The following is a 53,513-nucleotide window of genomic DNA, read 5'->3' on the forward strand; positions in this document are numbered from 1 at the left end:
TTCAGTTTCCGGGATAGGCTTTAAAACTCCGAACCCTTTTATACTCCTGATGCAAAAATTTGGAGGGTGATAGTATGAAAGCTTACATCGCTGAGAACGTCCGGGGCGTTTACGCCTTCGGCGAGGACGGCACTCTCATCGCTAATCGGGAATTCCAGGACGAGCCAGCTAGGGCCCTCGACAGACTCCTGAAGGGCGCGCCTGTTGAAGAGCTGGTGGGGCTTCTAGGGGAGCTGAACGGTGGAGAATACACCGAGTTCGTCGTTGAGGACACGGAACTCGCAAGGAAGCTCAAGGAGATGGGGTACAGCGCGACGGCGGAGTTCCCCAACGTAGCGGGTGAAGAGCTGCGCTCAAGCCCAGAGGAGTTCCTTGGGGAGAACTGGTTCGAGGAGTACTTCAATGCGGGCGTTGCACTCACCAGAGCACGCATACAGGAGCAGAGCGGCGCGCGCGACAAGATGATAATCCAGGCGATTGAAGCACTCGATGATATAGACAAGGTCACGAATCTCCTCGTCTCCCGCCTGAGGGAGTGGTACGGCCTCCACTTCCCTGAACTGGATGAGATTCTCCCCAAGCACGAGCAGTACGTGGCCTTCGTAAGCATGGTTGGCGCGAAGGAGAATCCCAATGAGGACAAGCTCAAGAAGCTCGGCTTCCCAGATAGCAAAGCTGAAAAGATACTCAAAGCGGCCGAGAAGTCTATGGGTGCCCCACTCGGCAGGTTCGACGAGGGGGTAATCAAAAAGCTCGCTGGCGAGATAAACGACCTCTACCGGCTTAGGGGCGAGATAGAGAACTACCTTGAGACAGCGATGGATGAGGTTGCACCGAACCTTAAGGCCCTCGTTGGCGCTAAGCTCGGAGCGAGACTCCTCAGCCTTGCCGGCGGGCTGAAAGAGCTGGCTATGATGCCAGCGTCGACAATTCAGGTTCTCGGAGCAGAAAAGGCCCTCTTCAGACATCTGAGGAGCGGTGCCAAGCCGCCGAAGCACGGCGTCATCTTCCAGTACCCCGCAATCAACCGCTCTCCATGGTGGCAGAGGGGCAAGATCGCAAGGGCTTTGGCTGGAAAGCTGGCCATAGCGGCGCGCGTTGACTACTTCTCCGGTGAATACATCGGCGAGGAGCTTAAGCAGGAGCTTGAGATGAGGATAGAGGAGATCAAGGGAAAATACCCGAACCCGCCGAAGAGGAAGGCCAAACCCGAGAAGAAAAAGAAGGAGAAGTTCAAGGGCAAGAAGGGCAAGGGTGGAAAGTACGAGAAAGGCAGAAAGTTCGAGAAGAAGGAGAAGTTCAAGGGTAAAAAGAGCGAGAAAGGTGGGAAAGACAAGAGAAACAAAGGTGAGAAGAAAAAGAAGAAGCCTAAAGGCGGCAAGAGGTGATTGAGATGAGGGTTAAGAAGGGCAGGTTCCCGGGCGTTTACGTATTCATCGATGAGGAGGGGGGCGAGAAGATAGCCACCAAGAACCTCGTCCCCGGCCAGAGGGTCTACGGCGAGAGACTGGTCAAGGCGGAGGGCGAAGAGTACAGAATATGGAATCCAAGTCGGTCAAAGTTGGGTGCAGCAATTCTTAACGGACTAAAGCACTTCCCGATAAAGCCTGGTTCGACCGTGCTCTACCTCGGCGTCGCGAGCGGAACAACGGCTTCCCACGTCAGCGACATAGTGGGCGGGGACGGCAGGGTCTTCGGCGTCGAGTTCTCGCCACGCGTTCTGAGGGAGCTCGTTCCCCTCGTTGATGAGAGGAGGAACCTTGTGCCAATACTGGGCGACGCGACCAAACCGGAAGGCTACCGCGCGCTCGTTCCCAAGGTCGACGTCATCTTCGAGGACGTGGCCCAGCCAACGCAGGCGAAGATCCTGATAGACAACGCCAAGGCCTTCCTCAAGAGCGGTGGTTACGGCATGCTCTCCGTCAAGAGCAGAAGTATTGACGTCACCAAGGAGCCGGAGCGGGTCTTCACAGAGGTCGAGAAGGAGCTTTCAACGTACTTCGAGGTCGTCGAGAGACTTTCGTTGGAGCCGTACGAGAAGGACCACGCGCTCTTCGTGGTCAGGAAACCTTGAATAACAAAGGAAGAAGAGATTCAGCGCTTCCTCAGGGGGACCACAGCTAATAGAACCAGGAGAACAATGAATCCCGGCCCGCATATCCCCTTTCCTTTCTCCGGAGGCATGTATGTGCAGAGAAGGGATGCGTTGCCAGCGGTTTTCCCTGTGGTGACGGCGATTGTCCTCACGGTGGACTTGGGCTGGCCGGTGCTCAGCTCCACCTGGGAAACATTAACCTCCGGAGAGGTTTTCTCAACCTTGACGCTGGTGAGATACTTGCAGTTGGGGAGACTGCCGTTGGCAGGGAGCCTCGCCATGAGCGGGGTGTTGTTCTTCGTAACGCCCGAGAGCAGAAGACTGCCGTCGGGGGCAATCGTCAGGGTTCTAAGGGCCATCCCAGGGCCGTAAGTTCTAACGTCCGTGAGGGTGCCGTTGGAGACGTGGAGGAGAATGCCGTAGTATGTTGTCTCGTTGGACAGTACCCTCACCAAAGCCCCCGAGAGCCATGAACCCTTGGGTCCCATTACCATATTCCCTCCAAGCATGAAGAAGCCCCTTCTGTAATAGGACCTGCTCCAGAGAACGTTCCCTTTTCCGTCGAGCTTCATTATGAGGGCGCCGATGGTGCCGTTGCCCAGATAGATATACCCTGACGCGTAGAGGCTCCCATTGGAGTAAGAAAGGCTACGGATTACTAATCCCATGCCATTCCGGTACTCCCTTGCCCACCTCAGGTTTCCATTGCCGTCAACCGACAGGATCAGGCCGTAGGTAATGCTACCGTGGATTGAGGTTCCGGCTATCAAAACATTTCCATTGGGTTCAACCAGAATGCTCGACGGTTCATCATTCCACCTCGTGCCGTAGGTCCTTTCCCAGAGGACGTTCCCGTGCCCGTCAGTCTTGAGAAGCCACACACTACCCTTAGCGTCTCCGAAGCTCGTCGTCATTCCAGCGGCTAGGATTTCCCCATTCTTCAGGACTGTAACTACCGAGAGGAAATCCGTGCCGTTTCCACCGTAGCGCTTCGCCCAGAGAACCTTTCCGCCCTTATCTATCTCCATGAGAAAGCCGTCAGGCAGTAATGAGCCTCCCGAGAAATACGTGCCCGCCGCGACTATCTTTCCGTCGGGTGTCTCGGCCAGTGCGTTTATGATAACTCCTTTTCCGTACTCAACCGCCCATTCCACACTCCCATTGGGAGCGACCTCCCTCAAAACGCTGTACTCCACCATCATGTCTTCCTTGACGTAGGAAACGAAGACAGAACTTCCGCCCGGAAGGGACAGAATGGGCGATGGCGAAATCAAAAGAGTTCCCCCGTAGGTTCCAATCCAGTAAGAGGCGCTTCCCGCGGCACTTACACCGGGAATTAATACAAGACCCGTGAGAACAGAAAAGACGACTAGTAAAGCGTAAACTTTTCGCATAGCTACCACCACCAATATTTTACTATTTTAATAAAGAATTTATACGCCTTTCGGTACACTACGGATGATAGGCAATCGTCGAAATTATCTTGCACTTTTACCGAAAGACTTTTATAACTCCCCCTTCAACCCTAGGCGAAGTTACTCTCAGCTTTTACGGGTGGTGCACCATGGGAAAACTCCTGAAGTCAAAGAGGGATGTTGGTATTATCGGCTACGGCGCCTACGTGCCGATGTATAGAATCAAAGCGGAGGAGATAGGAAGGGTCTGGGGGATAAGCAGCTTCCCGATAGAGGAGAAGTCCGTCCCAGGCCTCGATGAGGATACCATAACCATAGGAATCGAGGCGGCGAGAAACGCACTTAGACGGGCCAAAATTGACCCCCAGCTTATCCGCGCGATATGGCTCGGCACGGAGAGCAAGCCCTACGCGGTCAAGCCAAGCGGAACGGTAATAGCAGCCGCAGTAGGAGCGACTCCGGACCTCAATGCGGCCGACTTCGAGTTCGCCTGCAAGGCTGGAACCGAGGCGATCCAAGCTGCTATGGGCTTCGTTGGCTCCGAAATGGCAGACTACGCGATGGCCATCGGTGCCGACACATCCCAGGGGAGGCCGGGCGACCACTTGGAGTTCACGGCTTCAGCTGGAGGAGCGGCCTACATCCTCTCTCCGAAGAGCTCTGAAACCCTCGCCTACTTCGAGGCGAGCTACTCCTACGTTACGGACACGCCTGACTTCTGGAGGCGCCAGCATGAGCACTACCCGAGGCACGGAAACCGCTTCACTGGCGAACCGGCCTACTTCCATCAGATAATAAACGCCGCCAAGACCCTCATGGAGGAGATGGGCTACACGCCGGACGACTTCGACTACGCGGTCTTCCACCAGCCCAACGTTAAGTTCCCGCTCACAGCCGCCAAAATCCTTGGTATCCCGAAGGAGAAGGTCCTTCCGGGACTTCTCAGCGGGATAATCGGCAACACCTACAGCGGCGCGACCCTCGTGGGAGTTTCAGCCGTTCTTGACATAGCAAAGCCGGACGACAGGATTCTCTGGGTGAGCTTTGGAAGCGGTGCCGGAAGCGACGCCTTCAGCCTCGTCGTCCAGGATGCCATCGAGGAGAAGCGCGATCTTGCGCCAAAGACGATGGACTACGTGAACCGGAAGAAATACATCGACTACGCCCTCTACGCGAAGGCGAGGAAGAAGTACATAGTATGAGGTGGTTGAGATGAAGAAGGCGGTCATAATCGGTGCCGGGATGGTTCCGGTTGGTGAGCACTGGAGGCTCTCACTCAGGGACATGGCAGTTGAAGCTTTACTAAACGCGATGGACGACGCTGGAATTGACAAAGTAGATTCCCTATACGTCGGAAACATGGCCTCTGGCTCCTTTATCGAGCAGGAAAACCTTGGCGCACTCATAGCGGACTGGGCCGGCCTTGGAAACATACCTGCAGTCAAGGTTGAGGCCGCCTGTGCCAGTGGTGGTGCCGCGGTCCAGGAAGGGGCCAAAGCCATTCTCAGCGGCCTTGAAGATGTTGTAGCTGTCGTTGGCGTTGAGAAGATGACGGATGCATGGCCGAGCGACGCTACGCGCTATCTGGCCTACGCGGCAGATGCCGACTGGGAGCTTTTCCATGGGGCCAGCTTCGTCGCTTTAAACGCGCTCATCATGCGCCTTTACATGAAAAAATACGACTACACCGAGGAGGATTTGGCCCTATTTGCCGTTAACGCCCATGCCAACGGTGCCAAAAACCCCTACGCGATGTTCAAGAGGCCGATAAAAGTTGAGACGGTTCTAAAGAGTCCCTACATTGCCGATCCTCTCAAGCTCTTCGACGCTTCCCCTGTCTGTGATGGTTCAGCGGCAGTGATAATCACCACACCTGAGAAGGCGAAAGAACTTGGCGTTCCAAAGGAGAAGTGGGTTGAGATAGCGGGAATGGGAAGGGCCATAGACACCATAAACCTCGCCAACAGAGAGAACCCCCTAAGACTGAGGGCTGCAGAAGTCGCCGCGAAGAGGGCCTACAGGATGGCGGGGATTACGGCGAAGGATATCAACTTCTTCGAGGTCCACGATGCCTTTACCGTCATGGCGGCACTCAGCCTCGAAGCTCTGGGCGTTGCTGAGAGGGGTAAGGGTGCGATGCTTGCCAAGGAAGGCCAGATAGCCATCGACGCCGACTACCCGATACAGACAATGGGCGGGCTGAAGTCCAGAGGTCATCCGGTTGGGGCGACCGGCGTTTACCAAACGGTTGAAGCCGTGCTCCAGCTCCGCGGCATGGCACCCAACCAAGTACCAGACGCCGAGATTGGACTGACCCAGAACATAGGTGGTACCGGCTCAAACATAACGGTTAACGTGTTTAGGAGGGTTTGAAATGGGGAAGCCGATGCAGGTTGCAAGGCACTGGAGGCACTTTGAAGAGAAGTACGCCCTCATAGGAGGAAAATGCGAGAACGGTCACGTCTTCTTCCCTTACAGGGAGGTTTGCCCTGTCTGCGGCAGCAGGAACGTGGAGAAGTACAAGTTCAGCGGAAGGGGGAAGGTTCTAAGCTGGACGATAGTGCGGAACCCGCCGAGCGGGCTGGAGTATTACAAACCCTATCCGCTCGCCCTCATCCAGCTTGAAGAGGGACCCGTTGTCCTGGCCCAGCTGACCGACGTCGAACCGGACGAGATCGACTTCGACATGGAGGTCGAGATGGTTACCAGAAAGGTCAGAGAGTTTGACGAAGATGGGATAATCCTCTACACCTACAAGTTCAGACCGGTTCTGAAGCCACAAAAAGACTAAAGGCCTCAGGTCTTCTCTATTTTCATCCTCTCTCCGTTCTCAAACTCAAGCTCGAGCCTTCCACGCTCCATCCTGACCTTCACGCCATCAACAACCGCTTTGATGCTCCCGTTTTCCGCCTCAACCCCAAGCATTTCGGCAATTTCTTCGACGCTCTTTAAAGAGCCGGTCATCGTGGTCTCAAGTGTCTCGCCCTCGTTCTCTATCCTCACCTTAAGGCTACCGCCATCCTTACGCATGAAGCTCTCTTCGTTTATATTCTCAACCTTATCCGGGGGGTGTATGCACGGCATTCTATCACCTGCTATATACTAAGGAAGGGGGGATTTTAACCTTTTGTCCCGGACATCTTTGACCATCCTCACCCATATTCCGCTCTGCTCAACCTCTCTAAAACCGTAGTCCTCATAGAACCGCATCGCACTTTCGTTCTTCTCGCCGACCCAAAGCTCTATCCTGTCATTGTACTGCCCCAGATAATCCAGGCATGTCGCCATTAGTTTATGGCCGATTCCATGTCCCTGGAACTTCTTGTCCACCGCAAACTCGTGAATGGCTCCAACCGTTCTGGCCTCGTACTTGCTGTACCAGTCGTTATCGCAGACTATGAAGCCCGCTATCTCACCATCAACATCGGCCACGAAAAAGCCGTCTTTAGCCTTACCCCAGCACCACCGGAGGTAGCGCCTAGCATAGTTCACTCCCTCACCACCGTATTCTCGAAGGCCCTCATAGGCATTCATGTAGATCTCTATCAACCTAGCAAGGGTTTCATCGTCGAACTTCTCAAGCTTCTTTATCCTAACCCCCTCCATCGATATAGGCTTCATCGTGGGGTTTAAAAAGCATGACGCCGAGCATGGGTCGGGAAAGAGGGTGATTCAGATGGGAAAGAGCAAGCCAAAATACTGCGAGATATGCGGGGCGCCGATAAGGGGACCCGGTCACAGGATAAGGATCGAGGGAACCGAGCTGTTAGTCTGCGACCGCTGTTACGAAAAGTACGGGGGCAAAAAGCCCGGAACCTTCAGCATAATGCCAACTGGGAGACAACCAAGGAGAAGGACTTATTCAAGTACGAGGCCAAGACCCTCCCCAAAGCCGAGAACCGAGAAGCCGCTCTACACTGAGGAGATCGTAGAGGACTACGCGGAGAGGATTTATCAAGCGATACAGCGCTCGAAGAAGAACTACCAGGAGCTTGCCCAAGAGATAGGGCTTTCAATGAACGACCTCAGGGCGATAGCTCACGGCCACCGTGAGCCGACCATCAAGGAGGCGAAGAAGCTGGAGAAGTACTTCGGGATAAAGCTCATCGAGACGTCCGATGCGGAACCACTTGAGAAGAAGGCCATTCCGAGGGACTACGAGCCAACGTTGGGGGACATAGCCAACGTGAGGATCAAGAAGCGGAAGAAGTGATATCATTCACCTGACCCTTCTTCCCTCTTCCTCAGCTCCTCGGCCTTCGTCCTCTTCGGTGGGTGGAAGCCCTTAAGCTTCTCGAATGTCTTCCAGAGGCGCATCAGTTCCTCCCAGGCTTTGGTGTCAGGTGAAACGACCAAGATGTGTGCGGGGGGGTGTATATCAATCAGCCTGCCTATCGCCTTAGCCGGTGGGAGATCTATCTGCGCAACGACATGTGCCCTGAACTTCCTCCTCGGTTTTTCGCCGCTTATCTTCTCGAAGGTCCAGTCGGAAAGGGCAGGGGAAATTATCCTCGGATCACCGCGTATTTTCATACCCCCATAGCGAACGAGGTCAGCCAAGGCAACGCTCGCCTTCTGAAAGTCGTCAGTCCTCACCAGTACGATCGTGTTTCCCATACTCTCACCTGGCTGTGGTTGGGGTGGGGGGTATTTAAATCTTCCCAGATTTTAGTTACCAAAATTTTTAAAAACATTAAGTATTTAAAAGTGGCGGTTGGTTTATTAAGGATGAGTCCGAGAGGATAAGGGTACAGACACATCCGAGGCGGAGGACATAGAAATGGGTAGAATCCACACCTACAAAAACTCCATCCGAGGGGTAATAAAAGGACGAAAAAAGTTCCAGCGACACCACACCACTCAAAACTCCGGGAGGTGGGATATTGCCCGCACCGATAAAGCGCTCGCTGGAACATGTCCGTGAGGTGATAGCATGAGTAGCGCTGGCTTTTGGAGTTCCATATTCTGGCTGCTGTTTTTCCTTTACCTCTTGCTCTGGCCGCAGATGCAGTTCAGGAGCCTCCAGCTAGCCAGACTGAAACTCCTCAAGCGCCTCTCCGAAAAACACGGTTCCACAGTCATAACCATGATCCACAGACAGGAGAGCATAGGCCTCTTTGGAATCCCGTTCTACAAGTTCATAAGCGTTGAGGACAGCGAGGAGGTTCTGAGAGCAATACGGAGCGCGCCGAAGGATAAACCAATAGACCTCATACTCCACACTCCCGGCGGCCTCGTTCTAGCAGCCACGCAAATCGCGAAGGCCCTCAAGGATCATCCTGCTGAAACGAGGGTCATAGTCCCACACTACGCGATGAGCGGCGGCACTCTCATAGCCCTCGCAGCCGACAAAATCATAATGGACCCTCATGCGGTTCTCGGACCAGTTGACCCACAACTCGGCCAGTACCCGGCGCCAAGTATAGTTAGAGCGGTTGAAAAGAAGGGAACGGAGAAGGTTGACGACCAGACACTCATCTTGGCAGACGTTGCCGAGAAGGCCATAAAGCAGGTAAGGGACTTGGTGTACAGCTTGCTGAAGGATCGCTACGGGGAGGAAAAAGCGAAAGAGCTCGCTCAGATTCTCACCGAGGGCAGGTGGACGCACGACTACCCGATTACCGTTGAACACGCCAAGGAACTCGGACTGCACGTTGAGACCGACGTTCCGCAGGAGGTCTACGCGCTGATGAACCTCTACAAGCAACCAATGAAGCAGAGGGGAACGGTGGAGTACATGCCCTATCCAGTAAGGCAGGATACGAAGCGCTGACTCCCTTGACTTTTTTTCATTTGCCCCCGAGCCAACCTAAACCTTTAAAAACTCTTTCCGTTCATTTATAAAGGGTTTTTAAACCCACCATCCGGAGGTGTAAGCCTTGGTAGATATGAGCAACGTCAAGCTCAGGATTGAGAACATCGTCGCTTCTGTGGACCTCTTTACGCAACTCAACCTTGAGAAGGTTATTGAAATCTGTCCCAACTCCAAGTACAACCCCGAGGAATTCCCCGGAATAATCTGTCGCTTTGAGGAACCTAAAGTGGCCCTCCTCGTCTTCAGCTCTGGAAAGCTCGTAGTCACAGGGGCGAAGAGCGTCGAGGACATTGAGAGGACCGTCAACAAGCTCATTCAGATGCTCAAGAAGATAGGAGCAAAGTTTGGAAGGGCCCCTCAGATAGACATTCAGAATATGGTTTTCAGCGGTGACATAGGTATGGAGTTCAACCTCGATGCAGTGGCTCTAAGCCTCCCTAACTGTGAGTACGAGCCTGAGCAGTTCCCCGGCGTCATCTACCGCGTCAAGGAACCGAGGGCAGTCATACTGCTCTTCTCCTCCGGAAAGATAGTCTGCTCCGGGGCCAAGAGCGAGCATGACGCCTGGGAAGCGGTAAGAAAGCTTCTCCGCGAGCTGGAGAAGTACGGCCTCATAGAGGAAGAGGAGGAGTGGTGAAGGCCTCTGGCCTTCTAGATTCTATACTTTGCCGTTTTCGTGGATACAAACCCAAAGATCATCATCTGTCGGCATTGAAATGGTCTACTGGCTTTTAGTGGGGGCTGCCTATCGAGGAAAGCGCCTTCAATCAGAGTAAGCCCCCTCATGCGAGGCACTTAAGGTCGTCGGGAGGGCATCAAGAGAATCCAGGGCGAATGGTGGGGGCTATAGCTTACCCAGGGGCAAGGCGCTTACCGGGGGTAAGTTGATTTGCGGGAGAGATGTAAAATAGGGAATTAACTGAAGCTCGTGAAGCCTATCTCGTAGAGCTGCCGAAGCATGCGGAGGACTTTACGGGCGGTATGTTTGAAGCGGAAATTCTCTTGTTTGTTTTCCCAGTCTCCCAGCATTTTCAGGATATCAGCACTTCTAAGCTCGCCAACTTTAAGGTCTGAGTTCTCCACAAGGCAGAGTCCCAACACTTCCTTGAGGGACTTTTCAAGCCTCTTCCTGTTGCCATGAAACTTGTGCAGGACTTTCATCAGGAGGGCCAGGTCGAAGATCCCATCATCACCCTCGAATTTAATGATGCCCGCCTCCTCACTTTCCTTTGCGCTATTGAAGAACAGCGCGATCTCATCAACGACACGGTAGCCGAAGTGCATATCATAAGGTTCAAGGGCTTTGTTGAAGTTTACTATAATACTCCAGTAGTCCGGATGCTCACTCTTGAAATCTCTTACAGCTTTGTTTATCTCATCCTTTGAGCGAGCGAGGAACTTTCCGTTGGGTCCTCTCAAGTCTTTAAGGACTGTTTGTCCGAGGCTTTCTATGGCCTCTAAGAGAGGTTCGCCTGTTTCTGGTGGGTAGCCTTCAAGGTCAACATCGTGGAACTCCACAACAAAGGCCCTGTCAAGGACTTTGGGGCTGAATGCATAAGTAGTCTCGTCCATGTTAACGTCCCAATGATGTAGAGGTTCGGCGGGAGGCGGGTTTCTTTAGGAATCCTTTCTTCCTCAACCTTGCCCACATCGTGAAGCCTAAGCGGTTCTCTCGTGAATCCCTTTTCGTCCCTGCCGCTCTCAAGGACGCTCAGGAAGTCGGCAAAGTAGTACTCGACGTGGGCCAGGTTCATCTCATCGAGGAGGACGAAGTAGGGCTTCGCTTTCTCACGGTTTTGCTCGTAGTCCTTCTTGGCCTCCAGGATGAACTCAAGGAGGTCCGTCTTGTGATATTTCTCATTCAGCGGATTGTAATAGCCAAGTAGAGCTTTGGAATTGCGCCAGTCCGGACGAACCGGAAGGAAGAGGAAGTTCTTCTTGAAGCCATCCAGCAGTTCCGCGAGTTCCTGGGCGATCTTTGTCTTCCCTGTCCCAGTAAGACCTGAGAGGATAACGAAGCCCTTGGTCTTGAGGGCGGTGTAGAACTGGGAAACTAAATGGGAGGGGTAGAGGTAGCCCTTTGAGGCGAAATACTCATCCAATTTAATGACCTTCGTATCAATGCCTTCTTGAACTATCCCCAGCCTCTTCATGACTCCAGGGGGCACTTTAGTCAGATATACACCCTGAAGTTCCCATGGATCTGGTAAACCTCCAACTTTGGTATACCCCATAGGCTCATCCAGCTTCGTAAAGTCCCTGAGTTTGGCGATGTAAAACTTTCCATTTTGGGACTTTTTAAACCAACTTTCTGCAAATTCTTTGTACTTTTCATTCCAGATCCCAATTTTTTCAAAAAGTTCTATAACTTCCTCCTTTGTTAGCTCTTTAGGGGGCTCTGCTACGACTGAATACCCGATAATCTTGCCATGAACATCATGGAGAATTACATCCCCCACCTTCAAGAGGCCAATCTTCCCGTAGTGACCATTCCAGTATTCCTCATCTGCAGGAGACCAGAGAAAACGACCAATATGGTTCTCTTCATGTGGTTTTCCGGGGGTTTTGTTATTTCTAGGTAAATTTGTTTATTCTCATTTTTTAAGCAGCTCTGAGAGTTCTTAGACAGTTTACTCAAATAGAATGCAAGTTCAAATGCTGTTTTTATCTGTAACTCACCCTTAATTGTATTTAAGATTTGCACGAACTCTAGATAGTTCTCCACGTATGTCCTCCATGGCCCTCCCCACGCTACTTTAAACCCGATATACTCCTCTATCCTTGACCTGAGCTCTCTTGATATGATCTTCCCATGGACGGGAATGAACAGATAGGGGTTAACGATTGAAGCCCATGTACTAATTATTGAAATCCCAACTTCTATCTCTGGTATAGAGATACTCCCGATTCCTGTTTTCAAGTGCTCAATACTTCCAGGATCAAGGCGCTTTATGGATTTAACAGTTCTTAAAAGACTCCTAAACTCCGTGTTAGTTAACATTAGCCTCAACTTCTTTGGCTCTTCTAACTTTCGGAAGTAGCCTGGATGAATATAATAAAGCATTTCTCTGATCTCTGGAGGCATTTTTTATAATATCCACAATTTCCTCAACGGGAGGATTTTCACTAAATAACAGTTGAGATATATGTTCAAACTGATCTATAATGTCATTCTCATATAGTGCCCATTTAGTTTTGTATTCCCTCTTCGCTCCCTCTAGACATCTAACAAAATCCTTCAAGCGGGTTATCTGTCTCTTAGGGGTAGACATCATCCAACACCTCCAGGAGCAAGTTTCAAATATCCAACTCCTTGTAGAGTGTGCCAAAGTAGAGTTACTAGATCAAAATTGTCAACTAAACCCACATTAGCATCAAAAAACACACTCCTCTCCCCAGGATAAACCACGACCGCGAACCTGCACCCCAAAGCGTCCCTGTAGGTGTGCATCTTGTAAACGTCCTCCAGCTTCGCCCAGGTCTCGTAATTCCCCGTTTCCTCGGCGATCTCAGTTTCCTCGTCGAATTCTTCGATCTCCTTTGGCTCATCCACCACGTCGAGCTTAAACTTAGCGTCGAAGATCCCGATGAGTTCCGTGCTTCCTTTTGATGGGTTCCCGTTAAAGAGCGAAAAGTCCGGTCTGAGTGTCACGGAGTAGCTCCACCTCTTTGGGGAGAGCGGCCTATTGTAGTAGAGCCTCCAGCCGTTGTCAAACTCCGCGTAAACGTCTCCCCTCTCGGAGAGCTCTCCGGTGGGGAGCACGTGGATTTTGAGCTTTTTCTTTCCAAGAATCTCTCCAAGTTCGTCAACGAGCCTGAAGAACGCCCAGTACTCGTACAGCTTGGCGATGTCCTTATTGTCTATCGCCCTCTGCAACTCCTCAAAGAAAGGAAGGTAGGAAGTGAATTCCCTGTAAAGCTCAAGGAGGTCGCGGTAGCCGTCGCCCTTCAAAAGCGTCTGGGAAGTGTAGGGGAAGAGCGTCATCTCGCCAACGTCGTCCCAGAGCCCATCGCTTCCTATGAACTCAAGCTTCCCGAGGAGTTCCCGTATCCTCTCGATGTCTGCTTCCCTCCTGCCACCAAATGCCCAAGCACGCGCTCTCCCCACTCAAAGAGTAAATTAAGAAAATGCTTCACGAACCGGTTCTCGGGGGTGTCGAAGCTCTCGTACTTCCTGTATCCCAAGACCTTGGTCGGAGCATAGTCGTTCAGGTAATCGGCTATCACAACACCCTCCCCGGCTGGAGCCAGGTACTCCGGGTGCTGGACGATTGAGAGGAGGGCTTCTGGAGTTATCTCATCCACCTCGTCCGTTCTCATCCATTCCTCATTCACGACAAGCTTCCTCTTCATTCTGCGGAGTACGGTCTCAAAGGCCTCGATGATTCTTTCACGGTTCGAGTGGAGGAAATGGTAGGCAAAGAGCTCGTTGATCTGCTCATCGCTCTCTATGGCTGAGAATCCAGTGGGAGACTCTAAGTGGAAGGGGATGGCACTTGAATACCGAAGGATTTCGCCAGTTAATGTCTCTACAAAGGCGTTCTGGAGGCGTGAGAGTCTTTCAATCCAATGGCCCTCAACAGAGGAGAAAAGCTCTGGGTACATCCTCGAAACTTTGAGAGAAAGAATCTCAACGGGAACTTTTGTTATCTTGCCGCCTTCAAACAGAAGAACCAACTCAGAAAGGCCAACGAAATTTCCGAAGGATACCGCAAAAATTCCATTTTTGAGTCTTCTCGCGGGTTTGTCGTTGATTAGAACTGTTTTGAGACTGTTGTTCCAGCCCTCGACATAATAGTCCGTCCATTCAATTAGATAGATTCTATCTTTCCCTTTAAATGCCCGACAGCCTGCCCTAGAGGAGAATATCTTCCAACCATCGAGCGGTATTCCATCAATGCACTCCATGGCTGCACCAAAAAGTTATTCCGATTGAGTGCTAATAAGCGTTTTGGAAAAGAACAACAGAGACAAAAGGAGGGGGCAATCAAAGCCCCAGTACATCCTTCGCGGCCTTGACGCCGAGGTCAAAGGCCTTCATGTTCATGTCCACTGCCTTGGGCGGGACGCTGAGCCTTATCACTTCTCTGACGTGCTCCGCATCGAGTGGGAACTCCGGTATCTGGGTCAGGGCACCGATGAGGACTGTGTTGGTCGTTATGACGTGACCCGCTTCCATTGCAAGGTCCTCTGCGTTGAAGCCTATCCACTTGGCCTTGAAGTCCTCCTCGACTATCTTCCTTATCTCCTCAAGCTCCGGATAGCGGGCCTGCCCCATCGAGACCTGGACCGGAACGATGGGTTTTGTGTTGACGACGACCATCCCTCCCTTTTTGAGGTAGTTAATGTACCTCAGGGCCTCAACCGGCTCGAAGCTGAGTATGACGTCTCCCTTCCCCTCAGGAACCATTGAGCCGTAGACCTCGTCGCCAAAGCGGACGTAGGAAACGACGCTTCCAAAGCGCTGGCTCATCCCGTGAACCTCGCCCATCCTCACCTTGTAGCCTGCGTGGAGGGCGGCCCAGCCGAGTATGCTGGCCGCTGTCAGAACACCCTGGCCGCCGACACCGGTGATGACTATGTTGTACTCCTTAATCTCCTTCATTCGTCTCCCCCCTCTACGGGCTTGAAGGCACCAAATGGACATATCTGTGCACATCCGCCGCAGCCCCAACACATGCTGGGCTCGATCTTGGCCTGCTTCTTCTCCTCGTCCCAGTAGATGGCCGGACAGCCGTAGGCGTTGATACATATCTTACAGCCGGTGCACGCGTCCTCGTCGACATAGTAGATCGGCCACTTCTCGCCCCTGCGCCTCATCTGGCCTATCCTGTAGAGGGCACAGACCTGCCTCGAAACGACGACGCTCACTCCCTCAACCTCAAGGGCCTTTTTCATGACCTCGTAGGTTTTCTTGATGTCGTAGGGGTCAACGACCTCGACGAAGTCGGCACCCATAGCTTTGGCAACGTCCTCTATCGGAATTCTCTTGCCCATGCCGTGCGGCGTCTGGCCTGTGCTCGGGTTGGGCTGGTCGCCGGTCATGGCGGTAACGAGGTTGTCCAGGACGACTATGACCACGTTGGAACGGTTGTAGATGGCGTTTGCGAGGGCTGGAAGACCCGTGTGGAAGAACGTCGAGTCCCCAATGGTCGCGACGATTATCTTCTTAGCCTTCTTCCTCCCCTCCTCGCTTATCGCGCCATGTTGCGCTATCTCAAGTCCGTGGGCGATGCCTATAGAACCACCCATCGCGACGGTCGTGTCGACGGTCTTGAGCGGTGGGAGGACGCCGAGGGTGTAACAGCCTATGTCGCTCGGGTAGATCCCCCTTGCATGGGTAGCCTTTCTTATGGCGTAGAAGCTGTTTCTGTGCGGGCACGCAGGACAGAGGCTCGGCGGCCTCGGCGGGACTATCCCCAGTACTTTTTTGTACTTCTCATCAAGCTCCTCGTAATCCAGCGGGGTCTCAAGGTCGAGGAACTTCGCTATAGCCGTCACAGCCCTCCTCGTGGTCATCTCGTAAACGCGCGGAACAAGATCCTTTCCGTGAATTGGTATCCTCAGGCCTTTGTCGTAGGCCCAAGTCTTGACCTGCTCCTCCACTACAGGCTCAAGCTCCTCAACTATGAGGACCTTCTCAAGGCCATCGAGGAACTTCTCGAGCAGGCCGTAGGGAACCGGGAACGGGGTTCCGAGCTTAAGAACCTTGACGTTCTCGATGCCGAGCCAATGAAGGGCCTCCTTGACGTAGGCGTAGGCCAAACCGGGGGCGATTATGCCAACCTTCGCGTTCTCGTCCCCTTCAATCCAGTTGAAGGGCATGTCGTTGAACTCCTCGCGTATCTTCTCTATCTTTTCGAGGATGAGCGGGTGGAACTTCCTTGAGTGGGCGGGGATGTCAACGAACCGCTCGGTGTCCTTCTCAAACTTCCCGAACTTCCTCTTACCGGACTTTATCTCCTCCGGCAGTTCGCCGAGAACCACTTCTCCCCTCGCATGGGAGCTTCTTGTGGTGGTTCTAAGGATAACGAAGTGCTTGAACTTCTCGCTGAGGTCAAAGGCGTATTTCGCCATCTCCTTAGCTTCCTGCGGTGAACTTGGCTCCAGAACCGGGACGTTGGCGAACTTGCCGTACACGCGCGTGTCCTGTTCGTTCTGTGAAGACCACATGCTCGGGTCATCCGCCACCATTATGACGAAGCCGCCTTCCACGCCCATTCCCACGGCGCTCATGAATGTGTCCGCCGCGACGTTTAAACCGACGTGCTTCATAGCGGTCATTGCCCTGAGGCCGCTCCAGGCGGCGGCCAAGGCGGTCTCAAAGGCGACCTTCTCGTTGGTCGAGTACTCCATGTAAACGCCGGCCTTCTTGGCAACAATGGCCATCGTGTCGGTAAGTTCAGAACTTGGGGTTCCCGGGTAGGCGGCGTAGACCGCTATGTTGGCCTCGAGAGCACCCCTCGCTATGGCCTGGTTGCCGAGCAGGAGAACCTTCTCCCCCGGCTTGTCCCACAAAACCATGTCCGTAACTTTCGCCATCTAAACTGCACCTCCAGACATCTCATTAAGGTATTCGTTAAGTTGTGTTTCATCCAAAACATAAAACGCTCTAATACCCATCTTCCTGGCACGGGTCACCATATCTTTATCGGACGATATGAGCATTGCGTTGAACTTTTTGGCAGTGGCTATAAAGTAGGAATCTGCGGCCCTCGGGTGAATCTTCCGGGCTATCGCCTTAGCATCCTCGAAGATCCAGTCTTCCGAGACCTGAAGAACTTTTGCCTCAATGTATTCCATGATCAAATCCACTGCCCTATCCTTACCAGTTAGTCTCCTCACAAGGCTTATGATCTCAACTACCCCGAGCCGAGGCATTAACAGGGGGGTTCCCCTAACCTCAGCAGCGGAGATAGCTGCTCTCGCCAGCCTGTTCCTTTCCTCTTTACCCCTAACTGGAATGATGGAATCGATGAATGCTGATGTGTCAACCACGAGCATTCCGCATCTCCCTCAAGATTCCGTGAGGGTCTTCATTAACCTCCCCTATCAGAGCTTTCATTTTCTCATAGAGGTCGTCTATGGTAAGGGGGTTGGTGGGAGTTTTGGGAACTTCTCTTTTATGAGAATCCGCTCTGACCTCCATTACTCTCCCTCCTTCAAAACTCCCCTGTCCTTCGCAAACTCGACGAGGGCATAAGCTCCAGCGGCAACGTCCTCCGGCCTCTCGTAGCTTGGAATTCCGTCCGCTTCAAGCAGTTCCTTGGCCTTCTCACTCACGTAGCCCGCCATGAAGAGGCCGAGGACGGGCTTACCGTTGTTGACTTCCTTAACCGCTCTAATGACTCCTTCAGCGTGCTCCGTGGGCGTCATGCCAGCAAAGGTCGGGACAACGCAGATGCTTATGAGCATGTCGACGTTCGGATCCTCAAGGAGAACCTTTGCCGTGCGGTAGTAGTCCTCACCCCTTGCCGAGGCGATCATGTCAACTGGATTCTTGACTGCCGCCATCGGCGGGAGAAATGAGTGTAGCTCCTCAATCGTTTTCTCCCTGAGGTTCGCCAGCTTTAGGCCCTTCCTGTCTATCGCGTCCGCCGTTAAAACTCCGGGGCCGCCGGCGTTTGTCATTATGGCGACGCGCTTGCCTTTGGGCAGGGGCTGGGTGAAGGCCCTCGCCATGCTGAGCATGTCATCTATCGTGTCGGCAACTATGACGCCGCTCTGCTTGAAAGCAGCCTCGTAGATTTTCCAGCTTCCCGCAAGGGAACCCGTGTGACTCGAAGCCGCCCTCGCACCGCTCTCGCTCTTTCCGGCCTTGAGGACTATCACCGGCTTCTTCTTTGTGACGCGCTTCGCAACCTCCATGAACTTCCTGCCGTCCTTGAGACCCTCGACGTAGAGAGCTATAGCCTTGTCCTCCTCAGTATCGGCCAGGTACTCCATGAACTCGGAGAAATCGATGTCGGCCATGTTTCCTATGCTGACGAACTTCGAGAAGCCTATCCCTTCTTTGATTGTCTTGTAGATGATTCCAGCTCCGAGAGCACCGCTCTGGCTTATGAAGGCTATGTCACCCTTCTTAGCGTCCATGACAAAGGTGGCGTTCATGTCATCGAGGGTGTTCATTATACCAACGCAGTTCGGACCGACAAGCCTCATGCCATACTTATGGGCTATTTCCACAAGCTCGCGCTCCTCTCTCTTGCCTTCTTCACCAACCTCCCCGAAGCCGGCCGTTATGAGGATTATCCCCCTGACGCCCTTCTCGCCGCAGTCGATTATGGTCTGCTTTACGAAGCGCTTCGGAACGACAACGACGGCCAAGTCGACCTCGTCTGAGATATCCTTCACGTTCTTGTAAGCCCTAACACCCTGAACGATCTCGTCTTTGACATTGACGGGGTAAACGTTTCCGGCCTTGTACTTCTTGAGGTTCTTGAAGACCTCGTAGCCAAGCTTTAGTGGGTCATTGGATGCTCCGATAACGGCTATGCCCTTCGGCCTGAAGAAATAACCAAGATTCACAAGCATCACCGTTAAAATCTTGGTAGAATCGTATATAAGCTTTCCCAAAACGGACAGCGGGGCAAAGGGGGACGTGAATGCGCTTTAATATGACCTCAATGGGCTTAGTTGGACACGAGAAAACCGGGCGAAAGCTTTAAGTAAGCTCCGGTTATTTTAAGTTGAGGTGGTTGTGATGGTGAAGGTGCACTTTTTGGGGCACGCGGCGTTTTACATCAAGGGGAGCAAGAGAGTCCTGATAGATCCGTTCCTGAGCGGCAACCCACAGGCGGCGGTTAAGCCGGAAGGGATTGATGCAGATTTAATCCTGATCACCCACGCCCACGGCGACCACATCGGGGACGCAGTGGAGATAGCCAAAAGAACTGGAGCGAAGATCGTTGCCATGTTCGACGTCGCCAACTATCTCAACCAGCAGGCCAACGGTCAGGTTGAGACGATAGGAATGAACTATGGGCCAACCGAAATAGAGGGCGTCGGAATAGTCCAGGTTCCAGCATGGCACTCGAGCAGCGACGGAATACACGGCATAGGCAACGCCTCCGGTTTCATAGTTAAGCTCGATGGAAGGACGGTATATCACGCAGGGGACACCTTTGTGTTCTCGGACATGGCCCTGTTCAGCGAACTCTATGGCCCAATAGACGTGGCCCTGCTTCCAATAGGAGGACATTTTACAATGGGGCCAAGGGAAGCGGCCAAAGCGGTTGAACTTCTCAGACCGAAGAAGGCCGTCCCGATGCACTACAACACCTGGCCGCCGATTTCGGCTGATCCAGAGGAGTTCAAAAGGCTCGTCGGTGAGAAGGCCGAAGTGGTGATCCTCAAGCCTGGCGAGGAGCTTGAACTCTAAGCCCTCAAAAACCTTTTAAGAGGCTCCTCCCCATCCCTTTTAAGGTGGTGAAATGCTAAACCGGGCGCTGGCTCTGGCTCTCATCGTTCTTACAATCTCATCCCTTGCACTTCCCTTAATGTCTGCGCAGAGGACCCAGAAGCCACAGTATGACCTTATAATAGTTCGGAATGACGATTTAATAGATTATATAGTCTCCCTCCCTTACGCGAAGCTTCTGGGCGTTCCCATTCTTCCCGTTAACCCGAAGAAGCTTGATCCCACCACCCTCGTCCAGCTCCAGAGCTACGCCCAGTCCGGGTGGAACCACGTTCTCATCGTTGGCGACCAGCAAGCGGTAAGCGACGAGGTCCAGAACCAGCTCCTTGACATAGGATTTTCTGTTCAGAGGATAGGAGGAGCTGTGAGAACCGAGACCGCCGCGAAGCTCGCACTACACTTCTTCCCCCACGGCTCTGATGGGGTCGTGGTAGCAAGCTCAAGCGACTATGGTTCTACCCTTGCCGCGGCGCGCTTCGCCATGAACTACAATTATCCCCTCCTGCTGACCCAGGAGGATGCACTCACTGAGTCAACGGCAGAAGCTATAAAACAGCTGCACCCCAGTGAGGTATTCCTTGTCGGAACAGGAATGTCACCAAAGGTTCAAGAGAGCATCGAGAAGATGGGCTACCAGACGTACTGGTTTAAACAGGATATAGTGATAAAGGTCCCGAAGGAGACGGGAACAAATTGGATGGCAGTTCTACTGGCGGTTCTGACCTCACTCACAATAGCGGTTCCGGTTTCGCTCTACTACGCAAAGAAGAAATGGGCCGCCAACAGGGTACCTATTGAGGTTCTAACCGAAAAGGAGCGCATAGTGGTCAAGGCCATTCTTGAAAAGGGCGGAACAGTCAAGCAGGAGGAGCTCCCGGAGATGACCGGTTACTCGAGGCCGACTATAAGCAGGATTATCCAGGAGCTTGAGAAGAAGCAGCTTGTTGAGAGGGAGAAGGTCGGGAAGACATTCATCGTTAAACTAACGAAGGAGATAGTGATGAGGGAGTAGCGGTCGGGAAGCCCTCCGCTCATCACTCCTCGGCCTCAACCGTTCTCCTCATCCCGCAGGGGACAAAGGGCAGAAAAGGATTCACCTTCTGAAGAGGTGGCCGTGCGTCCTGTTGACGTGCCTCGTGTACTCCTCCTGGGTTCTGAAGAACATTCCACAGCGCGGGCAGCGGTAGTAGCGAGTCCCATCGCGGTCGTAGAAGACAATCGCCTTCAGCTCCGCCACTTCCACCACCTCAGGGCTTAGGTGAGAGGAGGGATTTTAAAATTTTACGGAAGGAGGAAATAGCAATCAGACCCATATCCTGTTACCCTTCACCTTGAGGTAGCCGAGGGTCTGGAGGGTTCTGAGGAAGTCTTCAATCGCGTCCTCATCGTAGTAAATATTCACCCGCTCGTCCCCGTCGCCGACGGTTATGGGTTCCCTCTCCATTAGTGCTTTAATAAGCTCGTTCTTCCGCCGGTGCTTCTCCGCAAGCTCAAGGATGACGTGCGCCAGCACAGATCGAGCGATTCCATCGAAGGTGGCCTCAACGATACTCTCCTCCGTAGCGTAGTCCTCCGCGATTTCGAGGGCAGAATCGATAAGCTCACCGTCCACCTCAAGGGCCTCAACGTAGTAGCGCTTGGAGAGGGTGTACTCCGTAACCATCCCGACACCAAGGCGTTCCTCCACTGCCTCAAGGTACCCCTCAATCTCTTCCACAGGAAAGCGAAGCTCAAAGTTCAAGCCCTCCAGAGGGGGCCTCTCAAGGAGGGTCAGCCTGCCATCGTCCTCTTCAACGGCTCCAGCGGAGAGTAGGGCCGCCACAACGGCCAGACCCTCGGCATCTGACTCATCGAGGAGGGTGTTGAGGTCCCTCTCGGCGCCGATTTCCCACCCTTCCATTAGAGACCTGTAGAATTCTCCGATGGACGAGAGGTTCTCCTCAAGGGGTTCTATGCCATCAGCCTTCTCCAGAAGCTCAGAGAAAGCCCCCTTCACGGTGACATAATGAGATACCTCGGGAACCACCTCCTCTAGGGTTCTGTTCATTATGCCCGCCCTGCTAAGCTCCCTTGAGAGGGTGTTCATATCATCCCTACTGAGTGCTTCGAACCTCACGTTTCTCACCGGAGGAGGATGGATTCTGGGGTTATAACCTTTCCTTGATGCGGGAGGAGAGCAGGCGCCGGAGGGGTTTATTGGTAAGCATCCCCAGAAGTTCCTCAACCTCGTCCCTGAGTTCGGGGCGATAGTCTGCGTAGAGGTAAAGGGCATAGGCCATTACTTTAGGGTCGCCCTCGTTGGCAAGCTCAATGGCGGTGGACAGTTGAGGGTCGTTAAGAAGTCGATCCGCAAGGGCGCGGAGGGAGTCCAAGTCACCGTCTTGGACGGCCCTCTTGAGGGGTTTGTAGAACGCCTTAAGGGCCACCTTGGCCGCGGTCAGCCTCTCCTCTAATTTGGTTTCTGTAAAACGCTTGGGCCAAAGGAGGTAGGCGAGGGGGGCCCCAACCGCAACGGCACCTACGAGGACGTAGAGTCCAAGGGACAGCTTCATCCCCTGGGTCACTCTACCCCGTATGTACACGAGAACCGCGAGCCCTATGACGAACCAGAGGGCCATGAAGAGCATGTAATAGAGCGAGAACCTGTCCTCCACCCTTGGAACCCTGTTGGAAGTTTCCCTCTCAATTTGAGCCTCTAAAAGTTCAACCTGTGCCTCAAGACGCCGCATCCTACGGTCTATCTCCTCGAGGACCTCATCACTGCCCATTGAACCACCAAGAAAACTACGGCACCCCCATAATAAGCTTTTCAGTCCAGCTCGGCAGTCTCAGGGGATTGCTCCCTTACCTCGGCGGAAACGAAGTGGTAGAACGCAAAGGCCCCAAAAATGGCAAACATATACTGGTTTATGAACTTGAAGAGAAACGCTATGATGACGTCCAGTCCTCCACTTCCTATCGCCATCATAACTCCAAGCTCGTTCCCGCCGACACCTCCAGGGGTTCCAAGGACGCTGCCGAGGACATTGGAGTAAAGAACGGCCTCAACCGCAATGGAAAGGCTGAGGTGAACTCCAAACACCCTGGCCACGCTCATCAAGGTTCCCGCGTTCATAAGAACGAGCAACGTACCGAGTAGCATTGCGAGGAGCACCCTCCGGGGATTGGACTTGGCAACGTGCCAGCCGTGATAGAACTCATTGAACATGTTCTCCCCACGGCCTATGATGCGAGGGAACCGTAAGGCCAGCCTGTAAATCTGTCTATCTGCAACGAAGGCAAGGATGAAGAAGAGTGCGACGGCCAACGCCCCAGGATCGCGGTTGAATGCGAAGAGCATGAGCGTGCCAATTAGGAACTCCGTTGAGGTATCCATAAGACTCGTGGCCAAGACGACGAAGTAACCCACACCTATGAACTTCACCTTTATCAGCGTCCCGATGGCTACGTTCAGCGAGAATGAAAGGTAGGTACCGGAGAGGTTGGCCAGAAGAACCCTGTAAAACCTAACGGGTGCAACGTTGTCAAGGTAAAGGTACCAGATAAGGGTATAAGTAAAGTACCCGAACACCCCAAAGAGCACCGCAAGGAGGGTATAAACTGAGAGCAACTGGGAAGGCCTGAAATTTATCTCCGATGCCTCGGAGTAGACGCGATACACCAAATAAGCCGTTATGAGCACTGTTAGTCCTATGACTCCCAGCTTCTTCGCCTTCTGAGGCACCTTCACTCTCTCACTTCTCCTCAAGGAGCTTCCTGACGTAGCGAGGTATCTGGAAGAGCGTCTCGTGCCTCTCGGGGTCGTAATAGTACAGATCGAGCTTTTTGGCGCGCCCTAGGTCGACCTTTGTGAAGTCTATATCACCCTTGACCCCAACGAGAAAGCTCCAAGGTGAGGCATAACCGATGACCGGGAAGCTGAAGTAATAAACGCGGTCGAAGACCTTCTTCATGGCCCTGTAAGCGTCGAGAAGTTCGTTGGTGAAGAGGTAAACGCTTCCAGCCTGGGTTATGTAGATTCCGGGATCGTTGAGTCTCTCATAGGCATCACGATAAAACCCCTCACTGAAGAGGAGCTTCGCCGGACCAACAGGGTCGGTGGAATCGACGATTATCACATCGAACTTATCATCACTCTCGCGCAGGTACTCAACGCCATCACCTATAATAAGCTCTGCCCTCTCACACTCATTCTTTACCAGCTTATCAAGCAGGTCTTTGGCCACATCAAGATAGAGGTACGAAGCCTCAACCACCCCGTCGTCTATCTCAACCATGGAAGCTTTCTCGACCGTCTCGTGCCTGAGAATCTCGCGGAGGGTTCCCCCGTCACCACCACCTATTACCAGGACACGCTTTGGGTTCGGATGGGCGAGAAGAACCGGATGAACCAGAACCTCATGGTAACTCTCCTCACCGGTTTCAACGAGCTGAACCGTCCCATCGAGGACGAGTAACTTACCAAAACCCTCTGTCTCATAAATCTCAAGCCTCTGATATTCCGTCTGGGTCTCAAAGAGCCTCCGAGTGACCTTGAAGCCGACACCGTAGCCCCGTGGATACCACTCGATGAAGGCGTTTTCCTCGTTACTGTAACCCATAAACCTCACCGGATTAAGTAGGACGTTGAGTTTTAAAGGTTGGGGTTCTCACTCCCGGGACAGATTTTTATAAACCCAAAAATATAAATGGAATGGGATGCGACCAATGGAGTCAAGAATACGCAGGACGCTGGCGAAGTTGCTCGCAGAGTTACAGGATGAGATAGAGGAGGGCATGGAGTATGGAGTCCCCCATTTAGTGGGGGAGGTACACCCCTCTGGAGAACCTCAGGTCTTTCTCTCCGTTGCACTCTTCGATGGGAAGAAGTACTCCTTTGCCATTCGAGAGGGGGGCGAAGTCCTGTTCATGCATCCAGCTGAGGAATCAAATCCACGTAGGCTTTTTTTCGAGGTGTGGCGCCTGATAGAGGGCAAACCCAATGGAGAAAAGAGCCTCAAACCGGGACTAAAGATTAGGGCCCCCCTGGAGGCCTTCCTCCAGAGAAAGGGTTTCAGTGTTCTCTGGATGAACGTCAGATCAGCGGGGGAAACAGAGCAGGTGGAGGTCTGGGCAACGAAAGAAGGAAGAAGATTCAGCCTCATATTCCAAAGGAAGGGTGCCGAATACCTCCTGACGGACGCTACAGAGATATAACGAAAAGACAGAAAAGTTTAGTATGGGAACATGACCACTACTGCCAGGACCGCAGCCGGCTTGTCATTAACGGTTGTGCTCGCACTCGCTACCCTGAAATCCCCCAGCTTCCAGCCACGCTGAGCGAAACCTTCTTCAACCATCTTCCTGACCATTCTCTCAGCCTCCTCCCTCGTGCAGTATCCGGAGTATTCATAGATTAAACCGCCCTCGTTGTTCTCGCTTATGCCCACCCCTAGAGCAGCGCTGATGGTCGCCCCCGGTTCATCACTCTCAATGTGCGCGTAGACAGTCGGCAGGAGCATCCCAATCGGCACATTGTGAACCCTTTCCATCCACTCGACATGGGCAGGAATAACACTGCTTAGCCTGACGAGGTTGACGTTGCCTATGCCGAGCTTGAGGAGCGCATTGTCGAAAGCGTTGAGTTTTGTCCTGCCCTCTGCGGCAGCAGCACCCAGGAAAGCCCTCTTCGGTGTTGTCCAGCTCATCTAAACCACCCATCTCACTTACAACTACTCCAGCGGTTAATAGGATGCTTAAAAAGGTTTCGGGATGGTATCTAGACAACAGAAAAGCCCGATTCGCTAAGAAGGACGTGAAAAACAGCCAGTAAATAAAAAACCAGGGGATCAAGACGATACAAAGCCCAGGACCATCACTAACCCCTTCTCTGCCCTAGAGACCCGAGCGTGGGGAGGAAAATGTCAAGAAGAATTCACACCTGTGAGTGCAAGAATCCTTCCAATAGTCGCGGCAAGGAATATCCCTGCTATAGAGGTGAAGGCGACAACGGCGTAAAGCTCGCCTGAGATCACTCCATATCCGTGGCCGAGGTCGGCAACCAACAGGCCGAGGACGCCAAAGCTCACAAGGCCCGTCGCTTTGGCAAGGGACGACCTCGTCGAACTGTCCCAGGTGAGGAGGAAGGTGAGGAGGAAGCGAACCGCGTAGACGGCAAGCATAACGTATACAACGGTCACCGTAACGCCTGCCCGGAAGTTCATGCCGCGCCAAGCGAAGAATATTGGAGCAAAGATCCCGTAGGTAGTGCCGCTTATTATGGTCTCAAGCCTCTCGTACTGCTTTGTCCCGACGAGGTCGCTGTGGAGGATTAAGCCCGCCAGGAAGCCACCTATCGTGAAGTGCATTCCCACTTCTTCGCTGAGGAAGCCGAGGAGTGAGGCGAGTATCATGAAAAGACCGAACACCGCCTCGTCGCTCCTAAGGCGCCTGAGCCGGGTCATCAACCAGACCTTGTGCTGGATTCCTATGGTGTAGTTGATGTAAAGAACAACCCCCACAAACAGAGCCTGCTCCAGCAGGGTTAGACACATATCAATGGGACTTTCCGAGGATTTAACGTTGGCAAGCAGGTAGACAACGACGAGTATCGTAACCTCACTTATTATCGCGTAGGAAATGGCGACGTGGAGGTACGACTCACCGAAGAAGCGCTTCAGTCGAATAACAACTGGCGCACTAGCTACGGCCAGGATGGAAGCGGCGAGGATGTTTCCCAAACCAACGGAGTATCCCGTCATCGGGAGAGTGAGGAGAAACATGACACCAAGCGTAATCAGGTAAACCGGAAAAGCCTTCTTTCCCCCCATATGGAGTTCCTCGGGGGTTATCTCAAGGCCCGCCGATATCATGAGGAAGAATATGCCAAACTCGGCGAGGAGGTTCATCTCCTGGGCCGGTGCACCCTTAAGGACGTAACCAAGGATAAGCCCAGCGGTTATCTCACCCACAAGGCCGGGGTAACCGATCCTCTCGAAAAGCTCAGCAAGGAACCTACCCACGGCGATTATGATAAGCACGTATCCGATTATCTGCACCAGCACACCCCCGAATTAGAATCCCCCACTCCTAGACCCCGGACGGATATAAGCCTTTCCATTTCGAGAAAGGTTTAAATGCTCAAAGCTATTACACCATCCGGTGATATTCATGATTGAAGTCGGCGAATACAAGATTAAGGAGGGTCTCTACTACACGAAGGACCATGAGTGGGCACAGGTCCTAGAGGATGGAACCGTTCTCATTGGCATAAGCGACTACGCCCAGAAGGAGCTCGGAGACCTAGCCTACGTTGAGCTTCCTGAGGTAGGGAAAGAGCTCAACAAGGGTGACACCCTCTGCGAGCTTGAGAGTGTCAAGGCAGTTTCCGAGGTCTACACCCCGGTCAGCGGAGAGGTGGTTGAGGTCAACGAGGAACTTGAAGATTCCCCGGAGCTTCTCAACGAGAGTCCCTACGAGAACTGGATAGCCAAGCTCAAGCCAAGCGACCCCGACGAGGAATTTAAGGAGCTCATGGATGCAGAGGCCTACGCCGAGTACCTAAAGAGCCTCTGATTGTTTTCTTCATTCCATTCCTTCTCAAAGAGAATTGAGGATGGTGTGAGCTCCGCCCTATTTTCTCATCACGCTGCGCGGGGCGCAGACTCAGATACCCTAGAGGTCGTCATCGCTCGTTCTACCCTCTTCGGGAGGGAGTTAAAAGGGTAGCGGCTTAAAGTGTTTCCCTCTCGAAACCCTTATAACTCCTGCCCCAGTAGTTAACTACTGGGGTGGTAGTTGTGTACTTTGACACCCGCCCGAAGAGGCGGAGGGAGGATCTGTACGACAGGGAAAAAGAGCTTAGTGAGTTCCAGGAGTCTCTAAATTCCAACAACTCCTTAACTGTCATCACGGGGATAAGAAGGCTTGGAAAGACTTCACTTCTCCTCGTTGGTCTTAACGAGCTTGACCTTCCCCACGTCCTCGTGGACTTCCGGGGGGTCAACCCGAATTCCCGCATGGACGTCTACAAGAGGATAGAGAGCGCAGTCAACACATTCTTCCGCGAGAACCGTGAGATATGGAGTGAACTCAAAGGAAACCTCAAAAACATCTCCGGCCTCCAGGTGCTCGGCTTTGGGGTGAACTTCTCCTGGAAGGATGAGAAGACCGATCTAATAGCCCTCTTCAGGGAGCTGGAGAAATACAACGTCGTCCTGGCCTTCGATGAGGTTCAATACCTCAGGGGGCCCGTTGGTAGCGAGTTCGCAGGTTTGATAGCCCACCTCTACGACTACTCCGAGTTGAGGATGGTGATGACCGGCTCCGAGGTGGGTCTGCTCCATGACTACCTCGGGGTCGATGACCCGGAAGCACCACTGTACGGACGGTACTTCCACGAGGTGAGCCTGTCCCGCTTTACTCCGGAGCAGAGCAGGGATTTCCTGCTGAAGGGGTTCGAACAGGTGGGTATAGGCCCACCGGAAAAGCTCATCGAAGACGCCGTTGAAAGGCTCGACGGCATAGTCGGCTGGCTCGTCCTCTTCGGGAGGAAGGCGATGGAGAAGGGCCTATCTAGGGGGCTCATAGACGGGGTCTTTGATGAGGCAAAGGCGCTCGCAATGAGCGAGTTCGAGAACTTTCTGGCGAAGAGGGTCGCGGCAAGGGACAGGTACGTCGAGATAATGCGGGCTGTAGCGGGCGGAAAACGGACGTGGGAGGAGATAAAAGAGCACCTAGAAAGGAAGGAGGGCAAGAGCATAGCCGACAGCGTCCTGGCGAGGCTCCTTAAGGGACTGGTTGATTCCTCTTTCCTTGAAAAAAGAATCGAGGGTAGGAACGTTTACTACGTGATTCCCGACCCGATACTGGAGGCGTGCTTCAAATGAGCTTTTCAAAAACATTTTTATCCAAGAGAACATATCATCAACTGTGAGGGGTTATGGAAGAGCTAATCACGGCAATCGAACGGGTGAGGTCAAAAGTCAACGCCCATCACCCATACTACTCCCGGAACGAGGAGGCTGTGAAGCAACAGCTCGTTTTTGAGATTTTCGAGGTGCTTGGATGGAACGTCAAAAATCCCGATGAAGTTCGCCCAGAAGATAAAACGGGAATGGGAAGGGCTGACTATGCCCTAGTTATCAACGGGGAGATGGTGGCATACATAGAGGCAAAGAAGCTTTCGGTTGACATCGTAAGGGATCCTTCGCCATTAAAGCAGCTCGGGAAGTATTGCTATGATCAAGGTGTTGAGTACGGGATTTTAACCAACGGCGTTCAATGGCGTGCAATGAAGTCTTTGAGGCAAAGAAGAGTATTGAGGAACGCGTTCTCCTTGAGGTCGACCTCATAAAGGATATTCCCGAAAGAAGTGCCTTTCTGCTGTCATTCCTGTCTAAGGAGAAGATAGAACGGATGGAGGATCTTGCAACAACGTTCAACCTCCTTGAGAGTTCGTTCCTAAAGCTTAATGTAGAGGGGTTCAACGAGGAGGAAATATTCAATGCACTCGGAAGCCCCAGGGAGAACTCAGTTAAAAAGACCGAGGAACCACCTGGAAAGGCGGTGCCTATCACCATGCTCAAAGATGTGACCTACACCAAACCGGCTAGGCACTGGTGAAGACTGAAGAAGGTTGGAAGGAGCTAGAACTGGTTAGAAAAGCCTGGAGGGTAGTTCTCGAGAGGTACGCGAAATTTATCTTCGAGAAGAAACGAGAGCTTCCCTACATTCCCGCTATGTGGTGAAAGATGTTTTAGAGCTGAGACCTGGTAGAAAGGATGGCAAAGACAGACACTATTCTAAAATCGGAGATTACTACGTATACGTTTGGTTAAGTGCTGAGAATACACTCAAACTGCTCAAAAAACTACAAGAAGCTTCTGGCGTTGAGCTTGCAATAGAGTCAGAGAAAAAGAAATAAATCAGGCGTTCTGCCCTTCCCTCTTCTTCGTGAGGTACTCGTGGATGGCCTTTGCTGCCTTCCTTCCGTCGCCCATGGCGAGGATGACGGTCGCTTCACCCCTTATCGCGTCGCCACCGGCAAAAACGCCAGGAATGCTCGTCATGAGGTTCTCGTCTACCACTATCCTTCCGCGCTCGACGTTGAGGCCCGGCGTGTTGACGATGAGCCTGTTCGGGTGCTTTCCGATGGCTATGATGACGGTGTCGGCCTCAAGCGTGACGTACTCGCCGGTTCCAACGATCTTCCTCTTTCCGCGCTTGTCCCTCTCGTCCAAAGCCTTCATCTTCTCGAACTTCACCGCTTTAACGTTGCCGTTCTCGTCACCAATGAACTCTACCGGGTTGATGAAGTACTCGAACTTTATGCCCTCCTCCTTGGCGTGGTGGACCTCCTCAACTCTCGCGCTGACATCTTCTTCACCGCGGCGGTAAGCTATCGTAACCTCCGCACCAAAGCGCCTTGAGCTCCTTGCGGCGTCCATCGCGGTATTACCGGCACCAATAACGATAACCTTCTTCCCAACGTAAACCGGCGTGTCGTACTCCGGGAACTTATAGGCCTTCATGAGGTTGACCCTCGTGAGGAACTCGTTTGCCGTATAGATGGCATTGAGGTTTATACCCGGAGCGTTGATGAGCCTCGGCGTTCCGGCTCCTGAGCCGATAAAAACGGCATCGTACTCCTCAAGAAGTTCCTCGATTGTGACTGTTCTGCCGACGATGTGGTCTGTCAGTATCTTGACGCCGAGCTTCCTGAGCTTGTCGATCTCCTTCTCAACGATACTCTTCGGCAGCCTGAATTCGGGTATGCCGTACATGAGAACCCCACCGGCCTCATGGAGGGCTTCGTAGATGGTGACGTCGTAGCCGAGCTTGGCCAGCTCTCCTGCCGCTGTGAGACCGGCCGGCCCGGCCCCAATAATGGCAACGTGTTGGCCCTTCTTCTCGATCTTCGGGATTATCTCGAAGAGAAGCTCCTCGTCTATGCCCTTCTCACGCGCGTAGTCGGCAACAAACCTCTCTAGCTTGCCGATGTTCACCTTATCGCCGACCTTGCCCATGACACAGTTCATCTCACACTGGTCCTCCTGCGGGCAGACACGGCCGGTGGTAGCCGGAAGCGAGTTGCAGGCCCAGATGACGTTGAGGGCCTCCTTAACGGCCTTGTCCGGGTTGTCGCGGTACTCAACGAGCTTGCTTATGAAGCCAGGAATATCGATGTGAACTGGGCAGCCCTTTATACACGGCGCGTAGTCATAGGGGCACTGAAGGCAGCGTTCGGCCTCCTTAACTGCCAGCTCGAAAGTGTAACCGAGGTTAACTTCAGCAAAGTCCTTGACCCTTTCCTCAGGTGGCCTCTCGGGAGTTGGGACGCGCTCCTTGATGATCTTCCTCTTAACCGCCATCACTGCTCACCCCCTTGTGCCTGGAGCTGCTTAAGGTATGTCTCGAGGGCAAGCCTCTCCATCGGGGCATAGAAGCCGCTCCTATGGATCAGCTCGTCCCAGTCGACCTTGTAGGCGTCGAACCCAGGCCCGTCAATGCACGCAAACTTAACCTCACCGCCAACGGTAACACGGCAGGAACCGCACATTCCAGTCCCATCGACAAGGATGGGGTGGAGGTCAGAGTGCATTGGTATTCCAAACTCCTTGACGACATTAAAGACGGCTTTCTGGCCTCCAGCGGGGCCAACGGAGAAGACGAAGTCAAAATCCTCGGTCTCAAGAAGCTCCCTCACCTTTGCAACGGCCCTCTTGACAAGCTCCTGGGCGATCTCGTTCATACCCCAGCCAGGCTGGAGATCGTAGCCCTCTATTATGTGCCTCGAAACGGCCTCCTCAAAGTCCTCCTTGAGGATAACCATCGGGTTTGGGGTAACGTGAAGCGTCGTAACGTCGTTTCCAAACTCCTGCCATGCTTTGGCTATCGGGAAGACTTCGACCATTCCGGTGATGAGTCCAATGGCAAGCACCTTCCCAAACTTTTCCATTGGGGCAGGGTTCCCCAGGGGGCCGGCGACGTTGAGGATCTCATCGCCAGGCTTAAGCTCATTAGCCATCCTCATGGTGGTTTTGCCGCGGACGAAGGTCACGAGCTCTATCCACCCTTCCTCACGGTCCCATTTTATGGGAGTTAGGGGTATCCTTTCACCGTTTGAGAAGGCCCTGACTATGACGAACTGGCCCGGCTGAACCTTCCTAGCCACGTGGGGGGCGTGTACCTTGTACCAGACCTCGTTCATGGCGAGTTCCTTCTTATCGAGTACTCTATAGGACATGATGAACACCTCCATACATAAGCCCAAAGCTGGACATCTAAGGGTTCACAAACTTGGGTGCTTATAAACCTGTTGTTAACCAAAGGTTGAAAAGGCGGAAGCATCCTCGGGGGAAAAGGGAAAGCGTTAAAAAAAGTTCGTGGAAGGTGAAACCGGAGGGAAGGAAATGGGGAGAATCATATACTGGGCTTCTGTGCTCCTCACCGCCATCGGACTGTTCTGGCCGGTGCTTTACGGCAATATAAAAGCACTGAGGAACATCCCTGGAAACCCGTCAATACAAGCACTCATTATGGTTTTAGTCTTCGGGGCGCTGGCGTACTTCACATACAGAGAAGGGGACAGGGAAACGAATGGAGGAGAGGTCACAGCCTCCGGATGAAGGTTATGTAACCAGTATGGGCCAGCATCGTCGTCTTAGGTCTTATACACTCCTTTTTGACTTCCTGTTCTCTCATGAGTACCTCAACAACCCTGGGCTTGTAGAAGTGTGCCCTGTACTCATGGAACGCCTGGAGGAAGCGGTGAACCTGGTTAGCGCAGGGGGTATAAGCCACCAAGTAGCCGCCGGGTCGGAGAACCTCCACCGCATGGGGAAGAACGTTCTCCGGCCTAGGAAGGTCGAGGATTATGTGGTCCGCGTGCTCTTCCTCTATGCCCTCATAGATGTCCCCGAGCCTTATCTCAACCCTGTCGGAAAATCCCGCAAACTCGACGTTATTCTTGGCGATCTCGGCGTGATCCTCCCTGATCTCGTAGCTGATAATCCTACCATTAGGACCCACCGCGTTGGCCAGGAAAATGGTTAGTGCACCACTCCCAGCTCCAGCCTCGATGATGGTGTTGCCGGGGGAGATGCCAGCATAGGCGACTATTATTCCCGCGTCCTTTGGGTGGACTATCTGCGGGCCTCTCTTCATCTTGGCTATAATGTCGTTAATGTCGGGCTTTATAGCTCTAAACTCCTCCCCCTTGTGACTTACTATCGACGTCCCGTAGGACTTCCCTATTAGCTCCCCCAGCCTCAGTATGCCCAAGTCAGTGTGGAACTCCCCATCGGATACCGTCACCAAGTAGCGCTTGCCCCTCCTGTCCACGAGCAATACCTTATCACCGTCCGTTATCAATGGCCCCGCCTCCCTTGAGTATAGTTATTCCATCACTTGACAGTCTAAACACCATGGAAGCCATCTCCTCGAGAATGGCTAGGTGTTCCCTCCGCACAACAGCCTCGTTTACAAAGTGTATCCCTACCCAGTCCTCAAGGGGAATAGTGCTGACACCCGTCAGGAGAGATTTAACGGCGTTATCCCCCCCAAAATGGACGTAGTGACCGAGGCCAAACGTGACTAGATACTCAGGCTTCGTTGGAAGCCTGCTCACCCTGCTGATTATCGTGTGGTAGTTCTTCAGGAAGGAACCTGGTTCGTAAGATGGGCTGATGTCCATTAAAAGCTCACCGTAACTCGCCAAACCAGGACCGACCTTCACAACCTTTATACTCTTCACCAAACCTATCAAACGGGAGTACTCCTTACCGGAGACCCTGCGGGCGTAGTTTCTGAGTAGGAGATTCCCGACACCGAAGAAGTCCGCCACAACAACACTGTCCGTCTCAACCAGTAAGGGCATTAAGAGACCCCATGAGAAATCCTCAACGGGGTAATAAGGTTCATACTCAACAATGACCGTGTCCCCCCTGTTGGCCTTGCCAAGCAGGTATCTGCAGAGGGCATAAACGTCCATGTTCCTCACCAAAAGGGTTTTTAACGGGGATTCTTTTAAACCTTGTCCGGTGAGACAATGGTGAAGTTCGTAGTGTGGCCCAGCGAACTGGACGCGAGGCTTAGCAGAAAGTACGGAAGGATGGTGGGAAAGGAAACCGCGGTCGATTCTCCTGGAATAGATGAGATAGCTGAAGCTGCAAGGGCTTTGGGTATGAGCATCATCGAGAGTTATGAGGGAAAGCTGAACCCTCGCCTGTCGGGCCTTGGGGAAGCGTACAGAGCCAAGGGGATGATCCGGGTGGAGAGCAAACACCCAAAGGGCAAGGCGCTGAGAATGATTGCACAGAAGGTGAGAGAGTTTAGAAAAGCGAGAGGCAAATCCAAAGGCAAGAAGCGCAAATCCGGGAAGAAAAAGAGGTAATCACTCCTCCTCTTCCATCTCGACTACTATGGCTGTGGTGGTGTCGATAACACCGTCTATGTTGTGTATGTCGTGGAGAATTCTTCTGGTAAGCTCTCCAAGGTCGTTGGCCTCTATGTGGACTATGGCGTCATAGGGACCGGTTACAGCATCGGCCTTCGTAACGCCTGGGATCTGCTTGAGCGCCTCTATGACGCTCTCAACTTTTCCAATCTCAACGGTCAACAAAACATACGACCTGACCATTTTCACCACCGGGAAAGGTTTTACGTGAATACTTCCATTCCAACTCATTTAAGCTTTTCGTAACTTAGACATCAGGCCATTATAGCCGGGTAATACACCAAAGACATTATTACTATACCAAAACGTTCATCGAAAGATTTATACGTTTCCTAAAACAAGGTATATTGCCTTAATCCCCAGAGGTGAGCATTCATGAGGGGAAAGATTGCAGCAGCACTTTTATTGGTTTTTGTTGTGGCTTTTTCAGTAGCGGCCAGCGGCTGTATCGGCGGTGGCAGTAGTCCGACAACCACTACAATGAGCCCCACAGGAAGCAAGTCCACTTCAAGTCCCACGACATCCAGCCCGGTGACTACTACCGTTCAGTCATCCAAGGCAGTAAATTACATTGAAGGACATCTCTCAAAGGCAACCGTCATAGACACGCCCAAATACGTCGTTGTAGTTGGGCCGGCAGGGAGCGGTGCAAAGGTCTCAAACCTCCCGAACAAGCCAGCTATAGTCGTCGCCTACAAAGTTAACGCGGCCAAGACTCCGAGCATACAAGAGCTTATGAAGAACCAGCAGGGATTCGGGCAGATAAACCCTGCCTTCCTCCGTGATCCCGACATGGACGCTCTAATCCAGCTCGCTAGGGAAATAACCAACCCCACCATCAGGGGGGCACTTTACAACGCTCTCTACGTACTCGCCAACAGGCAGGTTCCCGAGATAATCCTCGGTGACAACAAGGCGGTTCGCGTTTACTGGAACTGGGTGCACAACTGGTACTACAACCCAGTCCTAGCTCCGCGCTGGGACCTAGTCATGAAGGACAAGAACGCACCGACCGTTAGTATAGGCATAGGTGACTACAAGAACGAACCCGGGACCATAGTCGAAACCACGTTCGGATGGCCGAGCTCCTTCGATCCGGCCTTTGACTACGAGACCTTTGGCTGGGCCCTCTACCACAACGTCGGCGACACCCTAGTTACCTACTGGGAGAACGAGACAACGAAGGTATCACCCGACCTCGCCGTTGCTTGGGCACACAACAAGGATGGAACCGTCTGGTACTTCGTCATCAGGGGTGGTGTTAAAGCCTACGACCCCAAGAACGGCGAGCTTTACCCGATAAACGCCACTGACGTTGAGTTCGAGTTCTGGCGCGTCCTCAGGGCCGGTTACTCAGTCAACTGGATGCTGGCAACCTACACCAACCTTTCGAAGAGCTATGCGATGAGCGACAGCGAGTTTGAGAAGGTCCTCCAGAACGGCGGCGTAATAGCCGACTTCAACGGCAAGACCAAGGAAGTTAATAACCTCAACGAGCTGCTCCAGTTCTTCGGCTACAGCGGACCGACGGCTGGAGTCTACAAGCTCGTCCTGCCGCACCCGTATGGAGGAATACTGAGCGTTCTCGCTGACCCCTACCTCATGGTCATCCCGGCCAAGTACATGCTCGGCAGCAAGTACGAGGAGGCCATGAAGGCCGCCAAGTGGGGCAGGGACCCCGAGGCCTGGAACAACTACGTCCAGTCAGGATCCAAGGACCCGATACACACAATGCTCCAGAACAACTACATCGGAGCCTTCACCGGGCCGTTCTACATCAAGGCCGCCAAGCAGAACAGCTACATAATCCTCGAGAGGAACCCGTACTACTGGAACTCCAGCATATGGAACAAGCTTCAGCAGAAGTACCCGAACTACGTCGTCACCAAGAGGGTTATCTACGTCCTCTCAAGCGATGCAACAACGCGCATAAGCCTCTTCCAGAAGGGAGTTGCGGACATAGCGGCCGTTCCAGTTGACAGGCTCGACGCTGTGAAGAACCTCAAGCTCGGCAACTTCGAGTCTAGGATTGACTCCTTCGTCACACCAGACATGGTCTTCATCGTCCTAAACGCCGCAAAGAAGCCCTTTGACAACGTTAAAGTTAGGGAAGCGCTTGCATGGGCTACACCGTACGAGCAGATTTACAAGGCTGTCTACCAGAGTTACATGGTGCCCAATTACGGTCCAATTCCGATTGGATGGCTCGGCTACACAGAGTACAATGTCATCAAGTATAATTACAACATTGGAAAAGCCCTCCAGCTAATCAAGGAAGCCGGTATCAAACCCAGCGACTACACCATAAACATCTACTACAACACTGGAAACACCCAGCGTGAGAAGATAGCAACGCTCCTTCAGAACACCTGGGGACAGCTCGGCTTTAAGATTTCAGTTACACCACTCTCATGGCCAACGTTGCTGAGCAAGACCGCCAGCGGCGACTTCAACGTTTACATCGTTGGATGGGCACCGGACTTCCTCGACCCGGACGACTACATTGGACCGTTCCTCCAGAGCGCCGTTGTCTTCGACAGCCTCAACTACGAAGTTATTAACGGATGAAGCCCTTTCTTTTCTTTTAATTCCATTCTCAAGCCTCAGGAGGGAAGAACATGGCAGGACTAGGGAAATTCCTGGTAAGAAGGGGTCTAACATTCATTCCCACTCTCATAGGAGTTACGCTCATCGTTTTTATCATAGCGTATGTAATCCCGGCCAACCCCGTCCGCGCATGGGCAGGGGGTGAAAAGGCCTCCCAGGCAGCAATCGAGATGATCAAGGAGGAATACCACCTCAATCAGCCCTGGTACGACCAGTACTGGTTCTTGGTTAAGGGCCTCTTCACGAACTCCCTGCTCGACCCGTTGAATCAGGAACCAGTTTTCACCAACATTGGGAATCGTTTCGTCGTAACGTTCCAATTGGCGCTCTTCGCGTTCTTCTTCGTAGTACTAATTGGATTGCCCCTCGGTATAATCTCGGCCCTTAAAAGGAACAGCGCAACGGACATGACCCTCAGGATAATAGCCCTGATCTTCATCTCCACGCCCATTTACGTCATAGCCTACCTCTTCATCTGGCTCTTCTTCATCCACTGGAACGCAACAACTCTGGCAGGAATCCCACCGGGACCACCGCACAGTATAACCCACATCCCAGTTATAGACGACATCCTGACCCTCAACTGGGGCAACTTCACCCAGCAGGTCGAGCGCTTCTGGCTTCCTGGCTTTACCCTCGGAATAGCGGCCGCCGGTGTACTGATGAGGTTCACCAGAAACTCCTTCCTTGAAGCCTACAGCAGGGACAGCACCCTCTTCCTAAAGGCTAAGGGGGTTCCAAAGAGCAGGCTCTACAAGCACGTCCTCAAGAACGCCCTCGTTCCGGTGATAACAATACTCGCCCTTCAGTTCGGCGGACTGCTCGCGGGAACGCCGATAACGGAGACGATCTTCAACCTGCCTGGAATTGGTCGCTACGCCCTTCAGGCGATAATGTACCTAGACTTCCCAGCCCTGATAGGTGTGACCTTCCTCTACGCTATAGTCTTCGTCACTGCCAACCTCGTGGCGGACATACTCTACGTGATAATCGATCCGAGGGTCAGACTCTGAGGTGGTTGCAATGGCAGAGCAAACAGGGGAATATGAAATCAGAGAAGAGTACGAGATGGGAATACTAGACAGGATCAGTGACAGGCTTATAGACGGTTTTGCATCCTTCATGGACCTCTTTAAGAAAGACTGGAAGAGGAGAAACCAGTCAAGGATCAAAGAGTGGAAACTGATGGCGTACGCGGTCAACCGTTCGCCTCCAACGTTGCTTGGCCTTCTCATTGTGATTGTTTACATCTTCATAGGGATTTTTGGGCCTTACCTCACCCCCTGGCCCTACGACTTCTTCCCTGTCACCTACAACTACTCAACCCAGCTCGCACCTCCTGGCTCAACCTACTTCCTAAACGTTACACAGCTCCAGAACGGCTACATCATCCACTATACCACCTACATCCATTATCTGTTGGGTTCTGACACGTACGGAAGGGACGTACTGAGCATACTCCTGGCAGGAGCCAGGACTGCCCTGGTTCTGGACATCTTCATCATCCTAATAGGCCCAACGATGGGAATAATCTTCGGTCTGATATCAGGCTACTACGGCGGAAAGGTTGACGAGACCATAATGCGTATTACGGACATGTTCCTGGCATTCCCAGGACTTATACTGGCGATAGCGCTCTCAGCAGTATTACCTGGCAGGATTCAGAGCTTTCTCAACGCTCATATATGGGCCCAGATCATAGTCCTGAAGCTATTCGCGCTACATCCCAGAGACGTCAACAACCTTGGAAAACTCCTAGCCGTTTTCGTGGCTTTGGTCATCGTCTGGTGGCCCGGCTACGCAAGGATAACGCGTGGTTCAACACTGACCGAAAGGGAGAGCCTCTACGTGGAGGCAGCCCGCGCAATAGGCCTTCCAACCAGGACGATACTCTTCAGACATATACTCCCCAACATCATCGGTCCCATCCTCGTCATGATTACGATGGACTTTGGCAACATAATCCTAACAGAGGCAGGCCTCAGCTTCCTCGGACTCGGTGCCGTTCCACCGATACCTGACTGGGGTAACCTGATCAATCAGGGCTCCCAGCAGTTCCCACAAGCATGGTGGCTCGTTGCCTTCCCAGGACTCGTGATAGTCACGGTGGTCCTCGGCTGGAACCTACTCGGCGACGGTCTGAGGGACATACTCGACCCGAGGACGAGGAGAAGCTTAGAGTTCAAGCTCAAGAAGAAGTCCAAAGGAGGTGAGACCAGTGCCTGAGCCGATAATTGAGATCAAAAACCTCAGTGTTTACTTCTACACATACGCCGGCGTTGTCAAGGCAATAGAGAACGTCTCCTTCGACATCTACCGCGGTGAAACACTGGCCCTCGTTGGCGAGACAGGCTGTGGGAAGAGCGTTACCTCGAGGGCAATAGCAAAACTCATCGAGAGCCCCGGAAAGATAGTGAACGGTCAAGTGATTTACCATCGCGACGATGGTTCGACCGTTGATCTGCTTAAACTGGATGACGAAGGCATAAGGGAGATCAGGGGCAATGAGATAGCCTACATCTTCCAGGATCCGCACTCGTCACTCGATCCCCTCTACACCGTCGGCTATCAGATAGGGGAGGCCATGGAGGTCCACGAAAAGGTTAAGAACATAAAGGAGGGGGTGTCAAAGGCCGTTAACATACTCAGAGAAGTTCTGATACCCGACCCCGAGAACAGGGTCAAGGACTACCCCCACGAACTCTCCGGTGGGATGAAGCAGAGGGTGGTCATAGGAGTGGGCATAGCCAACAACCCGAGGCTCCTCATAGCGGACGAGCCGACCACGGCCCTCGACGTTACCGTCCAAGCCCAGATACTCGAGTTGCTCAACGAGCTGAAGAGAAAGTACAACGCCACCGTTCTGTTGATAACCCACAACCTCGGTGTTGTGGCAGAAACCGCCCAGCGCGTCGTCGTCATGTACGCCGGGAAGGTCGTTGAGATGGGCACCGTTGACCAGATATTCCACAACCCGCTCCATCCCTACACAGTCGCACTCCTGAGGGCGGTCCCGAATCCCCTTGGAAAGATAGAGAAGCTCGAGAGTATCCCCGGAACGGTTCCAAACCTCATCACGCCACCAAAGGGTTGCCGCTTCCATCCAAGATGCCCCTTTGCCGAGGAGCGCTGTAGAAAGGAAGTGCCAAAGCTCAAGGAGATAGAACCGGGCCATTTCGTGGCCTGCCACAGGTACTGAGGTGGTGACCATGGAACCAGTACTCAAGGTTGAAAACCTCAAGAAATACTTTCCCGTTAGGAGCCTCTTAAGGACGGTTGCGTGGGTTAAGGCCGTCGATGGCGTCAACTTCGAGATAATGCCGGGTGAGACCTTCGGTCTCGTCGGCGAGAGCGGCTGTGGTAAGACGACCACCGGGAGGACGATACTGAGGCTAATCGAACCCACCGGTGGGAAGATTAATTTCATGGGCAGGGACGTTACGAAACTCAAGGGAAAGGATCTCCTCTGGTTCAGGAGGCATGCACAGATAATGTTCCAGGACCCCTACTCCTCCCTCGATCCTAGGCAGACGGTCTTCAACATCATAATGGAACCGGTTAAATTCCATGGCATAGAGGTTGATGATCCGGAGGAGTTCGTGATAAGCCTCCTGGAGAGTGTTGGCCTCAATGAGATGCACCTCTACCGTTATCCCCACGAGTTCTCAGGAGGGCAGAGGCAGAGGATAGCCCTCGCTAAGATCCTCGCCCTCCAGCCAGACTTCGTCGTCCTCGACGAACCGACCTCGGCCCTCGACGTTTCAGTTCAGGCCAACATCCTCAACACCCTCAAGGAGCTCCAGAAGAAGCACGGGTTCTCCTACCTCTTTATAAGCCACGACCTCGGTGTTGTGAAGTACATGAGCCACAGGATGGGAGTAATGTACCTCGGAAAGCTCGTGGAGGTTGGTCCCTCCGAGAGAATATTCGAGAACCCGCTTCATCCTTACACCCAGATGCTCCTCTCGGCGATACCGATTCCAGACCCCGAACTCTCAAGGAAGAAGGAGAGAATGGAAATCAAGGGTGAACCCCCAAGCCCAATCAACCCACCAGGGGGCTGCCGCTTCCATCCTAGGTGCCCACTGGCTAAGGCCGGCCTCTGTGACAAGAAGGAGCCACCTCTCGTTGAGGTTGAGAAAGACCACTACGTCGCCTGCTGGCTCTACGAGAAAGCCTAGGTTGGTTTTTAACCTTTTACATTTTTCTTCCCGAAAGCCTCGCCCTTTAGGGCGGGGATGAAGTAAACCACCTAACAACCCTTAAACCACCGAAAACCCTTTTAAGTTTTTGCAACTTAATAAGGCCTCGGAGAGGCCACTCAAGAACAACCCGATGAGATGAGGGGTTTCACGTTACCACTCTGCTTTAGAGTGGTTTGACGCTGTTAAGCGTCTTCGAAAGACTGCCCGCTGAGGCAGTCTGAAACTAACGAGTGGGCCTTTGGAATGATAACCCCAAACCGTTCAGCGGTAGGGGTAACGGGCACGAGACCGTGCCCTCGGGCTGAGCCGAAACTGGTGACGGGAGTAGGTGAATGAGTGCCCGTAAACCGAACCGCCTGCTGGCGAGGGGTTAACTTGAACCCTCGCCGTTCACGACGGGGAGGAGGTCAGAGTATTCACGTTGGAGTACATGAGGTGAAACATTTAAAGTTCCCCCGCTTATTATTTCCGGCGATAGAGATGAGTCGAAAGATCGGCTTCATAGTCAACCCCATAGCTGGAATGGGCGGCAGGGTGGCCCTCAAGGGCACTGACGGCGTCGTGGAAGAGGCGATAAAGCGTGGTGCCAGGCCCGTCGCGGGGGACGTTGCGAGGCTCTTCATGAGGGAGCTTGAAGGATACGAGGAATTTGAGGATCTTGAGTTCCTCACCGGACCCGGCCCGCTCGGGGCGGACGTCCTGCGGGAATTCGACTTCTCATTTGAAGTTCTGGAGCACAGGAAGATAAACTATCGGAAGGTTAGGGACGCTGAAATCCCTGACACAACCGCGAAGGACACCAAAGAACTTGCCGGAAAGATGGTCGATAATGTCGATATAATCGTCTTCGCCGGAGGAGATGGAACGGCTAGGGACGTTTTCAGCGCCGTTGGGAAAAGGGTGCCAATCCTTGGCGTCCCAACGGGGGTGAAGATGTTCTCAGGGGTCTTTGCATCATCACCGGAGGACGCGGCGCGTTTGCTGGTCGAGTTCCTCAAGGGAAACGCGAGACTCGTTGAGAGGGACGTCATGGACCTCGATGAGGAGGCCTTTAGGCACGATGAGGTGAAGCCAAAGCACTTCGGGAAGGCCTTGACCCCCTACGCCGAGCTTCTCCTTCAGGGGGCAAAGGAACCAACGAGGACGGATGAGAGCGAGGATGTTCAGGCTACGGTTGAAGCCCTCGCGGAGGAGCTTGGGAATGGAATCTACTTCCTTGGCGCCGGTTCAACGGTAAAACGACTCAAAGATCTCCTTGGAATCGATGGGACGCTCCTCGGTGTTGATGTCGTCGAGATAAAGGACGGAAGGGCGAGACTCATCGTGAAGGATGCAACTGAGAAGGACCTCCTCAAGTTCGTTGAAAGGAACCCGAGAGTGGTCGTGACAGTCATAGGGGGTTTGGGCTTCCTCTTTGGCAGGGGAAACCAGCAATTCTCGGCCGACGTCCTCAGGAACATCCCGAAGGAAAACATAATTGTCGTCGCGGCCCCCTCTAAGGTCTCAAATGGCATTGTAAGGGCTTACACCGGTGACAGAGAAGTTGATGAGAAGCTCCGCGGTTATATAAGGGTCCGCGTAAGTCCATGGATGGAGAAGATGGTGAGGGTGGTTTAGAAAGCCGTTTATACTTCCTCTTCCTTATTCCCTTTTGGTGATGGTATGAAGTACTCACGCATAGCCGTCCGCCTCTTGGAGAGAGAGGGAGAGGACGTTTTCTACGACCCAGTTTACCACGGTAGGACCCTGAAGGTCCTCGGCATGGACAGTTATCCCCTAGAACTGCTGGAATACTTGGTCGGAGAATACAGAAAGCTCAGCTACTCCGCGGTGGTCTTCGACACGACCGGGGAGTTCCCGAAGGAGGGCTTTGACACGGTTATCTCGATTGAAGACGGAAAGGGAACGGGCCTCGATCCCATACATATGGGTACTGGGGGTTACTTCGACCCTTACATTGCGGCAACGATAGTACAGACCATCTACGGCCTTGACAGAACCCTAACAGACAGGCTCTACTCCGACATTCTGAGTGGGAAGATCAAAAGTGTTCCAGAGGCGGCTAAAGCCGGGGAGAAGTACTCGGAAGTTATCCTTGAGAGCTACACTCCACTTGACGAGGCGTTCTACTCCGGAAAAATCCCAAAACTCGGGAAGAACGTCCTCGTTGACATGGGGAAGGTCCACAACTCAACACTCGTTGGTATGGCCTTTCTAATCTTGGCGGCAGCACTTGAGAAGCGCAGGGAAACGGTCGTTGGAATCTTCGACGGCGCGGTTCTTGGATACACGACGGCTGGAAATGCCGCCCTCCCGCTCCTTACAAGACCACTGAGGAGACGCGTTACGGTTGTGGCGACTCAATACGCGGTGGATTCGATACTCAATCTCCCTGGCTCGACGCTCCTGCTTTATCATGATCCAGACGTGCAGGGGTTGGTTTACGAGTCGAATGGTGTCCCGCCAGGTCCCTCGCGGAAGTTTGTGGTGAAAGAAGGAGGGGCTTTCATAAAGCACACCCCCGAGACGGTTGAGGTGCTCCATGGCAATCTTCCGGAGGCGAGGAGGTAACTTTTTAACTCCCTTGCCCTAAAATTTAATGGTGAGTAAACCATGGCGTACATAGCACATGCCACCAATCCAGTGTTGTTTGGTATGCTTTTTGTGGTCTACTACTTTTCTATACCAGTCGCTCTGATACTGTGGGCGTACTTCAACAGGGAATATATTAAGAAGAGCAATTACAGGCTTAAGCGGCTCGCTGTTTACCTACTCGTGGCGTTCTTTTTCACTTCTTTCTCTGCTTACGAGATGACCTCGATATACTTTTACCTCCACTCTCCCACGGACGGCTCTCTCTGCCTCACCCCTTCCTGCGTGCTTCACTCCGTCCCACTGGAGAGGTATCATCTTCGCGGAGATGGCTTTGAGAAGCTCGGCCTTCCCGCAGTTGGCCCAATGCTGGTCTACCGCGTCTACGACGGTGGAACTAACGCAACCGACATGATGCCTGTTCTCATGAACTACGTGGCCATCATCAGGCCGATGGTGGTCCTCCCTGGGGCAGAGGTCAACGTCTATGACATCGGAGGGCATGATGCAGTTTCCCGTCAGAGGTTTTTCGTGTTCTGGCCCCTCTCTCCGGGAGGAGCTTTGACGAAGCACCTTGATGTTGAGTTTACCATCTTCATCATCTCGGGGAGTAGTAGGGGTCCAGGAGTTTGAATTTGAATATTTTTGTTTAACAAATTCTTTTCGAAGCCGGTTTTCATTTTCGCGAAAATTTATAGGGATGAATGTACAAGTAGTTCTGGCGATGTCCATGTATGGAAACTGGGGTAAATTTTTGCGCGTGAACCTCTCCACAGGGGAGGTTAAGGTTGAAGAGTACGACGAGGGACTGGCCAAGAAGTGGCTTGGGAGCAGGGGTTTGGCGATATATTTCCTCCTCAAGGAGATGGACCCGAAGGCCGACGCCCTGAGTCCTGAGAACAAGCTCATCATAATGCCCGGTCCGCTGAGCGGAACCAGTGCCCCGACCGGCGGCAGGTACAACATAGTGACAAAGAGCCCGCAGACTGGCTTCATAACCATGTCCAACTCGGGCGGCTACTTTGGGGCGGAACTGAAATTCGCCGGCTGGGATGGAATTGTAGTTGAAGGCAAAGCCGACAGTCCAGTCTACATCTACATCAACGACGACAACGTTGAGATTCGCGACGCAAGCCACCTCTGGGGCAAGATTGTGAGTGAGACAGAGGGGACCCTCAAGAAGGAGATAGGGAGCAAGAAGCTCCACATAGCCAGCATCGGTCCTGCTGGAGAAAACCTCGTTAAGTTCTCAGCGGTTATGAACGACGGTCACCGCGCCGCAGGAAGGGCCGGCGTTGGAGCGGTGATGGGAAGTAAGAACCTCAAGGCGATAGCCGTCGAGGGCCACAAGCGCGTTCCCATAGCCGACAAGCAGAAATTCATGCTTACCATCAAGGAGAAGATAAACAAGCTCAAGAACGATCCTGTAGCCGGCGGCGGACTGCCCAACTACGGAACCGCAGTTCTGGTCAACATCATAAACTCCAACGGTTTGTATCCAGCTAGAAACTTCCAGACGGGTGTGTTTGAGCTGGCCGAGGAGCACAGCGGCGAGGCGATGACGGCGAAGTACCTCATAAGGAACCAGCCCTGCTACGCCTGTCCGATAGGCTGTGGAAGGGTTAACAAGCTCATGACCATTGGAGTCACCGAAGGGCCGGAGTACGAGAGCATCTGGGCGCTCGGAGCAGACCTCGGTATAAACGACCTCGCTAGCATAATCGAGGCAAACCACCAGTGCGACGAGTTCGGTCTCGACACCATCTCGACCGGTGGAACTTTAGCAGCTGCGATGGAGCTTTACGAGAAAGGCCACCTCAAGGAAGAGGAGCTTGGAAAGGAGGCACCACCATTCAGGTGGGGCAACACGGAGGTTCTCCATTACTACATCGAAAAGATAGCCTACAGGAAGGGAATCGGTGACAAGCTCGCAGAGGGGAGCTACAGCTTTGCTGAGAGCTACGGACATCCAGAGTTCTCGATGAGCGTTAAGAAGCTCGAGCTTCCAGCCTACGATCCGCGTGGGGCGGAGGGACACGGACTCGGCTACGCTACCAACAACCGCGGCGGCTGCCACATCAAGAACTACATGATAAGCCCGGAGATACTCGGCTACCCGTACAAGATGGATCCGCATGACATAAGCGACGACAAGATAAAGATGCTCCTGCTCTTCCAGGACCTCACCGCGATAATCGACGCAGCCGGTCTCTGTGTCTTCACGACCTTTGGCCTTGGAGCTGGTGACTACCGCGACATGCTCAACGCGGCCCTTGGCTGGGATTTCTCGACCGAGGACTACCTCAAGATAGGAGAGCGCATCTGGAACGCCGAGAGGATATTCAACCTGAAAGCCGGACTCGACCCGCTTAAGGACGACACCTTGCCCAAGCGCTTCTTGGAGGAGCCGATGCCGGAGGGACCGAACAAGGGGCACACCGTCCGCTTAAAGGAGATGCTCCCGAGGTTCTACAAGATGCGCGGTTGGACCGAGGACGGAAGGGTCACGCCGGAGAAAGCGAAGGAGCTTGGCATAGAGGAGTTCCTGTGATTTCCCCTTTTCTCTTACTTTGCTATTCTTAACCTTCTTTTGAACAGAAAAGGTTTCCATGGGTATCTCTTAGAATGCTTTAAGATGATTATACAGTGTTAGAGGCATTTGATCAAGTTTTGTTTGACAAAGGTTGATGGAGACTACCGCCCCACTACAGAAAGTGTTCTCTTAAAACATTTGTAAATGCACATTATCACACAATATGTCTTATACCTGGAGTGCTGAACAGGCAAAGCCCTGCTTCACTCCCCATTTTTGTCCAGCAATCCTTTTAACACGTTTCCGTCAAAAACTGAGACCAATCAGGTGGTATTATGGTATGGAAGAACGTTGGTCAGTTAGGGTTGGATTTTTCATCCGTAGGGGGCGATGGGAGTGGCGATTAAGCCTGACAAGGAGTACACCTTCTTCCTCTGGGACGGAAAGGTCATGATAAAACCCAAGCTTGACATGAAATACCTCTACATTGAGGTCACGAGCAGATGTAACCTCAAGTGCGAGATGTGCTTCAAGCAGTACTGGGATGACACGGAGGGTGACATGAACTGGGACCTCTTCCTAAAGATACTCGACGACGCCGAGGAGTTCCCGAATCTCGAGATGATATACTTCGGCGGTATCGGCGAGCCTTCGGTTCACCCGCGCTTCATGGACATGGTGCGTGAGGTGAAGAGGAGGGGCTTCGCCATCGGCATAAGTAGCAACGGAACCCTTTTAACTGACAAGATGCTCCGCGAGTTCGCCAAGCTCGGTGTTGAACTCATGTACTTCTCTATGGATACCGTCCCCACAGCTCAGAATGCCATAACCCTTGGGCACATCGCCGCGGCCGCGACCGCCGACAAGATACGGAGGCTCGTGAAGTACCGCGAGGAATACGGAACGCACAAGCCAAGCGTGGGAGTTGAGGTCGTCGTCACGAAGGAGAACTACAGGGAACTGCCCGACATGGCACGCTTCCTTCTGAGCCTCAACGTGGACTCGATGCTAGTCTCGAACCTCCTCCCCCTGACAGAGGAGCAGACGAAGGACATAGTCTACGACGGGAGCGTTGACATGAAGCCCATCCTCGACGAACTTTACAAGATAACCCACTACGGCATCTACATCAAACTCCCCTACTTCGAACTGAAGACTGAGAGGCAATGCGACTTCGACGAGAACAACGTTGCCGTGGTTAGGTGGGACGGCGAAGTTGCACCCTGCTATCGCTTCCTCCACAGTTACTACGAGTACATCTTCGGAAGGAGGAAGAAAGTTAACGCCTACTCCTTCGGCAACGTAAGGGAGAAGAGCCTCGCGGAGATATGGACGAGCGAGAAGTACACCTGGTTCCGTTTCACCATGAAAAACTATATGTACCCTTCATGCACAGATTGTCCCCTCGTTGACGCCTGTGACTTCGTCAAGACGAGCGACATAGACTGTTGGGGCAATGAGCCGAGCTGTGCTGACTGTCTCTGGTCGCGCAGGATAGTCCAGTGCCCGATTCCCCAGCACAACTTTGGAAAGTTCTACTGAGCTTCGAGTTTCTTTTTTAAAATTAAAGTTTGAGAAAAAGGAAGATCAAACCTCAGCGCTCTGAGACACGTACTCGCTTGAGAGCCGTTTCTCAGCCGTCACTTCAACCGCACTGTAGTAGCTTGGCACGTAGAGGGAAGGCCCGCGCATGACGACGCTCTCGTCGACCCAGCTGATCTCGCTTATCCCCTTTGGTTTACCCTGCCTCACTATGTCCTCCCAGAGGCGCTTGTTGATTATGCAACCTGGATCGTCTCCAAGGAGGTCAATGGTGTAGTGATAAGCCCTCGCACGGCAACCTCCGCAGATGTTCCTGTAGGGGCAGGTCTTACACTGGCCAGTGAAGTTATCTCTGTCACGGAGTAGGTTGAAGATGTTGCTTTCCTCCCATATCTGTTTGTAGGGCTTCAGGCGGATGTTGCCAACCGGAAGGGGTAGGAAGACACAGGGGACGATAGTTCCGTCCGGCTCGATTCCTGAGTATATCCTCCCGGCGCCGCAACCGCCTATGAACTCGGCGAGCGTTTTGACCGCGTTGTTTTCGCCTATGTAGAAATGCGCTGGAGTGACGTTCTTGCCCTGGCTCTCTAGTAAAGTAACCCTTGCGTACTGCGGGGCCGTCGTTAGGAGTTCCAGCTTGCGCTTCTTCATCTGGTGGTAGACCTGTTTCATAAACTCCTCGCGTTCCTCCGGTGAAAGGTCGACTTTGAGCATGTCTTCGGCCCTTCCAGTGGGGACGAGGTTGAAGAAGATGACGCGTCTGACGCCTATGCTCTCGGCCAAGTCAAGGAGGTCATCGATCTCGCCATAAGTGTCCTTGTCCATCACAACCGCCATGCCGTGACTTATCCCTAGATTAACGGCGTTCTCAAGGGCCTTCGTCGCGTGCTCCCATGCCCCTGGGATACCGCGGAACTCGTCGTGCTTCTCAGGCTTTGCCGAATCAACGCTCACCTCGACGTACTTAATGCCGGCATCAACGGCCTTCTTAAGGTTCTCCATGTCCGCGAAGGTCCAGCCGTTTGTTGCCACGGAGGTGTGTATCCCCCTGCTCGACAGCTCCTTGACTATCCTGAGGAAATCTGGGTGGATGGTTGGCTCACCACCGCTTATTGCCACGGCAGCAACTCCGGCCCTGTCTAACTGGTTAACGAGATCCAGCTTTTCCTCGAGGGAGAGCTCGCTTGGCAGGGGTTTATCCGCCCTCTGATAGCAGTGCTTGCAGTGGAAGTTGCACATGTTGGTGAAGTTCCAGACGACGAGGAACGGCCCGGCAAGCTTCTGCGGAACGGTTATACCATACTTTGCTATTCCCTCAAGGACAACCCAGATACCGCGCCTTATGTGCGGGTCTCTGAGGAGGGCCTCCTTAACGGCTTCCTCATCGCCATGGGCCAGTTTTATACCGAGCTTGAGGAGAAGCTTTAGGGTTTCCGCCTGGAAACGTATCATCATTGGCTCGTTGAGGCTTTCCCCGGCGTAAACGCTGAGCGCCCAGTACAAAGCCGGTAGATCCCTGCCGTTTACCTCGTAGCGCTTGAGCATCGGTCTTAAGAGCGCCCTTGAGAGTGGGTTTCCAAGGATGAGTTTGAAGGCAGTTAGCGCCGTTGATAAATGGTTCCCACCGCCTTCTTCGTTTTCCTTTTTCTGAGAAGGAGGTGAATTCATAGCCTTTGGGAAGGGGTCCTGCATGACATCGGCGAGAGAGTCAATATCCTTATCAGTCCATCCGTCCATTTCCACCACCTTTATCATCTATGTCGCGAATCCATTTAACCATATTGTTATTTACCCCATAATACATTTAAACTTTTCGGTTGTGTCAGATATATCAACCAATACTGACATATCCGACATAACCGAAAGTGTTAAGTACTAGTAGGGCATAGTATACGGTAATGAAGGGGGTAGATGATTTCGGCAAGACTGGTTTCATTGGCACTGATAGAGATGCCCTTCGGTGGGAGTTTATGGACCCCTGGGGGTGATATCACTAATGGGCGCCACAAAGCTCAAAACCCTTTTAAGTTTTGTTTTTTCCGGTTTTCAGGAGGGAGTGAATCTTGGGGGTGACACCAATGCCGTCAAAGGGGGATTCAAAGAAGTTCATCCACATCGTTACCCAGCTTATGAACCGGTGGGGCTACAGCCACACTGACGGGAAGGTCTACGCACACCTCCTGCTCAAGGATAAACCAACTACCATAGCAGAGCTTGCAGAGGAGACGGGACTTAGCAGGTCCTCGATTTCAACGGCACTATCCCGGCTGGGCAGGGATTACATAGTAACGTACAGGAAGGAGGGGAAGACAAAGTATTTCTCGGCGGTTCCGGCTTTTCTGGAGAAGTTCCTCCAACAACCAAGGGAAATCTTAGAACACGATATAACCCCGCTGGAAGGGATTGTAAAAAGGTTCATGGAGGCATCACCCGAGGGAGAGGATCACTTCAGGGCTATAATGGAGGATCTCCAGCGACTGGAGTGCGTTTTGAAAAATGTGATAGAACTCGAAGAAAGGGGAATGGATTGTATTTAATGACCCCTTTCAAACACTATTCTCACGAGGATAAATGCCCATATCACCAACAGGGGCCACATGAGGATGAAGCCGAAGTGCTTCATCAGGCTGAGTCCAAAGACGCTCCCTATATCGAGGGTGGCGTTTGTGAAGGCCCCCAGAGGAAACACGAACGCCCACCAGACACCGCTGTAGGGAAGGCTCAGGTTTCTGATGTAATGTAACGTCAGCGCGGTGGCCATGACAAGCCACCAGAATCCAAGACCCCATACAAAGAAGGCGAACACCATAAAAGGCTCCTCTGGGATTGGTATCGTTGAGTTTCTTATGAGAGCGAAGAGGGCGGTTATGCTCGCCCCTATCGGTCCCAGATTCATCCATATAAGTGGGGCCATCTGGGGTGGCATGAGTTCGTGCCTTATGAATCGAAGCGTAACCACCGCGTAAAGCACTAGGTAGAGGAAGAACCCCGCACCCCAGCCGAGGTAGTTAACCGCGATCACGAACTGGCTGGTGTAGCCGGACGTTGTTTTCATAAAAATCGATCCGAATGGGAGAATAACGAGGGCAACGGGGGGATGTACCAGGCGGGAGAAAGGTGTCTCAGGTCAACCTCACCCGCTATGAAGACCTCGTAGGACATCCAGAAGGCGAAGATGATGGTGAGGACAATCCCCCAGAGCCAGAGGTACCATGCCGCTGTCAGGTCGTGCAGGGTCATTATTAACTGGGCCGCCAGAACAACGGTCGCCGCTCCGATGGTTCCGTAGAAGTGTCCCTTTGAGGGATGCCTAAGATCCTCAAGGGCCTCTTTTCTGTAAAGAACCCACCTCAACAACCACGGGATGAGGAGGATGAGGTAGAGAGCAGCGTTGAGATACGTCAGCGCTATACCCAAATCCTTCAGGGGGCTCCAGTAGAATGAGTAACGGTAGGTTACTAACCCCACTGCACCGGTTCCCATAACACTCGCAAAGACAGCCGGATTGAAGTTCTTCAGCCTCTCCACGGACATCACCTCACAGCAGTCAGTGTTCATATGATGCTCCTTACATTAGTGTTAGGGCTCCTTAAAAATATTTTGGAAATGGAAAGGAGAGACCCCAGGATTCATATATGTCGGATAAAACCGACATATCAGATATAACCGAAAAGTTTAAATAGTAGTTGGGTGTAGGCATGATTGAAGAAACCTTAGGAGGTGTTTGGAATGGCCTCTGCGAAATCCGGTCTTTGGACGGCTTTGTGTGGGGCTTGTTTGATTTTGATTGATGGTATAGCAGTCTTGGCAACGGGAAACTTCTATGGCTGGCACTACGGAAGCGCAACCGCCGTAGGATGGATCGAAATAATCCTAAGCTTAATAATGATGGGAATAGCCTACTACTACAAGAAGAGCCCTGCGGCAGTGGGCTGGAGCGTAGTGATCCTGGCTTTCATAACGATGCCTTTTGACGGTGGTTTCTGGACCATTGGGGCATGGATAGCAGTCATAGGTGGAGCCATCATAGCCACCGCCAAAAGCTGAATTTCGTTTCAAATTTTCTTTTTATTGCCTTCGTTCATTGTCTCCCTCACCGGGGGTGATAACATGTCAGCGGTTGCAAGGACTGTCATGGCTGGATGGGGAGGAACCCAAGAGGACTGCAAACGCTTCATGGAGATAGTGGGAGCCTTCTTGAGAAGGTGGGGGTATGACGGGACGGATGGTAGGGTCTATGGACTTCTCCTGCTCATGGACAGGCCCGCTACCATAGCAGAGCTATCGAGGGAGCTGGGACTAAGTCGGTCCGCGGTTTCAATGTCCCTAAAGCGACTATCAAGGGATTACCTCATCAGGTACCAGAAGAGGGGAAGGGTGAAATATTTCTCGGCGGTTCCGGCTTTTCTGGAGAAGTTCCTCCAGCAACCGAAGGACATCCTCGAACGTGATGTAATCCCCCTTGAAGATATAGTTAGAAAGATGATCGTAAGGAGCGATGATCCTGCCAGAAAAGCAAACCTTGGGGAAATCCTAAGGGATTTAACGACCCTTGATTGCGTTCTTCGTAAGATAATCAAGCTTGAGTACGAGGCAAAATGCTTGGACATGAAAGAAAACGGGTGAGGAGACTCCTGATTCCATTATCCCGATCTGGTTGAACTCTTCTCCCTCCATTTCGGGGTTCCTTGGAACGTGCTAATTCTCTAGAAGTCCTCGTTATCTGAACCAAAAAACATTTAAGTAATCTCCCTCTTGTTTGAATTGCATAACAAAATTAGGTGGTCCTAATGAACTACCCGGAGCTTGCACTCGTATCTTTTGTTCTCAGCGTCATCTTCTCGATAGGTGGGGTCGGAAGCGCGATAGCGATAGTCCCGACTATGACGTGGCTGGGTATCCCACTGATGACGGCGAAGCCAACCGGTCTCTTCATCAACACACTCTCGATGCTCTCGGCAACGCTCAAGAACCTCAAACACGGCAAGCTCGACCACCGCTTCGGCCTTCCAATCCTGCTCGTTGCCACGGCCATGGCTCCCCTTGGAGCTTACGCCGGGAAGTTCATCCCCAAAGTCTACGTCCTCTGGGTCTTCGTTGCCTTTCTGCTCTACTCCGGAACGGTTATGGTATTCTTCAAGCCAAGAAGGCATCCAAAGACGGGCAACCATGTAGTTGAAGGCTCAATAATAGGTGGAATGGCGGGCTTCCTCGGCGGTCTCCTCGGGGTGGGCGGCGGTGGGATAATAAGTCCCGCCCTGATAGTCCTCGGCTACGAGCCGAAGAAAGTGGCAGCTACCACCGCCCTCGTGGTGTTCTTCTCGTCACTGAGTGGCTTTCTAACCTATGGGGGAATGGGAACTCTTGACTGGAGGCTTCTGCTGTGGGTATCAATTCCCGCAATAGCGGGCGGCTGGCTGGGAACCCACTTGATGCACTTCAAGATGAGCTCCGAGCAGGTAAAAAAGGTGATAGGGATTATAATCTACGCCATAGCCCTTAAGACTCTCTTGAACGTTCTGTGACACCTCATTCTTTCTTTGGTAGATCCTGCTCGGGCGTTGCCGTTATCTCCTCCTCACTCACATGGTTCTTTTTCGTGATCTGGCCTACTATCTCGAAGGCCTTCTTTGTCACCCTTGCTTTGGCCACCCACTTCTTGAGGAACTCCCTCGGTGGGAACTCTATGGCATCGCAGGGGCAGACCATTGAGCAGGTGTTGCAGCCTACGAGGCAGTTGTAGGGCCTCGCCACAACCGGCTTCCCCTCCTCTGGATCCCAGTCGAAGACGCGCCGTCCGCAGGTGACAAAGCAGATTCCGCAACCGGCGCAACGGTCGTAGTTTATCTTCG

The 53,513-nt window shown here is 52.8% G+C and carries 62 protein-coding genes and 1 pseudogene (1 of these 63 running past the window's edge); 33 read left to right on the plus strand and 30 right to left on the minus strand.

The features are described from left to right. The first annotated feature begins 74 nt into the window (after positions 1–74). Positions 75–1,388 carry a C/D box methylation guide ribonucleoprotein complex aNOP56 subunit gene (locus tag MV421_RS01940; RefSeq protein WP_297503974.1) on the plus strand — a complete coding sequence of 438 codons (1,314 nt, stop codon included), beginning with the start codon at positions 75–77 and terminating at the stop codon, positions 1,386–1,388. A 5-nt stretch (positions 1,389–1,393) separates the two neighbouring features. Continuing rightward, complete coding sequence (locus MV421_RS01945; protein WP_297421456.1) at positions 1,394–2,074, plus strand: fibrillarin-like rRNA/tRNA 2'-O-methyltransferase; 681 nt, start codon at positions 1,394–1,396, stop codon at positions 2,072–2,074. A gap of 20 nt (positions 2,075–2,094) precedes the next feature. Here the strand turns inward: MV421_RS01945 and MV421_RS01950 are convergent, their stop codons facing one another. Then, on the minus strand, positions 2,095–3,489 hold the full coding sequence (locus MV421_RS01950; protein WP_297503976.1) for a hypothetical protein: 1,395 nt from the start codon (positions 3,487–3,489) through the stop codon (positions 2,095–2,097). Positions 3,490–3,659: 170 nt separating this feature from the next. Here MV421_RS01950 and MV421_RS01955 point away from each other — a divergent pair, with 170 nt between their 5' ends. The 3 genes from MV421_RS01955 to MV421_RS01965 are packed head-to-tail and all read left to right on the plus strand — an operon-like array spanning position 3,660 to position 6,301. Next, the gene (locus tag MV421_RS01955) at positions 3,660–4,712 is read left to right on the plus strand and encodes a hydroxymethylglutaryl-CoA synthase (RefSeq protein WP_297421452.1); all 1,053 of its coding nucleotides are present in this window, start codon (positions 3,660–3,662) and stop codon (positions 4,710–4,712) included. Positions 4,713–4,722: 10 nt separating this feature from the next. Then, a complete protein-coding gene (locus MV421_RS01960) occupies positions 4,723–5,883 on the plus strand; it encodes a thiolase domain-containing protein (RefSeq protein ID WP_297421449.1) in 1,161 nt (386 codons plus the stop codon). Between the two features lies 1 nt (position 5,884). Then, on the plus strand, positions 5,885–6,301 hold the full coding sequence (locus MV421_RS01965; protein ID WP_297421446.1) for a Zn-ribbon domain-containing OB-fold protein: 417 nt from the start codon (positions 5,885–5,887) through the stop codon (positions 6,299–6,301). A gap of 5 nt (positions 6,302–6,306) precedes the next feature. Here the strand turns inward: MV421_RS01965 and MV421_RS01970 are convergent, their stop codons facing one another. Both MV421_RS01970 and MV421_RS01975 read right to left on the minus strand, forming a co-directional pair. After that, the gene (locus MV421_RS01970) at positions 6,307–6,594 is read right to left on the minus strand and encodes a hypothetical protein (RefSeq protein WP_297421443.1); all 288 of its coding nucleotides are present in this window, start codon (positions 6,592–6,594) and stop codon (positions 6,307–6,309) included. 18 nt (positions 6,595–6,612) lie between these two features. Beyond that, positions 6,613–7,116, minus strand: a complete 504-nt coding sequence (locus MV421_RS01975; RefSeq protein ID WP_297421441.1) for a GNAT family N-acetyltransferase — start codon at positions 7,114–7,116, stop codon at positions 6,613–6,615. A 70-nt stretch (positions 7,117–7,186) separates the two neighbouring features. Between MV421_RS01975 and MV421_RS01980 the strand changes: the two genes are divergently transcribed. After that, positions 7,187–7,723 carry a multiprotein bridging factor aMBF1 gene (locus MV421_RS01980; RefSeq protein ID WP_297421439.1) on the plus strand — a complete coding sequence of 179 codons (537 nt, stop codon included), beginning with the start codon at positions 7,187–7,189 and terminating at the stop codon, positions 7,721–7,723. Between the two features lie 2 nt (positions 7,724–7,725). Here the strand turns inward: MV421_RS01980 and MV421_RS01985 are convergent, their stop codons facing one another. Beyond that, positions 7,726–8,127 carry a DUF356 domain-containing protein gene (locus tag MV421_RS01985; RefSeq protein ID WP_297421437.1) on the minus strand — a complete coding sequence of 134 codons (402 nt, stop codon included), beginning with the start codon at positions 8,125–8,127 and terminating at the stop codon, positions 7,726–7,728. A gap of 316 nt (positions 8,128–8,443) precedes the next feature. On the opposite strand from MV421_RS01985, the gene MV421_RS01990 reads away from it, so the two are divergent. Continuing rightward, positions 8,444–9,283, plus strand: a complete 840-nt coding sequence (locus MV421_RS01990) for an ATP-dependent Clp protease proteolytic subunit (protein ID WP_297421435.1) — start codon at positions 8,444–8,446, stop codon at positions 9,281–9,283. 106 nt (positions 9,284–9,389) lie between these two features. Continuing rightward, positions 9,390–9,962 carry a TATA-box-binding protein gene (locus tag MV421_RS01995; RefSeq protein ID WP_297517747.1) on the plus strand — a complete coding sequence of 191 codons (573 nt, stop codon included), beginning with the start codon at positions 9,390–9,392 and terminating at the stop codon, positions 9,960–9,962. A gap of 278 nt (positions 9,963–10,240) precedes the next feature. On the opposite strand, the gene MV421_RS10975 is transcribed toward MV421_RS01995, so the two are convergent. The 11 genes from MV421_RS10975 to MV421_RS02045 form a co-directional block, all read right to left on the minus strand. Next, positions 10,241–10,843, minus strand: a complete 603-nt coding sequence (locus MV421_RS10975; protein WP_367184491.1) for a hypothetical protein — start codon at positions 10,841–10,843, stop codon at positions 10,241–10,243. Continuing rightward, on the minus strand, positions 10,783–11,427 hold the full coding sequence (locus MV421_RS10980) for an McrB family protein (RefSeq protein WP_367184492.1): 645 nt from the start codon (positions 11,425–11,427) through the stop codon (positions 10,783–10,785). Before MV421_RS10980 ends, MV421_RS10975 begins: the two co-directional genes overlap by 61 nt. Positions 11,428–11,786: 359 nt before the next feature. Beyond that, a complete protein-coding gene (locus tag MV421_RS02005) occupies positions 11,787–12,335 on the minus strand; it encodes a hypothetical protein (RefSeq protein WP_297421431.1) in 549 nt (182 codons plus the stop codon). Further along, positions 12,316–12,597 (minus strand): hypothetical protein, encoded by a 282-nt coding sequence (locus tag MV421_RS02010; RefSeq protein WP_297421429.1) that lies wholly within the window; start codon positions 12,595–12,597, stop codon positions 12,316–12,318. The genes MV421_RS02005 and MV421_RS02010 overlap by 20 nt, the downstream gene beginning before the upstream one ends. Continuing rightward, positions 12,597–13,433 carry a DUF2357 domain-containing protein gene (locus tag MV421_RS02015; RefSeq protein WP_297421427.1) on the minus strand — a complete coding sequence of 279 codons (837 nt, stop codon included), beginning with the start codon at positions 13,431–13,433 and terminating at the stop codon, positions 12,597–12,599. The genes MV421_RS02010 and MV421_RS02015 overlap by 1 nt, the downstream gene beginning before the upstream one ends. Continuing rightward, positions 13,343–14,233, minus strand: a complete 891-nt coding sequence (locus MV421_RS02020) for a DUF2357 domain-containing protein (RefSeq protein WP_297421424.1) — start codon at positions 14,231–14,233, stop codon at positions 13,343–13,345. Before MV421_RS02020 ends, MV421_RS02015 begins: the two co-directional genes overlap by 91 nt. 79 nt (positions 14,234–14,312) lie before the next feature. Then, on the minus strand, positions 14,313–14,921 hold the full coding sequence (locus MV421_RS02025) for an indolepyruvate oxidoreductase subunit beta (RefSeq protein ID WP_297421488.1): 609 nt from the start codon (positions 14,919–14,921) through the stop codon (positions 14,313–14,315). Between the two features lie 5 nt (positions 14,922–14,926). Further along, positions 14,927–16,867, minus strand: a complete 1,941-nt coding sequence (gene iorA, locus MV421_RS02030) for an indolepyruvate ferredoxin oxidoreductase subunit alpha (RefSeq protein WP_297421422.1) — start codon at positions 16,865–16,867, stop codon at positions 14,927–14,929. Beyond that, positions 16,868–17,329 (minus strand): type II toxin-antitoxin system VapC family toxin, encoded by a 462-nt coding sequence (locus tag MV421_RS02035; RefSeq protein ID WP_297421420.1) that lies wholly within the window; start codon positions 17,327–17,329, stop codon positions 16,868–16,870. Then, positions 17,316–17,474 (minus strand): hypothetical protein, encoded by a 159-nt coding sequence (locus MV421_RS02040; protein WP_297421418.1) that lies wholly within the window; start codon positions 17,472–17,474, stop codon positions 17,316–17,318. Before MV421_RS02040 ends, MV421_RS02035 begins: the two co-directional genes overlap by 14 nt. Beyond that, on the minus strand, positions 17,474–18,859 hold the full coding sequence (locus tag MV421_RS02045) for a CoA-binding protein (protein ID WP_297503982.1): 1,386 nt from the start codon (positions 18,857–18,859) through the stop codon (positions 17,474–17,476). The genes MV421_RS02040 and MV421_RS02045 overlap by 1 nt, the downstream gene beginning before the upstream one ends. Before the next feature lie 169 nt (positions 18,860–19,028). On the opposite strand from MV421_RS02045, the gene MV421_RS02050 reads away from it, so the two are divergent. Beyond that, positions 19,029–19,706, plus strand: coding sequence for a metal-dependent hydrolase (locus tag MV421_RS02050; RefSeq protein ID WP_297421415.1), 678 nt, complete (start codon positions 19,029–19,031; stop codon positions 19,704–19,706). A gap of 52 nt (positions 19,707–19,758) precedes the next feature. Beyond that, entirely contained in the window at positions 19,759–20,757 is a 999-nt protein-coding gene (locus MV421_RS02055; protein ID WP_297503979.1) for a cell wall-binding repeat-containing protein, read from the plus strand. Between the two features lie 81 nt (positions 20,758–20,838). Here the strand turns inward: MV421_RS02055 and MV421_RS02060 are convergent, their stop codons facing one another. From MV421_RS02060 to speE, 5 genes are read right to left on the minus strand one after another with little or no spacing between them, the layout of a single operon-like run. Further along, the gene (locus MV421_RS02060) at positions 20,839–20,991 is read right to left on the minus strand and encodes a C2H2-type zinc finger protein (protein WP_297517750.1); all 153 of its coding nucleotides are present in this window, start codon (positions 20,989–20,991) and stop codon (positions 20,839–20,841) included. A 57-nt stretch (positions 20,992–21,048) separates the two neighbouring features. Further along, the gene (locus MV421_RS02065) at positions 21,049–21,870 is read right to left on the minus strand and encodes a hypothetical protein (protein WP_366938895.1); all 822 of its coding nucleotides are present in this window, start codon (positions 21,868–21,870) and stop codon (positions 21,049–21,051) included. A gap of 22 nt (positions 21,871–21,892) precedes the next feature. Beyond that, on the minus strand, positions 21,893–22,513 hold the full coding sequence (locus tag MV421_RS02070) for a hypothetical protein (protein ID WP_297421410.1): 621 nt from the start codon (positions 22,511–22,513) through the stop codon (positions 21,893–21,895). 41 nt (positions 22,514–22,554) lie between these two features. Beyond that, a complete protein-coding gene (locus tag MV421_RS02075; protein WP_297421408.1) occupies positions 22,555–23,475 on the minus strand; it encodes a lysylphosphatidylglycerol synthase domain-containing protein in 921 nt (306 codons plus the stop codon). Positions 23,476–23,479: 4 nt separating this feature from the next. After that, on the minus strand, positions 23,480–24,346 hold the full coding sequence (gene speE / locus MV421_RS02080) for a polyamine aminopropyltransferase (protein WP_297421482.1): 867 nt from the start codon (positions 24,344–24,346) through the stop codon (positions 23,480–23,482). A 97-nt stretch (positions 24,347–24,443) separates the two neighbouring features. Between speE and MV421_RS02085 the strand changes: the two genes are divergently transcribed. Beyond that, a complete protein-coding gene (locus MV421_RS02085) occupies positions 24,444–24,941 on the plus strand; it encodes a hypothetical protein (RefSeq protein ID WP_297421406.1) in 498 nt (165 codons plus the stop codon). Positions 24,942–24,958: 17 nt separating this feature from the next. Here the strand turns inward: MV421_RS02085 and MV421_RS02090 are convergent, their stop codons facing one another. Next, positions 24,959–25,432 carry a pyruvoyl-dependent arginine decarboxylase gene (locus MV421_RS02090; RefSeq protein ID WP_297421404.1) on the minus strand — a complete coding sequence of 158 codons (474 nt, stop codon included), beginning with the start codon at positions 25,430–25,432 and terminating at the stop codon, positions 24,959–24,961. 216 nt (positions 25,433–25,648) lie between these two features. Next, entirely contained in the window at positions 25,649–26,782 is a 1,134-nt protein-coding gene (locus MV421_RS02095) for a cation:proton antiporter (RefSeq protein WP_297421402.1), read from the minus strand. A 112-nt stretch (positions 26,783–26,894) separates the two neighbouring features. Here MV421_RS02095 and gcvH point away from each other — a divergent pair, with 112 nt between their 5' ends. The 6 genes from gcvH to MV421_RS02125 all read left to right on the plus strand — a co-directional run bounded on the left by gcvH (position 26,895) and on the right by MV421_RS02125 (position 29,649). Beyond that, on the plus strand, positions 26,895–27,299 hold the full coding sequence (gene gcvH, locus MV421_RS02100; protein WP_297421480.1) for a glycine cleavage system protein GcvH: 405 nt from the start codon (positions 26,895–26,897) through the stop codon (positions 27,297–27,299). Positions 27,300–27,514: 215 nt separating this feature from the next. Next, positions 27,515–28,612, plus strand: a complete 1,098-nt coding sequence (locus tag MV421_RS02105; protein ID WP_366938894.1) for an ATP-binding protein — start codon at positions 27,515–27,517, stop codon at positions 28,610–28,612. Positions 28,613–28,665: 53 nt separating this feature from the next. Next, entirely contained in the window at positions 28,666–29,079 is a 414-nt protein-coding gene (locus MV421_RS02110; protein ID WP_297421400.1) for a type I restriction endonuclease, read from the plus strand. Next, positions 29,007–29,348, plus strand: a complete 342-nt coding sequence (locus MV421_RS02115) for a hypothetical protein (RefSeq protein WP_297421398.1) — start codon at positions 29,007–29,009, stop codon at positions 29,346–29,348. Before MV421_RS02110 ends, MV421_RS02115 begins: the two co-directional genes overlap by 73 nt. After that, complete coding sequence (locus MV421_RS02120) at positions 29,345–29,473, plus strand: hypothetical protein (protein WP_297421396.1); 129 nt, start codon at positions 29,345–29,347, stop codon at positions 29,471–29,473. The genes MV421_RS02115 and MV421_RS02120 overlap by 4 nt, the downstream gene beginning before the upstream one ends. Further along, on the plus strand, positions 29,470–29,649 hold the full coding sequence (locus tag MV421_RS02125; protein WP_297421393.1) for a hypothetical protein: 180 nt from the start codon (positions 29,470–29,472) through the stop codon (positions 29,647–29,649). The genes MV421_RS02120 and MV421_RS02125 overlap by 4 nt, the downstream gene beginning before the upstream one ends. 1 nt (position 29,650) lies before the next feature. Here the strand turns inward: MV421_RS02125 and gltA are convergent, their stop codons facing one another. Beyond that, positions 29,651–31,096, minus strand: coding sequence for an NADPH-dependent glutamate synthase (gltA, locus tag MV421_RS02130; protein WP_297421391.1), 1,446 nt, complete (start codon positions 31,094–31,096; stop codon positions 29,651–29,653). Continuing rightward, positions 31,096–31,971 (minus strand): sulfide/dihydroorotate dehydrogenase-like FAD/NAD-binding protein, encoded by an 876-nt coding sequence (locus MV421_RS02135; RefSeq protein WP_297421389.1) that lies wholly within the window; start codon positions 31,969–31,971, stop codon positions 31,096–31,098. The genes gltA and MV421_RS02135 overlap by 1 nt, the downstream gene beginning before the upstream one ends. A 139-nt stretch (positions 31,972–32,110) precedes the next feature. On the opposite strand from MV421_RS02135, the gene MV421_RS02140 reads away from it, so the two are divergent. Next, positions 32,111–32,353 carry a hypothetical protein gene (locus tag MV421_RS02140; protein WP_297421387.1) on the plus strand — a complete coding sequence of 81 codons (243 nt, stop codon included), beginning with the start codon at positions 32,111–32,113 and terminating at the stop codon, positions 32,351–32,353. On the opposite strand, the gene MV421_RS02145 is transcribed toward MV421_RS02140, so the two are convergent. Beyond that, positions 32,337–33,098 carry a tRNA (adenine-N1)-methyltransferase gene (locus MV421_RS02145; protein ID WP_297421385.1) on the minus strand — a complete coding sequence of 254 codons (762 nt, stop codon included), beginning with the start codon at positions 33,096–33,098 and terminating at the stop codon, positions 32,337–32,339. The genes MV421_RS02140 and MV421_RS02145 overlap by 17 nt on opposite strands. Continuing rightward, the gene (locus tag MV421_RS02150; RefSeq protein WP_297421476.1) at positions 33,082–33,717 is read right to left on the minus strand and encodes a DUF257 family protein; all 636 of its coding nucleotides are present in this window, start codon (positions 33,715–33,717) and stop codon (positions 33,082–33,084) included. The genes MV421_RS02145 and MV421_RS02150 overlap by 17 nt, the downstream gene beginning before the upstream one ends. 57 nt (positions 33,718–33,774) lie before the next feature. Between MV421_RS02150 and MV421_RS02155 the strand changes: the two genes are divergently transcribed. Next, positions 33,775–34,119, plus strand: a complete 345-nt coding sequence (locus MV421_RS02155; RefSeq protein ID WP_297421383.1) for a signal recognition particle protein Srp19 — start codon at positions 33,775–33,777, stop codon at positions 34,117–34,119. Here MV421_RS02155 and MV421_RS02160 read toward each other — a convergent pair whose 3' ends face one another. Then, positions 34,120–34,365, minus strand: a complete 246-nt coding sequence (locus tag MV421_RS02160) for an Lrp/AsnC ligand binding domain-containing protein (RefSeq protein ID WP_088853147.1) — start codon at positions 34,363–34,365, stop codon at positions 34,120–34,122. It lies immediately after the preceding gene. Positions 34,366–34,557: 192 nt separating this feature from the next. Here MV421_RS02160 and MV421_RS02165 point away from each other — a divergent pair, with 192 nt between their 5' ends. The 10 genes from MV421_RS02165 (at position 34,558) to MV421_RS02210 (ending at position 47,661) form a co-directional block, all read left to right on the plus strand. After that, the gene (locus MV421_RS02165; protein WP_297421380.1) at positions 34,558–36,750 is read left to right on the plus strand and encodes an ABC transporter substrate-binding protein; all 2,193 of its coding nucleotides are present in this window, start codon (positions 34,558–34,560) and stop codon (positions 36,748–36,750) included. Positions 36,751–36,800: 50 nt separating this feature from the next. Continuing rightward, positions 36,801–37,802: an ABC transporter permease gene (locus tag MV421_RS02170; RefSeq protein WP_297421378.1), complete on the plus strand. Its 1,002-nt coding sequence runs from the start codon at positions 36,801–36,803 to the stop codon at positions 37,800–37,802. Between the two features lie 37 nt (positions 37,803–37,839). Further along, positions 37,840–39,015 carry an ABC transporter permease gene (locus MV421_RS02175; RefSeq protein ID WP_297421474.1) on the plus strand — a complete coding sequence of 392 codons (1,176 nt, stop codon included), beginning with the start codon at positions 37,840–37,842 and terminating at the stop codon, positions 39,013–39,015. Next, positions 39,008–39,988: an ABC transporter ATP-binding protein gene (locus MV421_RS02180; RefSeq protein ID WP_297517753.1), complete on the plus strand. Its 981-nt coding sequence runs from the start codon at positions 39,008–39,010 to the stop codon at positions 39,986–39,988. The genes MV421_RS02175 and MV421_RS02180 overlap by 8 nt, the downstream gene beginning before the upstream one ends. Before the next feature lie 10 nt (positions 39,989–39,998). Further along, positions 39,999–40,970, plus strand: a complete 972-nt coding sequence (locus MV421_RS02185; protein WP_297421374.1) for an ABC transporter ATP-binding protein — start codon at positions 39,999–40,001, stop codon at positions 40,968–40,970. Between the two features lie 504 nt (positions 40,971–41,474). After that, positions 41,475–42,611: an ATP-NAD kinase family protein gene (locus MV421_RS02190; protein WP_297419959.1), complete on the plus strand. Its 1,137-nt coding sequence runs from the start codon at positions 41,475–41,477 to the stop codon at positions 42,609–42,611. A 45-nt stretch (positions 42,612–42,656) separates the two neighbouring features. Beyond that, positions 42,657–43,565: a hypothetical protein gene (locus MV421_RS02195; protein ID WP_297419956.1), complete on the plus strand. Its 909-nt coding sequence runs from the start codon at positions 42,657–42,659 to the stop codon at positions 43,563–43,565. 42 nt (positions 43,566–43,607) lie between these two features. Further along, positions 43,608–44,219: a hypothetical protein gene (locus tag MV421_RS02200; RefSeq protein WP_297504049.1), complete on the plus strand. Its 612-nt coding sequence runs from the start codon at positions 43,608–43,610 to the stop codon at positions 44,217–44,219. A gap of 97 nt (positions 44,220–44,316) precedes the next feature. Next, positions 44,317–46,137, plus strand: a complete 1,821-nt coding sequence (gene aor, locus MV421_RS02205) for an aldehyde ferredoxin oxidoreductase (RefSeq protein ID WP_297504060.1) — start codon at positions 44,317–44,319, stop codon at positions 46,135–46,137. Between the two features lie 372 nt (positions 46,138–46,509). Next, a complete protein-coding gene (locus MV421_RS02210) occupies positions 46,510–47,661 on the plus strand; it encodes a tungsten cofactor oxidoreductase radical SAM maturase (protein WP_297419950.1) in 1,152 nt (383 codons plus the stop codon). A 45-nt stretch (positions 47,662–47,706) separates the two neighbouring features. On the opposite strand, the gene MV421_RS02215 is transcribed toward MV421_RS02210, so the two are convergent. Then, complete coding sequence (locus MV421_RS02215) at positions 47,707–49,398, minus strand: radical SAM protein (protein ID WP_297419948.1); 1,692 nt, start codon at positions 49,396–49,398, stop codon at positions 47,707–47,709. A gap of 341 nt (positions 49,399–49,739) precedes the next feature. Between MV421_RS02215 and MV421_RS02220 the strand changes: the two genes are divergently transcribed. Beyond that, entirely contained in the window at positions 49,740–50,198 is a 459-nt protein-coding gene (locus MV421_RS02220) for a GbsR/MarR family transcriptional regulator (protein ID WP_297419945.1), read from the plus strand. Here MV421_RS02220 and tdt read toward each other — a convergent pair. After that, positions 50,195–51,219: pseudogene (tdt, locus tag MV421_RS10985) on the minus strand (tellurite-resistance/dicarboxylate transporter). The gene MV421_RS02220 and the pseudogene tdt overlap by 4 nt on opposite strands. 219 nt (positions 51,220–51,438) lie before the next feature. Between tdt and MV421_RS02235 the strand changes: the two are divergent. The 3 genes from MV421_RS02235 (at position 51,439) to MV421_RS02245 (ending at position 53,186) form a co-directional block, all read left to right on the plus strand. Beyond that, positions 51,439–51,708, plus strand: a complete 270-nt coding sequence (locus tag MV421_RS02235; RefSeq protein ID WP_297419940.1) for a hypothetical protein — start codon at positions 51,439–51,441, stop codon at positions 51,706–51,708. 63 nt (positions 51,709–51,771) lie between these two features. Continuing rightward, a complete protein-coding gene (locus MV421_RS02240) occupies positions 51,772–52,287 on the plus strand; it encodes an ArsR family transcriptional regulator (RefSeq protein WP_297419937.1) in 516 nt (171 codons plus the stop codon). Between the two features lie 164 nt (positions 52,288–52,451). Continuing rightward, positions 52,452–53,186 (plus strand): sulfite exporter TauE/SafE family protein, encoded by a 735-nt coding sequence (locus tag MV421_RS02245; protein ID WP_297419934.1) that lies wholly within the window; start codon positions 52,452–52,454, stop codon positions 53,184–53,186. 4 nt (positions 53,187–53,190) lie between these two features. Here the strand turns inward: MV421_RS02245 and MV421_RS02250 are convergent, their stop codons facing one another. Next, positions 53,191–53,513, minus strand: the 3' portion of a protein-coding gene (locus MV421_RS02250; RefSeq protein WP_297419931.1) for a ferredoxin family protein. 112 nt of this gene lie beyond the right edge of the window; 323 of the gene's 435 nt are visible here — the last part of the coding sequence; the start codon falls outside the window, past its right edge; it ends in the stop codon at positions 53,191–53,193.

The sequence above is a fragment of the Thermococcus sp. genome (assembly GCF_027023865.1).
Classification (GTDB): Archaea; Methanobacteriota_B; Thermococci; order Thermococcales; family Thermococcaceae; genus Thermococcus.

What these genes read in the sequence shown, in the direction of transcription:
- MV421_RS01940 (WP_297503974.1), top strand. Translation starts at nt 75, where the DNA reads ATGAAAGCTTACATCGCTGAGAACGTCCGGGGCGTTTACGCCTTCGGC.
- MV421_RS01945 (WP_297421456.1), top strand. Translation starts at nt 1,394, where the DNA reads ATGAGGGTTAAGAAGGGCAGGTTCCCGGGCGTTTACGTATTCATCGAT.
- MV421_RS01950 (WP_297503976.1), bottom strand. Translation starts at nt 3,489, where the DNA reads ATGCGAAAAGTTTACGCTTTACTAGTCGTCTTTTCTGTTCTCACGGGT.
- MV421_RS01955 (WP_297421452.1), top strand. Translation starts at nt 3,660, where the DNA reads ATGGGAAAACTCCTGAAGTCAAAGAGGGATGTTGGTATTATCGGCTAC.
- MV421_RS01960 (WP_297421449.1), top strand. Translation starts at nt 4,723, where the DNA reads ATGAAGAAGGCGGTCATAATCGGTGCCGGGATGGTTCCGGTTGGTGAG.
- MV421_RS01965 (WP_297421446.1), top strand. Translation starts at nt 5,885, where the DNA reads ATGGGGAAGCCGATGCAGGTTGCAAGGCACTGGAGGCACTTTGAAGAG.
- MV421_RS01970 (WP_297421443.1), bottom strand. Translation starts at nt 6,594, where the DNA reads ATGCCGTGCATACACCCCCCGGATAAGGTTGAGAATATAAACGAAGAG.
- MV421_RS01975 (WP_297421441.1), bottom strand. Translation starts at nt 7,116, where the DNA reads ATGGAGGGGGTTAGGATAAAGAAGCTTGAGAAGTTCGACGATGAAACC.
- MV421_RS01980 (WP_297421439.1), top strand. Translation starts at nt 7,187, where the DNA reads ATGGGAAAGAGCAAGCCAAAATACTGCGAGATATGCGGGGCGCCGATA.
- MV421_RS01985 (WP_297421437.1), bottom strand. Translation starts at nt 8,127, where the DNA reads ATGGGAAACACGATCGTACTGGTGAGGACTGACGACTTTCAGAAGGCG.
- MV421_RS01990 (WP_297421435.1), top strand. Translation starts at nt 8,444, where the DNA reads ATGAGTAGCGCTGGCTTTTGGAGTTCCATATTCTGGCTGCTGTTTTTC.
- MV421_RS02010 (WP_297421429.1), bottom strand. Translation starts at nt 12,597, where the DNA reads ATGTCTACCCCTAAGAGACAGATAACCCGCTTGAAGGATTTTGTTAGA.
- MV421_RS02020 (WP_297421424.1), bottom strand. Translation starts at nt 14,233, where the DNA reads ATGGAGTGCATTGATGGAATACCGCTCGATGGTTGGAAGATATTCTCC.
- iorA (WP_297421422.1), bottom strand. Translation starts at nt 16,867, where the DNA reads ATGGCGAAAGTTACGGACATGGTTTTGTGGGACAAGCCGGGGGAGAAG.
- MV421_RS02035 (WP_297421420.1), bottom strand. Translation starts at nt 17,329, where the DNA reads ATGCTCGTGGTTGACACATCAGCATTCATCGATTCCATCATTCCAGTT.
- MV421_RS02040 (WP_297421418.1), bottom strand. Translation starts at nt 17,474, where the DNA reads ATGGAGGTCAGAGCGGATTCTCATAAAAGAGAAGTTCCCAAAACTCCC.
- MV421_RS02045 (WP_297503982.1), bottom strand. Translation starts at nt 18,859, where the DNA reads ATGCTTGTGAATCTTGGTTATTTCTTCAGGCCGAAGGGCATAGCCGTT.
- MV421_RS02050 (WP_297421415.1), top strand. Translation starts at nt 19,029, where the DNA reads ATGGTGAAGGTGCACTTTTTGGGGCACGCGGCGTTTTACATCAAGGGG.
- MV421_RS02055 (WP_297503979.1), top strand. Translation starts at nt 19,759, where the DNA reads ATGCTAAACCGGGCGCTGGCTCTGGCTCTCATCGTTCTTACAATCTCA.
- MV421_RS02070 (WP_297421410.1), bottom strand. Translation starts at nt 22,513, where the DNA reads ATGGGCAGTGATGAGGTCCTCGAGGAGATAGACCGTAGGATGCGGCGT.
- speE (WP_297421482.1), bottom strand. Translation starts at nt 24,346, where the DNA reads ATGGGTTACAGTAACGAGGAAAACGCCTTCATCGAGTGGTATCCACGG.
- MV421_RS02085 (WP_297421406.1), top strand. Translation starts at nt 24,444, where the DNA reads ATGCGACCAATGGAGTCAAGAATACGCAGGACGCTGGCGAAGTTGCTC.
- MV421_RS02090 (WP_297421404.1), bottom strand. Translation starts at nt 25,432, where the DNA reads ATGAGCTGGACAACACCGAAGAGGGCTTTCCTGGGTGCTGCTGCCGCA.
- gcvH (WP_297421480.1), top strand. Translation starts at nt 26,895, where the DNA reads ATGATTGAAGTCGGCGAATACAAGATTAAGGAGGGTCTCTACTACACG.
- MV421_RS02110 (WP_297421400.1), top strand. Translation starts at nt 28,666, where the DNA reads ATGGAAGAGCTAATCACGGCAATCGAACGGGTGAGGTCAAAAGTCAAC.
- MV421_RS02115 (WP_297421398.1), top strand. Translation starts at nt 29,007, where the DNA reads ATGGCGTGCAATGAAGTCTTTGAGGCAAAGAAGAGTATTGAGGAACGC.
- gltA (WP_297421391.1), bottom strand. Translation starts at nt 31,096, where the DNA reads ATGGCGGTTAAGAGGAAGATCATCAAGGAGCGCGTCCCAACTCCCGAG.
- MV421_RS02135 (WP_297421389.1), bottom strand. Translation starts at nt 31,971, where the DNA reads ATGTCCTATAGAGTACTCGATAAGAAGGAACTCGCCATGAACGAGGTC.
- MV421_RS02150 (WP_297421476.1), bottom strand. Translation starts at nt 33,717, where the DNA reads ATGGACGTTTATGCCCTCTGCAGATACCTGCTTGGCAAGGCCAACAGG.
- MV421_RS02155 (WP_297421383.1), top strand. Translation starts at nt 33,775, where the DNA reads ATGGTGAAGTTCGTAGTGTGGCCCAGCGAACTGGACGCGAGGCTTAGC.
- MV421_RS02160 (WP_088853147.1), bottom strand. Translation starts at nt 34,365, where the DNA reads ATGGTCAGGTCGTATGTTTTGTTGACCGTTGAGATTGGAAAAGTTGAG.
- MV421_RS02165 (WP_297421380.1), top strand. Translation starts at nt 34,558, where the DNA reads ATGAGGGGAAAGATTGCAGCAGCACTTTTATTGGTTTTTGTTGTGGCT.
- MV421_RS02170 (WP_297421378.1), top strand. Translation starts at nt 36,801, where the DNA reads ATGGCAGGACTAGGGAAATTCCTGGTAAGAAGGGGTCTAACATTCATT.
- MV421_RS02185 (WP_297421374.1), top strand. Translation starts at nt 39,999, where the DNA reads ATGGAACCAGTACTCAAGGTTGAAAACCTCAAGAAATACTTTCCCGTT.
- MV421_RS02190 (WP_297419959.1), top strand. Translation starts at nt 41,475, where the DNA reads ATGAGTCGAAAGATCGGCTTCATAGTCAACCCCATAGCTGGAATGGGC.
- MV421_RS02195 (WP_297419956.1), top strand. Translation starts at nt 42,657, where the DNA reads ATGAAGTACTCACGCATAGCCGTCCGCCTCTTGGAGAGAGAGGGAGAG.
- MV421_RS02200 (WP_297504049.1), top strand. Translation starts at nt 43,608, where the DNA reads ATGGCGTACATAGCACATGCCACCAATCCAGTGTTGTTTGGTATGCTT.
- aor (WP_297504060.1), top strand. Translation starts at nt 44,317, where the DNA reads ATGTATGGAAACTGGGGTAAATTTTTGCGCGTGAACCTCTCCACAGGG.
- MV421_RS02210 (WP_297419950.1), top strand. Translation starts at nt 46,510, where the DNA reads ATGGGAGTGGCGATTAAGCCTGACAAGGAGTACACCTTCTTCCTCTGG.
- MV421_RS02215 (WP_297419948.1), bottom strand. Translation starts at nt 49,398, where the DNA reads ATGGACGGATGGACTGATAAGGATATTGACTCTCTCGCCGATGTCATG.
- MV421_RS02220 (WP_297419945.1), top strand. Translation starts at nt 49,740, where the DNA reads ATGCCGTCAAAGGGGGATTCAAAGAAGTTCATCCACATCGTTACCCAG.
- MV421_RS02240 (WP_297419937.1), top strand. Translation starts at nt 51,772, where the DNA reads ATGTCAGCGGTTGCAAGGACTGTCATGGCTGGATGGGGAGGAACCCAA.
- MV421_RS02245 (WP_297419934.1), top strand. Translation starts at nt 52,452, where the DNA reads ATGAACTACCCGGAGCTTGCACTCGTATCTTTTGTTCTCAGCGTCATC.